Here is a 57,069-nt window from a genome sequence, read left to right as displayed (position 1 = left end):
CTGACGCCCGGGCCGGGCTGGGCCGCCGTGGTTGGCACGGCGCTCGGCCGTGGCTTCGCCGCCGGCGCGGCCATGGCCCTCGGCGTCGGCCTCGGCGACGTCGTCTTCGTGCTGCTCGCGGTCTTCGGCCTGGCGCTGCTCGCCGAGACGCTCGGCGAGCTGTTCCTGCTGGTGCGGCTGGCCGGCGCCGGCTACCTGGTCTTCCTGGGCGTCCAGTGCTGGCGCCGCCCGCCCCGCGTCGCCGACAGCGGCGCGGCGCCGAAGCCGCGCTCCCTCTCCGCTTCCTTCGTCGGCGGCTTCGCGCTGACCCTCGGCAACCCGAAGGTCATCGCCTTCTACCTGGGCTTCCTGCCGGCCTTCCTCGACCTCGGCCGGCTCGGCGGCGGCGACGTCGCCCTGGTCGCCGGCACCGCCTTCACGGTGATCGCCGGCCTGCTGACCGGCTACGCCGCCCTCGCCGCCGCCTCGCGCCGCCTGCTGCTGCGCGAGCGCGTCGCGCGCTGGTTCGGCCGCGTCACCGGCAGCTGCCTGATCGCCAGCGGCATCGCCGTCGCCACCCGCTAGGGACCGCCGGCGCCGCAGCGCCCGGTCCGGCGTCCGGCATCCTCCCCTACGCGGCCTCCGCCTCCGGACGGTCGAGATGGTCGACCCGGCGCAGCTGGGGGAAGAGACGCGAGGCGACCAGCGCGACCAGCAGGGTGCCGGCGCCGCCGACCACGACCGCCGGGACGACGCCGATCAGCGCCGCCATGACGCCGGCACGGAACTCGCCGAGCTCGTTGGAGGCGCCGATGAACACCAGGTTGACCGCATTGACCCGGCCGCGCAGCGCGTCCGGGGTCCAGACCTGGATCAGGGTCTCGCGCACGTAGACGCTGACCATGTCGAGCGCGCCGATCGCGGCCAGGGCGCCGATCGACAGCCCGGGCGCCGTCGACAGGCCGAAGACGCAGGTGAAGAGCCCGAAGCCGCCGACCGCGACGAACAGCAGCACGCCGGCCGACTGGCGGATCGGCCGGCGGATCAGGAACAGCGCCATGGCCAGGGCCCCGATGCCCGGCGCGCTGCGCAGCAGGCCGAGGCCGGTCGGCCCGACCGCCAGGATGTCGCGGGCATAGGCCGGCAGCAGCGCCGTGGCGCCGCCGAGCAGCACGGCGAAGAGGTCGAGGGTGATGGCGCCCAGCACGACCTTCTCCTGCCAGATGTAGCGGAAGCCGGCGCTGACGGTCTGCCAGCTCAGCGCGCCGGCCGCGCCGGTCGCGCGCGGCACCGGCGGGATGCGCAGCACCTGGACCAGCGCCAGGGCCCAGAAGGCGCCGGCCGCCGCGAAGGGCAGCTCCGGCGCGACGCCGTAGAGCAGGCCGCCGACCACCGGCCCGCAGATCACCACGAACTGCCAGCCCGAGGAGTTCCAGGCGATCGCCGTCGACAGCTCCTCCGTCGGAACGAGGTTCGGCGTGATCGCCCGGTCGGCCGGGCCGTAGAAGGCGCGCGCCGAGCCGAACAGCACCAGCAGGCCGAAGATCGGCAGCACGCTTCCGGTGCGGGTCGCGACCAGGGCCACGATGGCCGAGACGCAGACGAGCTGCAGGCCGATGCAGACCGCCATGATGCGCCGCCGCTCGAAGCGGTCGGCCGCCGCCCCGGTCAGGAAGAACAGCGCCAGGAAGGGCAGGAACTGGCAGAGCCCGACCAGGCCGAGGTCGAGCGGGTCGTGGGTCAGGTCGTAGACATACCAGCCGACCGCGACGCTGAGGAACTGCATCGCCGCCGTGGTCAGCAGCCGCGCGCTCCAGTAGATGCGGAAGCCGCGGTGCCGGAACACGGCGAGGCTCCGTCGCGGGCTCGGCGGATCGTCGGACATTCAGGCGGCGGGGTCGGGTAAGACTGGCATGCCGGGTGATCCTTCCCGAAGCACCCTGCCGGCGGAAGCGGCCTTTTCGCACGGCCGGCCTGCGGCACCGTCCCCGGGGAGCCCGGCCATGCCGCCGCTCAGCGCTTGGCGAGGCGCGGGCGGGAGATCAGGCGGGCGGCCTCCATGACCTGGGGGGCCAGCTTCTCGCGCACCGCCTCGAGGGTCCAGGAGGCGGTCGAGACCGAGCTCTGCACCGCGCCGACCGGGCGGCCGAACTGGTCGGAGATCGGCGCCGAGACCGCGAGCTCGCCGAGCAGCACCTCCTGGTTGGTCGCGCAGAAGCCCTCCAGGCGCGCCTGCTCGACGATCTCCAGGATGCGGCCGCGGTCGGTCGTGGTCAGGGGCGTCAGCGCGCGCAGCGGTCGGGCGTCGAGCAGCGCCTCGACCTCCTGGCGCGGCAGCAGCGACATGATCGCCCGGCCGCCGGAGGCGCAGTAGGCCGGCTGGCGCCGGCCGATCAGCGCCGCCGCGACGTTCATGCGGTGCGCCGGCAGGCGCGCGACGTAGATGAAGTCGGTGCCCTCCAGCTTGCCCATGTTGACCGTCTCGCCGCAGCGCTCGCTGGCGTCGATCAGGTGCAGCAGGCCCTCGTTGATCAGCGGGTCGGTGACCAGGAAGCCGTGGGCGAGATCGAGCGCGCGCACCGTCATCCGGTAGCGGCGCGTCGCCGGGTCCTTCTCCAGGTAGCCGACGCTGGTCAGGGTGTGGGTCAGGCGCTGCACCGCGCTCTTGCCGAAGCCGGTGGCGGCGGCGATCTCGGTCAGCCCGATCGGCGCCTGGTTCGCGGCCACCGCCTCCAGCACGCGCATCGTCCGCTCGACCGAGGCGACGAAGAGGCCCTCGCCACGTTCCACGCCGTCCGCCGTCGGTTCCGCTGCCATGCCCGCTGCCCCTCCCGATTTCGTTATCGCCATGTTGACCTTCGGTGACCGTTGTGGAAACTAAGCCACAGAAAAGCGATAACAAGTATCGGTCAGCGATACAATGACCCTGGGTCGGCGGTCCGATACGGCACCGGGGCGGAACGGATTGGCAAACTGGGAGACAGACGAGGATGTCGAAGGAACTCCGTACCTACCGTCGCCTGCCGCTGCTCGCGCTCTCCGGCGTGATGCTGCTCGGCGCCACGGCTCTCTCGCCCGCGCCGGCCCACGCCGGCAAGGCCGACGACACCCTGACCTTCGCGCTGGAGCAGGAGGTCGAGGCGGTGAACTTCTACCAGAGCACCAGCCGCGACGGCGTGATCCTGAGCCGCCTGATCTGGGACACGCTGATCTACCGCGATCCCGAGAGCGGCGCCTACGAGCCGGGCCTGGCGACCTCCTGGAAGTGGGTCGACGCCACGACCATCGACTTCGACCTGCGCCAGGGCGTGACCTTCCAGAACGGCGAGCCCTTCGACGCCGACGACGTCGTCTTCACGCTCAGCTACTTCCCGAGCCCCGAGGCGAAGGTCAAGAGCAGGGAATCGGTCGCCTGGATCGACCATGCCGAGAAGCTGGGCCAGTACAAGGTCCGGCTGTTCCTCAAGGCGCCCTTCCCGGCCGCCCTGGAGTTCCTGGCCAGCCCGCTGCCGATCTATCCCAAGGACTACTACCAGAAGGTCGGCGCCGAGGGCATGGAGGCCGCCCCTGTCGGCACCGGCCCCTACAAGGTGACCAAGATCGTCAAGGGCGAGTCGATCACCTTCGAGCGCAATCCGAACTACTACAAGGACAGCCCCAAGGGCGAGCCGCAGATCGGCCACATCGTGATGCGCACCATCCCCGACAAGAACACCCAGCTCGCCGAGCTGATGACAGGCGGCGTCGACTGGATCTGGAAGGTCGACAAGGACCAGGCCGAGAGCCTGCGCGCCATGCCGCAGCTGACGGTCAAGGACGCCGAGACGATGCGTATCGGCTACCTGACCTTCGACGCGGCCGGCAAGGCCGGGCCGAGCCCGCTGACCAACGTGAAGGTGCGCCAGGCGATCGCCCACGCGATCAACCGCCAGTCGATCGTCGACAACCTCTTCGCCGGCGGCGCCCGGGTCGTCGACACCGCCTGCTTCCCGGAGCAGTTCGGCTGCGACCAGACGGTCAAGCACTACGACTACGATCCGGCGCTGGCCAAGAAGCTGCTCGCCGAGGCCGGCTATCCGGACGGCTTCGAGATCCAGCTCAACGGCTACCGCAACCGCGACCTCGCCGAGGCGATGGTCGGCGACCTCGCCAAGGTCGGCATCAAGGCGACGCTGAACTACGGCAAGTACGCCGCGATCCGCGACATGATCCGGTCCGGCAAGTCGAAGATGGCCTTCATGACCTGGGGCTCGAACTCGATCGGCGACGTCTCGGCCTCGACCAGCGTGTTCTTCACCGGCGGCGCCGACGACACCTACGGCGACGCCGAGGTCAAGGCCGAGCTGGACAAGGGCGACACCTCGACCGACCCGGCGGTGCGCAAGGAGGCCTATTCCAAGGCGCTGCACCGCATCGCCGACCAGGCCTACTGGCTGCCGCTCTGGTCCTACCCCTACACCTACGCCTACACCTCCGACCTGAACTTCACGCCGACCTCGGACGAGATCCCGCATTTCGCCCAGGCGAGCTGGAAGTAGCGCAACCGGCCGCTGCCGGGCCGGCGGGCCGCGTCCCGCCGGTCCGGCAGTACCAGTCCCACTCCCGGTGCCAGTCAGGGGAAGCGAGCGATGCTGGGATTCCTGGTCAAGCGCCTGGCGCTGGCCCTCCTGGTGGCGGTCACGGTCTCGGTCGTCGGCTTCGTGCTGCTGCGCGCCTCGGGCGACATCGCGGTGGCGATCGCCGGCGAGGGCGCGACCGAGACCGACATCCAGGCCGTGCGGCAGCAGTACGGCTTCGACCGGCCGCTGCCGGTGCAGTACGTCGAGTGGCTCGGCAAGACCCTGTCCGGCGACCTCGGCCGCTCGGTCTACTTCAACGTGCCGGTCGCCCAGCTGATCGCCGAGCGGCTGCCGGTGACCCTGCTGCTCGGCGCGCTCTCGCTGGTCTTCGCCCTGGCACTGTCGATCCCGCTCGGCGTCGTCGCGGCCCTGCGGCCGAACAGCCTGCTCGACCACGCGGCCCTCTGGCTCGCCGTCTTCGGCCAGGCCATGCCGAGCTTCTGGTTCGCCCTGCTGCTGATCCTGGTGCTCGGCGTCTGGGGCCGGCTGCTGCCGATCTCCGGCACCGGCAGCCTGCTCAACTACGTCATGCCGGCGATCGCGCTCGGCTACTACGCGACCCCGGCGATCATGCGCCTGACCCGCGCCGGCATGGTCGAGGTGCTGGGCTCCGACTACATCCGCACGGCGCGCGCCAAGGGCCTGCGCACCGGCAAGGTGCTGTTCAAGCACGCCCTGCGCAACGCCGTGATCCCGGTGGTCTCGCTGGCCGCCGTGCAGTTCGGCTTCATGCTCAGCGGCTCGATCGTCATCGAGTCGATCTTCGCCCTGCCCGGCGTCGGGCAGCTGGCCTGGATCTCGCTGCAGCGCTCCGACTTCACCGTGGTCCAGGGCATCGTGCTGATGCTGTCGGTGATCTACATCCTGCTGGCGCTGCTCGCCGACCTCTTCAACGCCTGGCTCGACCCCAGGATCCGGGTGGCCTGAGGCGATGAGCGAGAGCCCCGTGACGACCGAAACCGCGGGCGCGGAAGCGCCTGCCCCGCTCGGGCCCTGGGCGCGGATGCGCCGGCGCTCGCTGCGCCACGGCAGCGTGCTGTTCGGCGGCTTCCTGCTGCTCGCCTTCGTGGCGATCGCGCTGACCGCGCCTCTGCTCGCCCCGCACGACCCCTACGCCCAGGACCTGACCAAGCGGCTGATCGACCCGGTCTGGTCGGCCAAGGGCAGCTGGGCGCATCCGCTCGGCACCGACCAGCTGGGCCGCGACTATCTCAGCCGCATGCTCTACGGCTCCCGCGTCTCGCTGATCATCGGCCTGGTCGCCATGACCATCTCCGGGCTGATCGGCACGGCCATGGGCGTCGCCGCCGGTTACTTCGGCGGCCGCGTCGACCATGTCGTGAACTTCGTCGTCACGACCCGCCTGTCGATGCCGGTGATCCTGGTCGCGCTCGCCGTCGTCGCCATCGCCGGCAGTTCGCTGGTCGTCGTCGTGCTGGTGCTCGGCTTCCTGCTCTGGGACCGCTTCGCCGTGGTCATGCGCAGCGCGACCCGGCAGGTCCGCGACCTCGAGTACGTGACCGCCGCCGAGGCGCTCGGCATGTCGGTCTGGCGCATCGTCCTGTCCGAGATCCTGCCCAACGTGCTGGGCGCCCTGATCGTCATCGCGACCCTGGAGATGGCCCACGCGATCCTGCTGGAGGCCGCGCTGTCCTTCCTCGGCCTCGGCGTGCAGCCGCCGACGCCCTCCTGGGGCCTGATGGTCTCGGAAGGCCGCAAGGTCATGTTCTTCAAGAGCTGGCTGATCACCATCCCTGGCGCCGCCCTGTTCCTGCTGGTGCTGGCGATCAACCTGCTGGGCGACGGCCTGCGCGACGTCATGGCGCCGGAGGGACGCGGATGAGCGGGGGGATGAGCCCGGGAATGGGCGAGACGCCCCTGCTCGCCGTCGAGGATCTGCGGGTCGACCTGCCGCTGGAGCAGGGCACGCTGCACGCCGTGCGCGGCCTGTCCTTCGAGGTCGGCCGCGGCGAGACGCTCTGCCTGGTCGGCGAGTCCGGCTGCGGCAAATCGCTGACCTCGCTCGCCGTCATGGGCCTGCTGCCGCGCCGTGCGAAGCGCTCGGCCCGGCGGCTCAGCTTCGACGGTCAGGAGCTGCTGGGCCTCTCGGAGCGGCGCATGGCGGCGCTGCGCGGCAATCGCCTGGCGATGATCTTCCAGGAGCCGATGACCTCGCTGAACCCGGCCTACAGCATCGGCGACCAGCTGGAGGAAGCCCTGCTCTGCCACCGCCGGGTCGGCCGCCGCCAGGCCCGCGAGCGCGCCGTGCACCTGCTGGAGCGGGTCGGCATCACCGCCGCCGGGCGGCGCCTGGGGCAGTACCCGCACCAGCTCTCCGGCGGCCTGCGCCAGCGCATCATGATCGCCATGGCGCTGATGTGCGGCCCCGAGCTGATCATCGCCGACGAGCCGACGACGGCGCTCGACGTCACGATCCAGGCGCAGATCCTGCACCTGCTGCTGGAGCTGAAGCGCGAGATGGGCCTGGCCCTGGTGCTGATCACCCACGACCTGGGCGTCGTCGCCCGCGTCGCCGACAAGGTCGCGGTGATGTACGCCGGCGAGATCGTCGAGAGCGGCAGCGCCGTCGAGATCTTCGGAAACCCGCGCCACCCCTACACCCGCGGCCTGCTGTCCTGCGTGCCGGTGCCGGGCCGCACCAGGCCGGGCGAGCCGCTCGGCTCGATCCCGGGCATCGTGCCCTCCCTGGTCGGGTCGCTCGAGGAGTGCGGCTTCCGCGAGCGCTGCGCGCTGGCGCAGGCCGCCTGCCGGCGGCCGGTGCCGCTGCACCGGCTGGAGGCCGGCCGCGCCGTCCGCTGCGTGCTGGCCGACCCGGCGGGAGCGCCGGCATGAGCGACACCCCCGTCCTCGCGCTGCGCGACGTCAGCCGGACCTTCCGGATCAGCCGCGGCCTGATGCGCGGCAAGGCGACGCTGCGCGCCGTCGATTCGGTCTCGCTGCAGCTGCGCCGGGGCGAGGTGCTGGCCCTGGTCGGCGAGTCCGGCTGCGGCAAGACCACGCTGTCGCGCATCCTGCTCGGCCTGCTGCCGCCGAGCAGCGGCGAGGTGCTGATCGACGGCCAGCCGATGAAGCCCGCCGACCGCAAGGCGCGGGCGCGGCGCATCCAGCCGGTCTTCCAGGACCCCTACTCGTCGCTCAACCCGCGCAAGACCGTGGCCCAGATCGTCGCGGCGCCGCTGCAGGTCCATCAGGTCGGCGACCCCGCCGGGCGGGCCAGGGTGGTCGCCGAGACCCTGGACCTGGTCGGCCTGCCGCGCCGCGTCGCCGACAGCTACCCGGGCCAGATGTCCGGCGGCCAGCGCCAGCGCGTCGCCATCGCCCGCGCCCTGGTGATGCGGCCGGAGGTGATGATCTGCGACGAGCCGACCAGCGCGCTCGACGTCTCGGTCCAGTCGCAGATCCTCAACCTGCTGCTCGACCTCCAGAAGGAGCTCGGGCTGACCTACCTGCTGATCAGCCACAACCTGGCCGTGGTCGAGCACATCGCCAACCGGGTCGCGGTCATGTACCTGGGGCGCATCGTCGAGGTCGCGCCGACCGCGCGGCTCTTCGCCGAGGCGCGCCATCCCTACACCCGGGCACTGCTCGAATCCGTGCTGACGCCGGAGCCCGGGCTCGGCGTGCCGGACACCCACCTGGGCGTCGCCTACCCCAACCCCATCGACCCGCCGAGCGGCTGCGCCTTCCACCCGCGCTGTCCTTCGGTCCTGCCGATCTGCAGCCAAGTCCGGCCGCAGACCCTGCGCGACGCGCTGGGGCGCATCGAGTGCCACCTGCACGGGCCCGCGCCGACGGGAGCCGCATCCGCGGCCCCGCAAGAGCAACCACAAGAGCATTCATGACCGAACTCTGCGATCTCGACGCCGTCGCCCTGCGGCGGCTGATCGGCCGGCGTGCCGTCTCGCCGGTCGAGCTGCTCGACTCCTGCCTCGCCCGCATCGAGCGGGTGAACCCGGCGCTCAACGCCATCACCGCGACCTGCTTCGAGCGCGCCCGCCGCGAGGCCGAGGCCGCCGAGCACGCGGTCAAGGCCGGCGAGGCCCTGGGCCCGCTGCACGGCCTGCCGGTCGGCATCAAGGACCTGCAGGAGACCGAGGGCCTGCGCACCACCTTCGGCTCGAAGCTCTTCGCCGACCACGTGCCGGTGCGCGACGAGCGCACGGTTGCCGCAGTGCGCGCGGCCGGCGCCGTCGTCGTCGGCAAGACCAACGTCCCGGAATTCGGCGCCGGCGGCAACTCGACCAACCCGGTCTACGGCGCGACCGGCAACCCCTTCGATCCGGAGCGCACCTGCGGCGGCTCCTCCGGCGGCTCGGCCGCGGCCCTGGCCACCGGCATGACGCCGATCGCGACCGGCTCGGACACCGGCGGCAGCCTGCGCCTGCCGGCCGGCTTCTGCGGCATCGTCGGCCACCGCCCGACGCCGGGCCTGGTGCCCTCGGAGCGGCGCCAGGCCGGCTGGGCGCCGATCTCGGTGCTGGGGCCGATGGGCCGCACCGTCGCCGACACCGCACTGCTGTTCCAGGCGATGGTCGCCAGCGACCCCCGCGACCCCCTGTCGCCGCCCGACGGCACGCCCGGGGGCTTCTTTCCGCTGCCGGAGGCCGACCTCTCGGACCTGCGCGTCGCGGTCAGCACCGACCTCGGCTTCGCGCCGGTCGATTCGCGCATCCGCGAGACCTTCGGCAAGGCCGTCGCACGGTTCCGCGGCGCCTTCGGCAGCGTCGAGGAGGTCGACCCGCCGCTCGACGACGCCGACGCGATCTTCGACGTGCTGCGCGCCCTGCAGTTCGTCGCCGCCCACGGCAAGCGGACGCCGGAGCAGAAGGCGCTGCTCGGCCCCAACATCGTCGCCAACGTCGAGCAGGGGCTCGCCATGAGCCTCAGCGACGTCGCCGAGGCCCAGGCCGCCCACACCGCGCTCTACCGGCGCTTCCTCCGCTTCATGGACGACTACGACCTGCTGATCTGCCCGACCGTCGCGGTGCCGCCCTTCCCGCACCGCCAGCTGACCCTGAGCGAGATCGACGGCAAGCCGGCGCGCACCTACTTCCACTGGCTGGCCCTGACCTACGGCCTGACCCTGACCGCCCATCCGGTGATCTCGCTGCCCTGTGGCCTCGACCCGACCGGCACGCCCTTCGGCATCCAGCTCTGCGGCAAGCGCGGCGGCGACCGCCGCCTGCTCGCCCTGGCGGCCGCGCTGGAGGCCCATCTGGCGGCCCTGCCCGGCCTCGGCCGTCCCCTGCCCGACCTGGAGAAGCTGACCCGATGACCCGCCGCGTGCTCTCGGCGCAGATCGCCCACGAGACCAACACCTTCTCGATCGTCCCGACGACCCTCGACGACTACCGCAACCGCCTGTTCCTGGTCGGCGCCGAGATCGCGCCGGCCCTGGCGGGCACCAGGACCGAGATCGCCGGCCACCTGGCCGCCGCAGAGCGCTTCGGCTGGACCCTGGTGCAGCCGGTCGCCGCCGCGGCGACGCCGTCGGGCAAGGTCACGGCCGACTGCTGGGCCGAGCTGCAGCGCCTGGTCTACGAGGCCTGCGACGCGGGCCCCTTCGACGGCGTCATCCTGGCGCTGCACGGCGCCATGGTCGCCGAGACCGACGACGACGCCGAGGGCGCGCTGCTGGAGGGCATCCGGGCGCGGCTCGGCAGGGAGCTGCCGGTCGCCGTCACCCTCGACCTCCACGCCAACGTCACCGAGCGCATGGCGCGGCTGGCCGACATCCTGCTGCCCTACCGGACCTATCCGCACGTCGACCAGTTCGAGACGGCGCTGCGCGCCGCCGAGCTGCTGCAGGCGGCGATGGACGGCGAGATCCGGCCCAAGGTCGCGCGCCTGCAGGGCCCGCTGCTGGCCGGCATGAACCACGGCCGCACCCAGGGCGGCGTGATGAACGACCTGATGGAGCGCGCCGCGGGCCTGCAGGCGGCGACGCCCGGCCTGCTGTCCATCGACCTCTGCGCCGGCTTCTCGCTGGCCGACATCGAGGAGGCCGGCCCCAGCGTCCAGGTCACCTACGACGCCGGCCGCAACGCCGCCGAGTCGGCCGCCGCCGGTGCCGCCGAGGTGCTCTGGCGCGAGGCCGTCGTGCGCCGCGCGGAGAGCACGGTCGAGGAGCTCGACCTCGCCGCCACGACGCGCCTCGCCGCCGAGGCCGCAGCCGATCCGGACGATGCCCGCCCCCTGGTCGTCGCCGACTTCAGCGACAACCCCGGCTCCGGCGCCTACGGCGACGGCGTGCGGCTGCTCGAGGCACTGGTCGAGGCCCGCATCGAGGGCGCGCTGTTCGGCGTGCTCGTCGATCCCGAGGCCGCGGCCGCCTGCCACGCGGCGGGGCCGGGCGCGGAGCTCGAGCTCGAGGTCGGCGCCAAGCGCGATCCCGGCACCTACGGCCCGTCGCTGCGCCTGACCGGCAGGGTCGAGGCGCTGGCCGAGGGGCCCTTCGTCTGCGAGGGGCCGATGAACGGCGGCGTCGCGATGAACCTCGGCCCCTCGGCGCTGTTCAGGGTTGGCGGCGTCTCGATCGCGCTCTCGAGCAACACGCTGCAGACCTACGACCAGGAGATGTTCCGGATCCTCGGCGCCGAGCCGTCGCGCTTCCGCGTCGTCGCGGTCAAGTCGGCGCATCATTTCCGCGCCGCCTTCGCGCCGATGGCCCGCGCCGTGGTACTGGTCGACAGCGGTGGCCTCGCGACGCACGATCTGGCCCGCCTGCCCTACCGCAAGGTGCGCCGGCCGATCTGGCCACTGGACCCCGTCCCGGGCGCGGCCTGAGGCCGCGACCTTCCCTCCCAGCCATCCAGGAGACGATTCATGGCTCTTCCCCTTTCCAAGCTTCGCCGCGTCGGCGATACGGTCTACCTCTCCGGCGAGCTCGGCTTCGCCGCCGACGGCTCGCTGCCCGAAGGCATCGCCGCGCAGACCGAGCAGACCCTGAAGAACATCGCCGCCACGCTCGCCGGCGAGGGGCTGGCGCTCTCCGACGTCGTCTCGGCCACGGTCTACCTCACCGACCGCTCGGACTTCGCCGCCTTCAACGAGGTCTACCGCAAGCACTTCGCCGAGCCCTTCCCGGCGCGCACCACCCTCGAGGCGCCGCTGATGATCGACGCCAAGATCGAGATCACGGTGATCGCCGCTCGCGGCTGACCTTGCCGAGCGGCTCGCGGGAGGGCCGAGGATGCCTGACGTCATCGTGCTCGGCGCCGGCATGGCCGGCGTCGGCGCCGCCCTGCAGCTGCAGCGGCGGGGCTGGTCGGTTGCGCTGGTCGACCGCCGCCCGCCGGGGACCGAGACCAGCTACGGCAACGCCGGGATCATCCAGAGCGAGTGCGTCGAGCCCTACGCCCTGCCGCGGAGCCTGCCGACGCTGCTGGCGATCGCGCTCGGGCGCAGCAACGACGTGCACTACCACCTGCGCGCCCTGCCCTCCTACGTCGCCCCGCTGCTCGCCTACTGGCAGCACTCGGCACCGGCCAGCCACGCGGAGATCTCCCGGGCCTACGCCCCTCTGATCCGCAGGGCGGCCGAGGAGCACGCGCCGCTGATCGCGGCCGCCGGCGCCGAGGCGCTGGTCCGGCGCGAGGGCTTCCGCATCCTGTTCCGCAGCCCGAAGCTGATGGAGCGGGCCGCGACCGACGCCCTCAGGATCCGGCGCGACTACGGCGTCGCCGTCGAGATCCTGGCCCCCGACGCCCTCGCGGCGGCCGAGCCGGCCCTGACCCAGGGCGGCGCCGGCGGCCTGCACTGGAGCGAGCCCTGGACGGTGCGCGATCCCGGCGCGCTGGTCGGGGCCTACGCCCGGCTGCTCGTCGAGTCCGGCGCGACCTGGGCCGAGGGCGACGCCCGGAGCCTGCGCTCCGGACCGAACGGCGGCTGGCAGGTCGAGACGGAGCAGGGCCGGCTGGAGGCCGGCGCCGCGGTCGTCGCGCTCGGTCCCTGGTCGCCGGCCCTGCTGAAGCGCTTCGGCTACCGCATCCCGATGATCCGCAAGCGCGGCTACCACCGGCACTACCACGCCGCGGCCGGCAGCAACGCCGGGCTGGACCTGCCGCTGCTCGACGAGGAGTACGGCTACGTCATGGCGCCGATGGCGCGCGGCCTGCGCATCACGACCGGCGCCGAGCTCGCCCTGCCCGACGCGCCGCCGACGCCGGTGCAGCTGCGCCGCGCCGAGCAGGCGGCCGGCGAGCTGCTGACGCTGGGCGCGCCGGTCGAGCCGGAGCCCTGGCTCGGCAACCGGCCCTGCATGCCGGACATGCTGCCGCTCGTCGGCCGGGCGCCGCACCATCCGGGCCTCTGGCTGCACTTCGGCCACGGCCACCAGGGCTTCACCCTGGGCCCGACCACCGGCCGGCTGCTCGCCGAGCTGATGTCGGGCGAGACGCCCTTCGCCGACCCGGCTCCCTTCCGGGCCGAGCGCTTCGGCTGAGGCCCTCCGCGGCGGCGGTCAGTTCGTCGAATCGCCGCCGCTGCAGGGCCAGGCGGCCGGCCGCGCGAGACCGGCCGGCAGCTTCGTGGTCTCGTCGCCGCAGCTCTCGGCGAGCTGCGCCGCGGTCAGCCCGACGGCCTCGGACAGGTCGGTGCCGGCCAGGCTGGCCAGCTGCAGGTAGGCGTCGGTCAGGTTCGCCTTCGCCAGCCGCGCGTCCTTGAAGCGCACACGCGCCAGGTAGCTGCCGCTGAGGTCGGCGCCTTCCAGGTCAGCGCCGCTCAGGTCGGACCGGCCGAGCTCGGCCTTCTGGAGGTCCGCGCCGGCGAGCTGGGCGCCCGAGAAATCGGCCCGGCTCAGCTCCGCCTTGGTCAGATTGGCCCCGGTCAGCCTGGCCCCGCCGAAGTCGGTGCGCGCGCCGTGCGCCTTGGACAGGTCGGCGCCGCTCAGGTCGGCATCCTTCAGGGTGGTGCGCGACAGCCCCGCCTTGGTCAGCGAGGCCCGCGCCAGGACCGCCCTGGAGAGGTCGCTGCGGGCGAGGTCGGCGCCCTGCAGCTTCGCGCCGGTCAGGTCCTGGCCGCGCAGGATCAGGCCGGTCTTGCGGCAGACGCTCCAGTCGACCCCCGGCGCCGGCGAGGCCTCGCAGTCGGCCCGCGCCTCGGCGGCGAGCCCGGCGCCCAGCAGCAGCATGGCGGCGCCTGCGAGCAGGAGGTTGCGAAGCTTCGGCATGGACGCTCCCTCGGCGTTTGTCGTCGTTGGGCGGGCCGCGGGGCGCGCGGCCGGTCACCCGGGCTCCGGTGACGGTCGGAGGGTCCGCACCTCCCTGTCGCGTCTCGGGCGAGTATCGCGCCTGCCCGCGAGGGACATCAAGCCCGGCCGACAGGCGGTGCCCTCCGGGCACCTCGCGGGATTTATTGCGAAAGATTATCATTCTCATTATTCTGCCCCGGCGGCGGATCGGCACGCCGTCCCGGTCCGGAGGGCGCCCCGTGCCGAGCTCTGCCGGTAGCCGGCGCGGACTCCCCCTAGGGGGGCCGGTCGCCGAAGAAGAGGCGACCTTGTCCAGGGACCCGAAAACCCTTGCCCTGTTCACCGCGCACCGCCCTGCCCTGGTCAACTACGCGAGCAGCATCGTCGGCAGCCGGGTCCAGGCCGAGGACCTGGTGCAGGAGGCCTGGCTGCGCTTCGACCAGGCCTCGCGGGGACGCTTCCTCGAGGACGCCACGGGCTATCTCTACCGGATCGTCCGCAACCTGGCGCTGGACAGCCGGCGCCGCATGGCCCGCGAGGGACGGCTAACGGCCGCGGCCGATTTCGAGGCGGTCGCCCGGACCTCTCCGGACACCGCCCCCGACCCGGAGACCGTGGCCCTCTACAAGGACGAGTACGCGCTGGTCATGGCGGCGATGGCGGAGCTGCCGGAGCGCACCCGGATCGCCTGCGAGATGCATCGCTTCGGCGGCGCGAAGCTGCGAGAGATCGCCGCCCTTCTCGGCATCTCCGTGCCCCTGGCCCACAAGCTGGTCGCCGAGGGGATCGAGCACTGCAAGCGGCGGCGCGGCCGGCGATGACGGCGTCCCCAGATTGTCGTGGAAAAGGTGCGCCTCGATGCGTTTGGTGATCATGACGCCCAGCGACTCAGACCCCGAGGCCGCGCCGGCCCGAGCCGGCGACGGCCGGCACCGAGGCAGGAGCATGGCGGCGAGCGAAGATCCGATCCCGGCGCGGGCCGCGCGCGAGGCGACCGACTGGCTGATCCTGTTGCAGGACGCGCCCGAGGACCGCGAGCTGCTGCGGCGCTTCCGCGACTGGCTGCGCCGGAGCCCCGTCAACGCCTCCGCCTGGGAGCAGACCCGGCGGACCGTCGCCGCGATCGACGGCGGGGCGCCGGCCCTTGCCGCACTCTGGCAGCCCGCCCTGACCCGGCTGCGGTCCGGTGCCCGCCAGGCCGAGGCCGGCCGGTCGAGCGCTCGGCCGGCCGGACGCCTCGGCCGGCGGCAGGCCCTGGGCCTCGCTGCCCTCGGCGGCCTCGCGGCCGCGGCCTGCCTGTCGGCGGTTCTCTACGCGCCGAGGCTCGCGATCGAGCTGCAGGCGGACCAGGCGACCGGAACGGCAGAGACGAAGGCCTTGCGCCTCGCCGACGGCAGCCGCGTCACCCTGGCGCCGGAGAGCGCCCTGCGCATTGCCTACGGCGGGTCCGACCGGCGGGTCGAGCTGCTGCGCGGCACGGCCTTCTTCGAGGTCGCGCCCGACCCGGAGCGGCCCTTCCGCGTCGCCTCGGAGGCGGTCGAGGTCACGGTCCTCGGCACCGGCTTCGAGGTTCGGCAGGACCGGGACGGCACGGCGGTCGCCGTGGCGCACGGCTCGGTACGCCTGGACGACGCGGAGGTCTCGCCGCCGCTGGCCGAGACGCTCCGGGCCGGTGAGACGGCGCGCGTGCTCCCCGGCGGCGGGATCGAGCGCGGCCGGCTGCCGGCCGGTCAGGTCGCGGCCTGGCGCCGCTACCGCCTGATCGCCCAGGACCAGCCCCTGGGCGAGCTGGTCGACCGGCTGCGCCCCTACTTTCCGGGCGCGATCATCGTGACCGGCGGCGGACTCGCCGGACGCCCCGTGACCGGCGTCTACGACCTCGCCGACCCCCGCGCCGCCCTGCGCGGCATCGCCCGGGCACAGAACGCCGTGGTGCGCGAGCTCACCCCCTGGATCCTGGTCGTTTCGGCGTCCTGAGCCACGGCCGCCCGGCGTCTTGGCGGCCGCCGGCGCGCTTTCCTTGAAAATTCACTCCCGGCCGACGTTTCGTCGATTGAACGCGAGTGAGACGCATTCGCATCTATTCCGATCCGTTGGACCCGAGGGGGAGATCTTCGATGGCAAGAGGGGGAAAGGCCGCCGCGCGCGGCCGCGCCCGGCGGCAGGTGCTCGCCGGCGCGCTGATGATGACGGCACTCGCGCCGCTGCCGGCGGCGGCGCCCGCCTGGGCACAGCAGGCGGTCGCGCAGCGAGCCGTCGCTGAGAGCCGGCCGGGCGCGCTGAGCGCGCTGGGCGGCGAGCACGCCTTCGACATCCCGGCCCAGCCGATGACCAGCGCCCTGGCGCTGTTCGGTCAGCAGGCCGGACTGCAGGTGACCGTGGACGGCGCCCTCGTGCGCGGCCTCCCCGCCCCGGCGGTGCGCGGCCGGATGACGGCCGAGCAGGCGCTCGACCGCCTGCTCGCCGGCAGCGGCCTCGGCTACGGCCTGTCCGACCGCTCGACGGTCGCCGTCGAGAAGGCGAGCCTGGACGGGGCTGACGGGCCGACCCGGCTCGGCCCGATCCGCGTCCAGGCCGAGGCCGGCTCGCCCTACGGGCCAGTCACCGGCAGCGTGGTCGCCTCGCGCAGCGCGACGGCGGACAAGACCGACACGCCGCTCATCGACACCCCGGCCTCGGTCTCGGTGATCACCCAGAAGGACCTGGAGACGCGCAACGTCCAGGACCTGCAGCAGGCGCTCGCCTACACCTCCAGCGTCTCGGTCGACGAGTACGGCTCCGACGACCGCTACGACTTCTTCCGCATCCGCGGCTTCGACCAGACCTCGCTCGGCACCTATCGCGACGGGCTGTCGATGCGGATCGCCGGCTGGACGGCGAGCCGGCTCGAGCCCTACGGCCTGCAGCAGATCGACGTGCTCAAGGGCTCGACCTCGAGCCTGTTCGGGCTCAACGGCCCGGGCGGCCTCGTCAACGCCATCACCAAGCGCCCGCCGGAGGCGACCCAGGGCGAGATCCACGGCACCTTCGGCGAGGGCCACGTCGCCGGCGCCGCCGATTTCGGCGGCCCGCTCGACGCCGAGGGTGTCTGGAGCTACCGCCTGACCGCGCTCTGGCAGGACGGCGACCACGGCGCCGACTACTCCAACGACGACCGGCGCTACCTCGCCCCGGCCCTGACCTTCCGGCCGAACGACGCGACCTCCCTGACCATCCTGACCGACTACTACGAGCGCGACGGCAACGCCGGCTACGGCTTCCCGGCCAGGGCCGACGTCGACCCCGACAGCTTCCTCGGCGAGCCGGACTTCAACAAGTTCGACACCCGCCAGGCCGACGTCGGCTACCTCTTCTCCCACGACTTCGGGAACGGCCTGACGGTCCGGCAGAACGCGCGCTACACCCATCTCGACCTGGACTACGAGCAGGTCTACGGCGGCTCGACCGACCCGAGCGTCCCGCGCGAGGCCTTCTCGGTGGACGGCAGCGTCAACCGCTTCGGCATCGACACGCAGCTCCAGCTCGACCGCTCCTGGACGACGGTCGACAGCAAGACGCTGGTCGGCTTCGACTATACCTACGACAACAACCGCGAGACCGCGCTCTACGGCAGCGCACCGGGCATCGACATCGACGACCCGGTCTACTGCGGGCGCTCCTGCGTCAGCCTGTCCCCCTATCTCGACTGGCGCCCGGTGCAGAACGCCTACGGGGTCTACGCCCAGGAGCAGCTGACCTTCGACGACCGCTGGATCGTCACGCTCGGCGGCCGCTACGACTACGTCGACACCAGGATCGACCACCTCGACAGCGGCACCAGCGACGCGACGACGGCGAGCGACCTCACCAAGCGCGCCGGCCTGACCTACAAGGTCACCGACGACCTGTCGCTCTACGGCAACTACTCGGAATCCTTCCAGCCGCTGGTCGGCACCTATGCCGTGACCGGCAGCCTGGAGCCCCAGGAGGGCACGCAGTACGAGGCCGGCGTGAAGTTCCGTCCGCTCGGCCCGGACAGCCTCTTCACCCTCGCCTTCTTCGACCTGACCCAGACCAACGTGCCGAGCTACGTCAGCCCGGTCGAGCAGCGGCAGATCGGCGAGGTCCGCACCCGCGGCGTCGAGTTCGAGGGCCGCCTGACCCTGGACGCGCGCACCGACCTGCTGCTCGCCTACACCTACTGGGACGCCGAGATCGTCGAGGACGGCATCCAGGGCAACGCCGGCAACCGGCCGGCCGACGTGCCCCGGCACCTCGCCTCGCTGTGGATCGACCACACCATCCCGGGCAGCGGATCGCGCGGCGACCTGACCCTCGGCGCCGGCGTGCGCTACGTCGGCTCGACCTTCGGCGACGACGCCAACACGGTGAAGATCGACTCCTACGCGGTGGTCGACGCGGCCCTCGACTACCGGCTGACCGACCACGTCAGCGTCGGCGTCAACGTCACCAACCTCTTCGACAACCAGTACGTGACGACGAACTACTACGGCTCGGTCTACTACGGCGACCGCCGCAGCGTCCTCGGCACGCTGAAGTACGCCTGGTAGCGGACCGCCGGCCGGGCTGCGGGGGTCACTCCCCCGGCCCGGCCGCGGCACCCCGCTCCAGGTCTTGCGCCGGTGTCGCCGCCCGCAGCAGCCGCAGCGCGTTCAGCACGACCAGCAGCGAGGCGCCGACGTCGGCGGCGATGGCGCCCCACAGCGTCGCGACGCCGAGGAAGGTCAGCACGACGAAGGCCGCCTTGACCGCCAGGGCGAAGACGATGTTCTGGCGGATCACCCCGAGCGTCCGCCGCGAATGGGCGATCAGCCAGGGCAGCCGCTCCAGGTCGTCGGTCATCAGCGCGATGTCCGCGGTCTCGATCGCGGCGTCGCTGCCGGCCGCTCCCATGGCGATGCCGAGCCGGGCGCGGGCCATGGCCGGCGCGTCGTTGACGCCGTCGCCGACCATGGCGACCGCGCCGTGGCGCTCGACCAGCGCCTCGACCGCCGCGACCTTGTCCTCGGGCAGCAGCTCGGCCTGCACCTCGTCGATGCCGGCCTGCCGGGCGATCGCCTCGGCGGTCGCGCGGTTGTCGCCGGTCAGCATGACGAGGTGCCCGATGCCGGCAGCGCGCAGCGCCCGCAGCGTCTCCGCCGCCCCCGGCCGCAGGCTGTCGGCGATGGCCAGCAGGCCGCAGACGTGCCGCTCGTTGCCGATCGCGACCACCGTCCTGCCGTCGCGCTCCAGGGCCTCCGCCCGCGCCGAGGCCTCCGGGTCCTCCCGGCCGCGCTCGACCAGGTAGCGGTGCGAGCCGAGCCAGAAGGGCTCGCCGCCGAAGCGGCCGGTGACGCCCCTGCCCTGCAGGACCTGCAGCTCGCTCGCCGGGGCCGGCGCGATGCCGCAGGCGGCGGCCTGCTCGCGGACCGCGCGGGCCAGCGGATGGGTGCTGTGCGCCTCCAGGGCGGCGGCGCGCTCCAGCAGCTCCTCGCGGCTGTGCCCGTTCAGCGGCACCACGGCGACCACCTCCGGCCGGCCGCGGGTCAGGGTGCCGGTCTTGTCGAAGGCGAGCGCGCGCAGCCGGGCCGGCAGCTCGAGGAAGACGCCGCCCTTGACCAGCACGCCCTGGCGCGCCGCGGCGGCCAGCGCGGCGACGATGCCGACCGGCGTCGAGATGACCAGCGCGCAGGGACAGGCGATGACCAGCAGCACCAGCGCCCGGTAGAACCACACGGCCCAGGCGCCGCCGAGGAGCAGCGGCGGCAGCAAGAAGACGGCGAGCGCCAGCCCGATGACCGCCGGGGTGTAGACCGCGGCGAAGCGCTCGACCCACTGCTCGACCCGGGCGCGCCGGCCGTGCGCCTCCTCGACCATGCGGATGATGCGCGCGAGCGTCGTGTCCTCGGCGGCCTTGCTGCTCTCGACCTCGAGCAGGCCGTCGCCGTTGATCGTGCCGGCGAAGACCGCGTCGCCGGCCTGCTTCCAGACCGGCAGGGACTCGCCGGTGATCGGCGCCTGGTCGACGCCGCTGCCGCCCTCGACGATCCGGCCGTCGAGCGGGATCCGCTGTCCCGGCCTGACCAGGAAGTGCGCGCCGACCGGCACCTGGGCCGCCGGCAGCACGCGCTCCCGGCCCTCGCCGTCCGTCACCAGCGCCGTCGGCGGCGCCAGGTCGAGCAGCGCCGAGATGGCATGGCGGGCGCGCCCGACGCTCCAGCCCTCGAGCGCCAGCGACAGGGTGAAGAGGAAGGCGACCGTCGCCGCCTCGAAAGGCTCGCCGATGGCGAGCGCGCCGGCGATGGCGACGACCATCAGCAGGTTCATGTCCGGCCTCAGGCGCCGGGCCGCGAACCAGGCCTTGGGCAGCACGAAGCGCAGACCGAAGCCGATCGCGAGCGCGTAGGCCGCGACCTCCGGCCAGGGCATGCCGGCGGCGCCGTGGTCGCCGAACAGCCGCAGCGCCGCGGCGAGGCCGCCGGCGAGCGCGACGTGGAGCAGCAGGCCGGCGAGCAGGCAGGCCCCGCTCAGGGCCGTGAACCAGAGCTGCAGGCGGCGGTGCCTCGCCTCGGCCCCGCTGTCCTGCCGTCCCGCCCGCCACAGCTCGGCGGTCATGCCGGTGCGCGCGACCGCCGCGCAGACCTGCTCCGGCGAAACCGGCCCGGCCTCCGGCAGCACCATCATGCGGCCGTTCAGCACGTCGAAGGCCAGGTGCTCGCCGCCGCCGACCAGGGGGCCGAGCGCGCGCTTCAGGATCGCGACCTCCTCGGCGCAGTCCAGCCCCCGGACCTTGAAGGTCTGGCGCGCGCTGCCGGCGCCGGCGTTCCAGCCGTCGGCCTGCGACGGTCCGCCGTCGCAGCAGCCGTGGTCGTGGCCATGGGCGTGCGCCTGGGCCGGCTCCTCGGCGCAGGATCGGCCACAGCAGGCGCCCTGCTTCGGTTCGGGCATGCTCCTCGTCCTTCCGGTGCGTAACCGTCGGAAGCAACATGGCACCTACAGTCGCTGTAGGTTCAAGCCCCCCGCTCCGCCTTGCCGAGCAATCGGGCGCTCCCATATCGGACTCGAACAGCTACAGAGACTGGAGGGTCGAGGCATGGCGCGCGACGGCAGGCTGACCATCGGCGATCTCTCGCGGCGGACCGGCTGCAAGGTCCAGACGGTCCGCTACTACGAGCAGATCGGGCTGCTGCCCGAGCCCGAGCGCTCGGAGGGCAACCAGCGGCTCTACCGCCAGGCCCACCTCGACCGCCTGGCCTTCGTCCGCCACGGGCGCGAGCTCGGCTTCTCGCTCGACGCCATCCGCGAGCTGCTCAGCCTCGCCGACCGGCCCTCGCACTCCTGCGAGGCCGCCGACGCGATCGCCCGGTCCCAACTGCAGCAGGTCGAGAACCGCATCGCCCGCCTGACCTCCCTCAAGGCCGAGCTGGAGCGCATGATCGAGGAGTGCCGCGGCGGCCGCGTCGCCGACTGCCGGGTCATCGAGGTCCTGGCCGACCACTCCCAGTGCCTCGCCGACAGCCACCCGCCCGCGGCGACGGCACCCTAGAGGACAGCGTCAGAGGTTGGCGCTGCGGATCGCCTCGCAGACCGCGTCGGTGACCTCCCGGGTCGTCGCCGTGCCGCCGATGTCGGGGGTCAGGATGCCCTGCGCCGTGACCTGCTCGACGGCCGCCATCAGGCGTGCCGCGGCGGCCGGCTCGCCCAGGTGCTCGAGCATCTGGGAGGCGGTCCAGAAGGTCGCGATCGGGTTGGCGATGCCCTTGCCGGTGATGTCGAAGGCCGAGCCGTGGATCGGCTCGAACATCGAGGGGAAGCGCCGCTCGGGATCGATGTTGGCGGTCGGCGCGACGCCCAGGCTGCCGGCCAGGGCGCCGGCGAGGTCCGACAGGATGTCGGCGTGCAGGTTGGTCGCGACGATGGTGTCGAGGCTCTTCGGCTTGAGCGTCATGCGCACGGTCATGGCGTCGACCAGCATCTTGTCCCAGGTCACGTCGGGGAACTCCCGGGCGACCTCGGCGGCGATCTCGTCCCACATCACCATGCCGTGGCGCTGGGCGTTCGACTTGGTGACCACGGTCAGCAGCTTGCGCGGCCGCGCCTGGGCGAGCCGGAAGGCGTAGCGCATGATCCGGGTCACGCCGACCCGCGTGAAGATCGCGACCTCGGTGCCGACCTCCTCGGGCAGGCCGCGGTGGGCCCGGCCGCCGCAGCCGGCATACTCGCCCTCCGAGTTCTCGCGCACGATCACCCAGTCGAGGTCGCCGGGCCCGACCCCGGCGAGCGGCGACCTGATGCCCGGCAGGATCTTCGTCGGCCGCACGTTGGCGTACTGGTCGAAGCCCTGGCAGATCGGCAGGCGCAGGCCCCAGAGCGTGATGTGGTCCGGCACGTCGGGGGCACCGACCGCGCCGAAGAAGATCGCGTCGAAGGCCTTGAGCCGCTCGGTGCCGTCCTCCGGCATCATCGCGCCGTGCTTCCGGTAGTAGTCCGAGCCCCAGTCGAACGACTCGACCTCCAGGCGGAAGCCGCCGTCCCGCCGCGCCAGCGCCTCGAGCGCCTGCAGGCCGGCGGCGATGACCTCGGGTCCGATGCCGTCGGCGGGGATGGCGGCGATCCTGTAGTGCTTCATGGCTCTTCCCTGCGACGCTTGCTCGGTCCGGCGGCCTTGATAACGCACCCGGCACCGGCCGGGGCCATGCAAATCCCCGGACCGGGCATTGCGGCACGGCCGAGGATCAGGCGGTGGCGCCCCCTGCCCCTTTCGGCGGGCTGCCGTGAAAGTACGGGAACCCGCAGGAAGGCACCGCCCGCGCTCCCACGCCCTTCGACAAGCTCAGGACGAAGCAGAAGCAGGCGCAAGAGGATACTTCGGGACGAGCGAAGTATCCCCGGCCTCAGCCGCCGGTGATGCGCGGCAGCAGGACGATCTCCTGCTCCGGGCCGAGCGGCTTGAACCAGGAGCCGTTGTAGACCGCGCCGTCGATCGAGATCGAGACGCCGCGCGCGAGCTGCGGGCGCAGCGCCGGATAGTCCTCGCCCAGGCGGTCGAGCAGCTCGCGGATCGTGCCGGCCCGGACCTCGACGCGCTCGCGGCCGTCCAGGGCGTTGCGCAAGGTGCCCCAGACCTGGACCGTCACGGGGACGGTCGCCGGCGCGCGGGCGGCCATCGCCGGGCGGCCCCGCCGCCGGGCTACTCGGCGGCCGCGGCGAGCGCGGCGAGCACCCGGGGCGGCGCCATCGGCGTCTCGGTCAGGCGCACGCCGAGCGCGTCGCGCAGGGCGTTGCCGACGGCGGCCAGCGGCGGCACGATCGAGGTCTCGCCGACGCCGCGCACGCCGTAGGGATGCCCGGGGTTCGGCTCCTCGACGATCAGCGCGTCGATCATCGGCAGGTCCGAGGCCACCGGGATCCGGTAGTCCAGGAAGCCGGCGTTCTGCAGCCGGCCGTCGTCGCCGTAGACGTAGCCCTCGTTGAGCGCCCAGCCGATGCCCTGGGCCGAGCCGCCCTGCATCTGGCCCTCGACGTAGTCCGGGTTGACCGCCTTGCCGGCGTCCTGGGCCGCGGTGTAGCGCACCACCCTGACGGAACCGGTCTCGCGGTCGACCTCGAGGTCGCAGAGATGCACGCCGAAGCTGACGCCCGCCCCCTCGGCGTTGACCTCGTGGTGGCCGGCGATCGGGCCGCCGGTGTTGGCCGAGGCGGCGGCGATCTCGGCCAGCGAGAGCGGCTCGAACTTGCCGGCGTTCGGGCCGGCCGGCTTGGCGTGACCGTCCTCCCAGACCACCGCCTCCGCGTCGATGCCCCACATCAGCGCGGCGCGCTGGCACAGGCGCTGGATCGCCTGGCGCGCCGCCTGGATCGTGCAGAGGCCGGAGGAGAAGGTGACGCGGCTGCCGTCGGTCACGTCGTTGTAGCCGAGCGAGGCCGTGTCGGCGATGACGGTGCGGACCTTCTCGTAGGGGATGCCCAGCTCCTCGGCCGCCATCGCGCACATCGAGGCGCGGCTGCCGCCGATGTCGGGCGTGCCGACCGACAGGCCGACCGTGCCGTCCTTGTTGACGTTGATCGTCGTGCAGGTCTCGCCGCCGAAGTTGAACCAGAAGCCGCAGGCGAGGCCCCGGCCCTGGTTCGGCCCGAGCGGCGTGCGATAGTGCGCGCTGTTCCCGATCGCCTCGAGGCAGGAGGCCAGGCCGATGCGCGGGAAGGTCGGCCCGTAGGCCGCCTTGGTGCCCTCGCGCGCGGCGTTCTTCAGGCGCAGCTCCAGCGGGTCCATGCCGAGCCGGCGCGCCGCCTCGTCGAGCGTCGACTCGGCGGCGAAGGCGGCCATCGGCGCGCCCGGCGCCCGGTAGGCGGCGAGCTTCGGACGGTTGGTCACCACGTCCCAGGCGACCGCCTTGACGTTCTCGATGTCGTAGGGCGTGAAGATCGCCATCGCGCCGAAGTCGGCGCCGGCGCCCTTGAAGGCGCCGCCCTGGTAGCGCAGCTCGGCCTGGGCCGCGGTGATGCGCCCGTCCTTCGTCAGGCCGATCTTGCAGTCGATCGAGCTGGAGGCGGTCGGGCCGGTCGCCCGGAACACCTCGGAGCGGGTCATCTGGATCTTGACCGGCCGGTTGGCCTTGCGGCTGAGCGCCAGGGCCACCGGCTCGACGAAGACCGTCGTCTTGCCGCCGAAGCCGCCGCCGATCTCGGAGGCGGTGACGCGCAGCTGCGCGGAGTCCAGGCCCAGCAGGGCCGCGCAGACGTTGCGCACCATGAAGTGCCCCTGGGTGCAGACCCAGAGCTCGGCGCTGCCGTCGGGGCTGACCGAGGCGACGCAGGCGTGCGGCTCGATGTAGCCCTGGTGCGTGGCCTCGGTCCGGAAGCTCTGCTCGACGATCAGGTCGGCCTCGGCGAAGCCCTTCTCGACGTCGCCCTTGCCGATCTCGTGCCGGGCCGCGACGTTCGAGGGCTTCGTCGGCACCGGCTCGACGCCGGCGGTGATGAGGTCCTCGCGGATCACCGGCGCGCCGGGCTTCATCGCCGCGTCGACGTCGGTGACGTGCGGCAGCACCTCGTAGTCGACCTCGATCAGCTTGAGCGCCTGGCGCGCGGCCTGCCTGCTGGTCGCCGCCACCGCGGCGACGGCGTGGCCGTCGTAGAGCGCCTTGTCGCCGGCCATGCAGTTGATCGAGACGTCGTTGCGCTCGCCGTTGAAGTCGGCGCCGGTGACCACCGCCTTGACGCCCGGCAGCGCCTCGGCCTTCGAGCTGTCGATCGAGCGGATCCGGGCGTGGGCGTGCGGCGAGCGCAGCACCAGGCCCCAGAGCATGCCCGGCATGGTCATGTCGGCGCCGAAGCGGGCGCGGCCCGTCACCTTGTCGATGCCGTCGGGCCGGCGCTTGCGCTGGCCGACGACCTTGAACCGGCGGGGCAGCGTGGTCTGCGACTGGTCCATCTCAGGCGCTCCTCATCCCAGCGGATTTCATGCCAGCGGATTTCATGTCAGCGGATTTCATGTCGGCGGCCGTCTCGAGCACGGCGCGCACGATCTTGTCGTAGCCGGTGCAGCGGCAGAGGTTGCCGGCCAGCCAGTAGCGCACCTCGGTCTCGCTCGGGTCCGGGTTGCGCTCCAGCAGCGCCTTGGCGGCGACCAGGAAGCCCGGCGTGCAGATGCCGCACTGCAGGGCGGCGGCGTCGAGGAACTTCTGCTGCAGCGGGTGCAGCTCCCGGCCCCTGGCCATGCCCTCGATGGTCTCGACCTGCCGGCCCTCGGCCTCGGCGGCGAGCACCAGGCAGGAGCAGACCAGGCGCCCGTCGAGCATCACCGAGCAGGCGCCGCAGTCGCCGGTCGCGCAGCCCTCCTTGCTGCCGGTCAGGCCCAGGTGGTCGCGCAGCACGTCGAGCAGCGTCTCGTCGGCCTCGCAGACGAACTCCTCGGCGTCGCCGTTGATGGTGGTGGTGACGGTGACGGTCATGCGGCGGCTCCCTTGGCGCGGTCCCGGGCGATCACGGCGGTGCGGCGGGCGAGGACGCCGGCGACCCGCCGGCGGAAGTCGGCGGTGCCGCGCTTGTCGTCGATCGGCGTCGCGGCGGCGGAGGCGGCCTCGGCCAGGGCGTCGAGCGCCGCCTCGTCGAGCGTCGTGCCGACCAGCGCCGCGGCGGCGGCCTCGGCCAGGATCACCCGCGGCCCGACGGCGCCGAGCGCGACCCGCGCCCTGGTGCAGCGGCCGTCGCCGTCGAGCGTCAGGCAGACGCCGGCGCCGACCACGGCGATGTCCATCTCGGTCCGCGGGATGAAGCGCAGGTAGGCATCCCCCTGCCCTGCCCCGCGGGCCGGCAGGAACAGCGAGGCGACGATCTCACCGCGGCCGAGGCTGGTCCGGCCCGGCCCCGCGGCGACCGCCTCGACCGGCAGCTCGCGGCTGCCGCCCGGCCCGACGATGCGCGCCGTCGCCCCCGCGGCGACCAGCGCCGGCACCGAGTCGGCGGCCGGCGAGGCGTTGCAGAGGTTGCCGGCCGCCGTCGCCCGGCCCTGGACCTGGGTCGAGCCGATCAGCTCCACAGCCTCGACGACGCCCGGCCAGGCCGCCTTGAGGCCCGCGTGCTCGCCCATCTCGGCGCCGCTGACCGCCGCGCCGATGCGGAAGCCGCCGCTCTCTTCCTGGATGCGCCGGGTCTCGGCGATCCGCTTGATGTCGACGACCAGCGCCGGCTCGATCATGCCGGAGCGCAGCTGCACCAGCAGGTCGGTGCCGCCCGCCAGCACCTTGGCGAGCCCGCTCTCGCCGGCCAGCAGCGCGACGGCGGCGTCGAGGGTCTCGGGGGCTTCGTATCGCATCGCTCACCTTGGCAAAGGAGGGCGCGCCGGCGCGGCCGGCGCTCGCGGTGCCTTTGTCCTCCGCCGGACCCGGGCTTGTCCAGGGGGGGAATGGCGGCAGGGTTGCCTCTAGGAGTCCGGACCAGCGCTCACCCGGCTCTGCGGCCGCACGCCGGCCCAGCGTCGAGACTCCATTGCTTCGTCTAGGCTGTTGGCCAGGGCCAAACGCCCGCGTTGGAGGCTTCGCAGAGCACGCCGCTGGGTGAGATGATGCAACGTCTGACTGTGGCTCCCCTGCCGCCGGGCTCTCAGGCCAAGGGCACCCCAAACGGGCCGCGGACCACCTGGCGATTGACGGGACCGCGTAGGCACAGCGCAACAGGCTCCAACGGCCACAGAGCCGAAGCAATTGAGGGAACACAGATGGCCGATCAGGCGCAGAAGGACAGGTTCTTGGCGGCGTTGGCCGAGAAGGACGGCTCGGCCGGCAACGGAACGCTACGCTCGGCGCTCGGATGGGATGAAGCAACCTATGACGAAGTGAAGCGGGCGCTGGTCGACGAGGGCGTGATCGCACCCGGGCGAGGCCGGGGTGGGTCCGTCCATCTGGTCGGTTTCGAGAGCGAGATCGACAAGGCCCTCGCCGGACTTGACCTCGGCGTCGAGGCCGACGGGGACGAAGCCGCTCCAGCGAAGGCGTCCCGGGGTCGACCGAAGCCCGGCAAGCCAGCCGTCTCCGCCGCGACCGTCGGCTACGAGGCCGAGCTGTGGCGGATGGCCGATGCGCTCCGCGGAAGCATGGATGCGGCGGAATACAAGCACGTCGTCCTCGGCCTGATCTTCCTGAAGTACATCTCCGACGCCTTCGAGGAGATGCACGCCAAGCTCGAAGCCGAGAAAGCCCAGGGCGCCGATCCGGAGGACCCCGACGAATACCGCGCCCAGAACATTTTCTGGGTGCCGCCCGAGGCGCGCTGGTCGCATCTCAAGGCGCAGGCGCGCCAGAGCACGATCGGCCAGCTCGTCGACGACGCCATGGCCGGCATCGAGCGTGACAATTCGGCGCTCAAGAACGTGCTACCGAAAGACTATGCGCGCCCCGCGCTCGACAAGACCCGGCTCGGCCAGCTCATCGACCTGATCTCGAACATCAAGGTCGGCGACGCGGAAGCCCGGGCGAAGGACGTGCTCGGACGCGTCTACGAGTACTTCCTGTCGCAGTTCGCCAGCGCCGAGGGCAAGAAGGGCGGCGAGTTCTACACGCCCCGCTGCGTCGTCAAGCTGCTGGTCGAGATGCTGGAGCCCTATCGCGGCAGGGTCTACGACCCCTGCTGCGGCTCCTCGGGCATGTTCGTGCAGTCGATGGAGTTCATCCACGCCCACCGGAACGGCAACGGCAATGGCGGGAAGGCCAAGGCCGATATCTCGATCTACGGCCAGGAGTCGAACTATACCACCTGGCGGCTGGCCAAGATGAACCTCGCCATCCGGGGCATCGACGGGCAGATCGCCCATGGCGACACCTTCCACAACGACCGCCACCCCGACCTGAAGGCCGACTTCATCCTCGCCAACCCGCCCTTCAACATCTCCGACTGGGGCGGCGAGCGGCTGCGCGGCGACAAGCGCTGGCGGTATGGCGACCCGCCAGCGGGCAACGCCAACTACGCCTGGGTGCAGCACATCGTGCATCACCTCGCGCCCGCGGGCGTCGCGGGCTTCGTGCTGTCCAACGGCTCGATGTCGTCGAACCAGTCGGGTGAAGGCGAAATCCGCAAGAAGCTGGTCGAGGAAGGCGTGGTCGACTGCATGGTCGCCCTGCCGGGGCAGCTGTTCTACTCGACGCAGATCCCCGCCTGCCTCTGGTTCCTCGCCCGCGACCGCAAGAACCACAAGTTCCGCGACCGGCGCGGCGAGGTACTGTTCATCGACGCTCGCAAGATGGGCTTCATGGTCGACCGCACCCATCGCGACCTGCTCAGGCCCGGATATCGCCAGGATCGCTGGCATGTACCACCTCTGGCGCGGCGAGACCGACGTGCCGCCCGAGGCGGTGGATGGCCTCACTGCCTACGAGGACATCCCCGGTTTCTGCAAGGCCGCCTCGCTGGACGACATCCGCAAGCATGGGCATGTGCTGACTCCCGGGCGCTATGTCGGCGCCGAGGCGGCGGAAGAGGACGACGAGGCCTTCGCCGACAAGATGGCCCGGCTGGTCGCCGACCTACGCAAGCAGCAGGACGAGGCCATCCGGCTGGACGCCGCCATCGCCGCCAACCTACGGGAGCTTGGGTATGGCGGCTAGGCACGCGGAGACCCGTACCGGAGGTCGCCCGGCAACCACAGGCACGATCACCGGCAACTTCGCGCTCAGCGTCGGAATGCCGGATAGTCGAGCTCCCGAGGGATGGCGTTGGACGAAGCTCACAGACGTCGCACGTTTGGAGACCGGGCATACCCCAAGCCGTAGGCACCCCGAGTACTGGGGTGGCGACGTGCCGTGGATCGGGATCAAGGACGCCACCGCCAACCATGGCCGGACGATCCATGACACGATCCAGCACACCAACGAACTAGGGATCTCCAATTCATCCGCCAGGATACTTCCGGCAAATACTGTTTGCCTCTCGCGAACAGCCTCCGTCGGATATGTGGTCGTGATGGGCCGTCCTATGGCGACGAGTCAGGATTTCGTCAACTGGGTCTGCGCGCCGGAATTGGATCATCGCTTCCTCAAGTACGTTCTTTTGTCGGAGCAATCGGCGTTTCTTCGCTTTGCCAGCGGAACGACTCACCAGACGATCTATTTCCCTGAAGTGAAGGCTTTCCACATCTGTCTGCCTTCGCGCGCCGAACAGAGGGCAATTGGGCACGTCCTGCAGACCCTCGATGACAAGATCGAAGTAAACCGGCGGATGAGCACGACGCTAGAAGCGATGGCGCGGGCGTTGTTCAAGGCCTGGTTTGTCGACTTCGAGCCCGTCCGCGCCAAGTCCGAAGGCCGCGACCCCGGCCTCCCCCCCCACCTCACCGACCTTTTCCCTGCCCGGCTGGTCGAGACCGACCATGGCGAGGTTCCGGAGGGGTGGAACGTTTCTAGGATTGGCAACGAAGTCCGGGTTGTGGGCGGCTCTACGCCTAGCACCAGAAATCCCGCATTTTGGGATGGTGAGATCAACTGGGCGACACCGAAAGACCTGTCCTCACTTGAAGGGCCAGCTCTTCTAGAGACATCGCGGCGTATCACCTCTGCGGGCCTAGCAAAGATCGGTTCCGGCTTGTTGCCGGTTGGAACCGTCTTGCTCTCCTCGCGCGCTCCCATCGGTTACTTGGCAATTGCAGAGATTCCCGTCTCCGTAAATCAAGGTTTTGTGGCGATGGTCTGTGAAGGCCGTCTTTCGAACGTTTTTGCGTGGCTTTGGACTCAGGCGAACATGGAAGCCATACTGCAAAATGCAAACGGCTCCACGTTTCAAGAAATTAGTAAATCAAACTTCCGACCGTTGCCGGTAATAGTCCCGACTGACGACGTTCTAGAAGCCTTCGATGGTCCCGTTCAGTCGCTCCACAGCCGGATCGTCTCGTGCGAGCGAGAAACCCGCACCCTTGCAGCCCTCCGTGACACATTGCTGCCCCAGCTGATCTCTGGCGACCTGCGCGTGAAGGATGCCGAGACCTTCCTTGATCGGGTACTGTGATGGCTGCACCTGCACCCCAGCCCTTCGTCATGTACGGCGCCCGCGACGCCATGGCGGCGGGCCTTGCGCATATCGAGGAACAGGTGAAGGGCATCGAGCAAGCGGTGGTCGAGAACCCCGGCTTGGCCTTCGACCTCGCCAAGACGCTGGTGGAGAGCACTTGTCGCACTGTGTTGGGCGAACGCTCCGTCGCCTATGCCGCCACGGACGATCTGCCCAAGCTGTTCAAATCCGCCACGCAGAATCTGCCGTTCCTGCCCACGACAGCGAGCGATGCGACCGAAGTGCGCAAGAGCCTGGCACAGACGCTCACCGGCCTAAGTACGGCGATCCAGGGCATCTCCGAGTTGCGTAACCGGTGCGGCTTCGCCTCGCACGGCGCGGGCGAGCCGCGGCCGGTGATGGAAGCGGTCCAGGCGCTGCTCGCGGCCGAGGCGGCCGACGCCATCGTCGGCTTTCTGCACCGCGTTCATCGACAAGACCGGACACCACCGCCGCCTGCCGGGCCAAGCTTCGACGACAACGGCTCTTTCAACGATCATGTCGACGAGACGTTCGGGCCGGTTCGCGTCTTCGAGGTCGAGTTCCGCGCAAGCGAGGTCCTGTTCCGGATGGAGCCCGAGACCTATCGCATCTACCTCGCCGAATTCGACAGCAACGATGCCGAGGCTGCGGCCCCCGCCGAAGAGGAGGCCCAGCCATGACCGACCGGGGCGTCACGGAATCCGTCGTCGAGCAGGCGGCGCTCGCTTGGCTGGAGAGCATCGGCTGGCAGGTCGTCAACGGCGCGGAGATCGCGCCGGGCGAGCCGGACGCCGAGCGCGAGACCTACGGGCAGGTCTTCCTCGCACGCCGCCTGCACGACGCCCTGGCGCGGATCAACCCGAGACTGCCCTCCGACGCGCTCGACGATGCCCTTCGCAAGCTTCTCCGTCCCGAGGGCGTCGAGCTGATCCTGCAGAACCGGGGCCTGCACCGGCTGCTCGTGGACGGCGTGACCGTCGAGTACCGGGACGACGACGGAGCGATCCGTGGCGCGCAGGCCCGTGTGATCGACTTCGACCGGCCCGAAGCGAACGACTGGCTGGCCGTCAACCAGTACAGCGTGGCCGAGAACAGGCACACGCGCCGCCCCGACGTGGTGCTGTTCGTCAACGGCCTTCCGCTCGGCGTGATCGAGCTGAAGAACGCGGCAGGCCAGAACGCGACGATCTGGAGCGCGTTCCAGCAGCTCCAGACCTATCAGGCCGACGTTCCGTCGCTCTTCGTCACCAATGCGCTGCTGGTCGCCTCCGACGGCGTGGAGGCCCGCGTCGGCGCCGTCGGCGCCGGGAGGGAGTGGTTCAAGCCCTGGAGAACCATCGCGGGCGAGGCTCTCGCCGATCCGCATCTGCCCGAGTTGCAGGTCGTGATCGAGGGACTGTGCCACAAGCGACGTTTCCTCGACCTGATCCGCGATTTCTTCGTCTTCGAGGATGACGGGGCTCGGGTCGTCAAGAAGATCGCCGGCTACCACCAGTTCCATGCCGTGCAGGCAGCAGTCGGCGAAACCCTGCGCGCAGCCGAAATGCTGCGCCGACCGGCAGGCTTCGCCGATGAGCAGGGGCGCTACGAAGCCGGCGGCAGGCTCGGCGGCAAGCCGGGCGACCGACGGGTCGGCGTCGTGTGGCACACGCAGGGCTCCGGCAAGAGCCTGACCATGGCGTTCTATGCCGGTCGGATCATCCGCGAGCCGGCCATGGAGAACCCGACCGTCGTCGTGCTGACCGACCGTAACGACCTCGACGACCAGCTCTTCGGAACCTTCTCACGCTGCGCCGGCCTGCTGCGCCAGCCGCCGGTGCAGGCGGCTTCCCGGACGCATCTGCGCGAGCTTCTGGCTGTGCAGGCCGGTGGCGTCGTCTTCACGACGATCCACAAGTTCTTCCCGGAGGAGAAAGGCGACCAACATCCGACGCTCTCCGAACGGCGCAACATCGTGGTGATCGCGGACGAGGCCCACCGCAGCCAATACGACTTCATCGACGGCTACGCGCGCCACATGCGCGATGCGCTGCCGCATGCCTCCTTCATCGGCTTCACGGGAACGCCGATCGAGCTGCAGGACGCCAGCACCCGCGCCGTCTTCGGCGACTACATCAGCATCTACGACATCCAGCGGGCGGTGCAGGACGGCGCCACGGTGCCGATCTACTACGAGAGCCGCCTCGCCAAGATCGCGCTCGACGAGACCGAGAGGCCGAAGATCGACCCGGAGTTCGAAGAGGCCACCGAGGGCGAGGAGATCGAGCGCAAGGAGAAGCTGAAGACCAAGTGGGCACAGCTGGAGGCCATCGTCGGCTCGCAGAAGCGGCTCGAACTCGTGGCGCGGGACATCGTCGAGCACTTCGAGAAGCGGCTCGAAGCGATGGACGGGAAGGCCATGGTCGTCTGCATGAGCCGTCGCATCGCCGTCGAGCTCTATCGCGAGATCGCCAAGCTGCGCCCCGAGTGGCATGGCGAAGGCGACGAAACAGGCGCAATGAAGGTCGTGATGACCGGCTCTGCGTCGGACCCACTCGACTGGCAGCCGCACATCCGGACCAAGCCGCGGCGCGAAGCCCTGGCCAACCGCTTCCGCGATCCGAAGAGCCCCTTCCGCCTCGCGATCGTGCGCGACATGTGGCTGACGGGCTTCGACGCCCCGAGCTTGCACACGATGTACCTCGACAAGCCGATGCGCGGGCACGGACTGATGCAGGCCATCGCCCGTGTGAACCGGGTCTTCAAGGACAAGCCCGGCGGACTGGTGGTCGACTATCTGGGCCTCACCCACGAGCTGAAGCAGGCCTTGGCCACCTATACGGAGAGCGGCGGCAAGGGGCGGACGGCGCTGAACCAGGACGAAGCCGTGGCCCTCATGCTGTCGAAGCATGAGGTCTGCTGCGCGCTGTTCCACGGCTTCGACTGGTCGAAATGGATGAAAGGCACCCCGCAGGAGCGCCTGAGCCTGCTGCCGGCAGCACAGGAGCACATCCTGGCCCAGGATAACGGCAAGGAGCGCTTCCTGCACACTACGCGCGAGCTGTCGCAGGCTTTTGCCCTGGCGGTGCCCCATGACGATGCGCTGCGCATCCGTGACGATGTCGCCTTCTTCCAGGCTGTGCAGGCGGTCCTCGCCAAGCGTGCACCGGGAGACCCCCGACCCGAGGAAGAACTCGACCATGCGGTCCGGCAGATCATCTCGCGCGCCGTCACTCAGGAAGGCGTGGTGGACATCTTCGCGGCGGCCGGCCTGGAGAAGCCCGACATCTCGATCCTCTCCGACGAGTTCCTCGCCGAGGTGCGCGGCATGCCGCAGCGCAATCTGGCCGTCGAGCTTCTGCAGAAGCTGCTGAAGGGGGAGATCAAGAGCCGGGGCCGCAAGAACGTGGTGCAGGCACGCTCCTTCGCCGAGATGCTCGAACAGACACTGCGGCGGTACCAGAACCGCGCGATCGAGGCCGCCCAGGTGATCGAGGAGCTGATCGCCCTCGCCAAGGAGATGCGCGAGGCTGCCGCGCGCGGAGAGACGCTCGGCCTGACAGAGGCTGAGTTGGCCTTCTACGACGCGTTGGAGACCAACGACAGCGCCGTCAAGGTCCTCGGGGACGAGACGTTGCGTGGTATCGCGCGCGAGCTGGTGGAGACGGTGCGCAAGAACGTCACCATCGACTGGACGCTTCGCGAGACCGTGCGCGCGCAGTTGCGGGTGCTGGTGAAGCGGATCCTGCGGAAATACGGCTATCCGCCGGACATGCAGGAGAAGGCGACGCAGACCGTGCTGGAGCAGGCGGCCCTGCTGTCGGCCGAGTGGGCGGTGTGACATGCCGGCCTCAGCTGCTGGCCGAGCGGACAATCAACACCCGACTGTTACCCAAGGCTCGAAATTGAGTATGTTGCCGGCTTCCGATTTCCTTCTAACACATTGATTTTAAAGTGGTGAGCCCGCGGGGACTCGAACCCCGGACCCGCTGATTAAAAGTCAGCTGCTCTACCGGCTGAGCTACGGGCTCGTCCCGCGGCCAGGGCGGGCGCGGCGAAGCTAGGGGCAGCGCCGGTTCCGGTCAACCGGGCAAGTCCTCCTGCTCCCTCTCCGCCCCTTCGGGAGGGAGAGGGTCGGAGTGAGGTGGGGCGTTGCGGGCCGGTCGGCTGGCGCCGTGACGCCCGATCGTCGAGGGAGCGGGAGGCGCGGGGGCCCCGAATCCCCCACCTCTCCCTTCCCTCTCCGCCCCCAGGGGCGGTGAGGGACCTTGTCTCGGGCGGCGGACTGACCGGCTCAGATCTCCCGGAGGGTCTGCACCGATCGCGAGTCGCGCTGGCCGTTGCCGGCCTCGAGGTTGAAGGACTCGGCGAGGCGGCGGGCGACGCGCGGGCTGACGAAGGAGGTGATGTCGCCGCCCAGGCGGCCGATCTCCTTGACGAAGCGCGAGGAGATGAACTGCTGGCGCTCCGAGGCCATCAGGAAGACCGTCTCGATCTTGGGGTCGAGGCGGGCGTTCATGCCGGCCATCTGGAACTCGTACTCGAAGTCCGAGACGGCGCGCAGGCCGCGCAGGATGACGCCGGCGCCGGCCTGCTGGCAGAAGGTCATCAGGAGGTTGTCGAAGGCCCGCGCCTCCAGCTTCGCGCCGCGGCTGTCCAGGGCCTCCAGCTCGTCGCGCACCATCTCCAGGCGCTCGGCGACCCCGAACAGCGGGTTCTTGCCGGCGTTGCGGGCGACCGCGACCACTAGGTGGTCGACCAGGCCGCTGGCCCGCTTGATGATGTCCAGATGGCCCAGGGTGATCGGGTCGAAGGTGCCCGGATAGACGCCGATGCGCGGCGCCCGCTCGCTGGTCCCCACCATCTCCCCTCTCCTCCTACTTGCCGGCCCCGCCGGCGTCCCCGTCGCCCGCGGTGTCGCCGCCGGCCTCGCCCCCGGCCTCGCCCCCGGTGTCGTCCGCGTCCTCCTCCTCGGCCTCGGCGGCGGCCTGGCCGGTCAGACGCGCGACCGAGACGATACGCTCGCCCTCGCCGACGCGGAACAGGGTGACGCCGCGGCTGGCGCGGCCGACGATGCGGATCTGCTCGACCGAGCCGTCCTCGTTGACCCGGCGCACCGGGATGCGGATGGTCTGGCCGGCGTCGGTGACCAGCATCAGCTGGTCCTCGTCCTCGATCGGGAAGGTCGCCGCGACCTTCGCGCCGCGGCCCTTGGCGCGGCTCAGGTCCATGTTGGTGACGCCCTGCCCGCCGCGGCCCGAGACGCGGTACTCGTAGGCCGAGGTGCGCTTGCCGAAGCCGTCGTCGGCGACCGCGAGCACGAACTGCTCGGCGGCGCCCAGCTCGGCGTAGCGCTCCTGGCCGAGCGCGTCGTCGGACAGGTTGGCCGCGGCCTCCAGGCCCTCCTCGGCGCCCTCCTCGCCGTCCGCGCTGCCGTTTTCGGGGCCGTTCTCCTGGCGGCGGAAGGCCGAGGCCATGCGCAGGTAGGCGTCGCGCTCCTCGATCGAGCCGAGCTCCGCGGGCCGCAGGATCGACAGCGAGATCACCCTGTCGCCCTTGCCCAGCCGGATGCCGCGCACGCCCAGGGAGTCGCGGCCGGCGAAGACGCGCACGTCGGAGACCGGGAAGCGGATCGCCTTGCCGAGCGCCGTCGCCAGCAGGACGTGGTCGTCCTCGCCGGCGGTCTCGACGCCGACCAGCGTGACGCCCTCCTCCAGCTTCATGGCGATCTTGCCGTTGGCGAAGACCCGCTGGAAGTCGGACAGGCGGTTGCGCCGGATCGTGCCGGCCGAGGTCGCGAAGACCGCGAACATCGAGTCCCAGGCCGCCTCGTCCTCGGGCAGCGGCAGGACCGCCGAGATCGTCTCGCCGGGCTCCAGCGGCAGCAGGTTGACCAGCGCCTTGCCGCGCGCCTGCGGCGTGCCGAGCGGCAGGCGGTAGACCTTGAGCTTGTAGGCGATGCCGCGGCTCGAGAAGAACAGCACCGGGGTGTGGGTCGAGCAGACGAAGAGGCGGGTGACGAAGTCCTCCTCGCGGGTCGCCATGCCGCTGCGGCCCTTGCCGCCGCGGCGCTGCGAGCGGTAGCTGTCGAGCGGCACGCGCTTGACGTAGCCGCCGTGAGTGAAGGTGACGACCATGTCCTCGCGCGGGATCAGGGCCTCGATGTCCTGCTCGAACTCGGCGTCCTCGATCTCGGTGCGCGGCGCGTCGGAGAAGCGCTCCTTGATGTCGACCAGCTCGCCGCGCAGCACCTCCATCAGGCGCTCGCGCGAGGTCAGGATCGCCAGGTAGTCCTCGATCTTCGCCGCCAGCTCGCGCAGCTCGTCGTGGATCTTCTCGCGCTCCAGGCCGGTCAGGCGCTGCAGGCGCAGCTCCAGGATCGCCTTGGCCTGGGGCTCGGACAGGCGGTAGGTGCCGTCCGCGGCGACCTGGTACATCGGCTCGGCGATCAGCTCGATCAGCGGCGCCACGTCGCCGGCCGGCCAGGCGCGCGCCATCAGCTGCTCGCGCGCGGTCTCGGGGTTCGGCGCCGCGCGGATCAGCGCGATGACCTCGTCGATGTTGGCGACCGCGATGGCGAGGCCGACCAGCACGTGGGCGCGGCGCCGCGCCTCGGCCAGCTCGTAGGCCGTGCGCCGGGTGATGACCTGCTCGCGGAACTGGATGAAGGCCTCGATGACCTCCTTGAGGTTCAGCAGGCGCGGCCGGCCGCCGATGATCGCCAGCATGTTGACGCCGAACGAGGTCTGCAGCGGCGTGAAGCGGAACAGCTGGTTCAGCACGACGTCGCTGATCGCGTCGCGCTTCAGCTCGACGACGACGCGCACGCCGTGGCGGTCGCTCTCGTCGCGGATCTCGCTGATGCCCTCGACCAGCTTCTCGCGCACCACCTCGGCGATGCGCTCCATCAGGCGCGACTTGTTGACCTGGTAGGGGATCTCGGTGACGACGATGGCCTCGCGGTCGCGCGCCAGCTCCTCGATGTGGGTCTTGGAGCGCATGATCACCGAGCCGCGGCCGGTGTGGTAGGCGGCGCGGATGCCGCTGCGGCCGAGGATCGTCGCGCCGGTCGGGAAGTCGGGGCCCGGCAGGTGCTCCATCAGCCCCTCGATGGAGATCTCCGGATCGTCGACGTAGGCGCAGCAGGCGTCGATCACCTGGCCCAGGTTGTGCGGCGGGATGTTGGTCGCCATGCCGACGGCGATGCCGCCGGCGCCGTTGACCAGCAGGTTCGGGAAGCGCGCCGGCAGGACCTGCGGCTCCTCGGTCGTCTCGTCGTAGTTGGCGGCGAAGTCGACCGTGTCCTTGTCGATGTCGTCGAGCAGCGCCTCGCTGGCGACCCGGGCCAGCCTAGCCTCGGTGTAGCGCATGGCCGCCGCCGGATCGCCGTCCATCGAGCCGAAGTTGCCCTGGCCGTCGACCAGCATGGTGCGCATCGAGAAGTTCTGCGCCATGCGCACCATGGCGTCGTAGATCGCCGAGTCGCCGTGCGGGTGGTACTTGCCCATGACGTCGCCGACGATGCGGGCCGACTTGCGGTACGGCCGGTTCCAGTCGTAGCTGTTTTCCTTCATCGAGTAGAGGATGCGCCGGTGCACCGGCTTCAGGCCGTCGCGCACGTCGGGCAGCGCGCGCGCCACGATCACGCTCATCGCGTAATCGAGGTAGCTGCGCTGCATCTCCTCCTCGATGGTGACCGGCGTCACGCCGCTGCCGTCCCCGGAGCCGCCCGCGCCGTAGCCGCCGCGGCCGGAGCCGCCGCCGCCGGACGAACCGGGCGAATCGGACGAAGGAAGGGAGCCGGCCGGCTCCTCGCTGTCGGCGTCGAGGTTGGGGTCTATATCGCTCAAGGATCTCTCGCTGGTGGCGGCAATCGACTTGGCAAAGCAAGGACTTGCCGGCGCGTGTGAAGCGCGACTCTTATAGCAGATTCCGCAATTGCGAACCAAGGCATGTTACAAGGCCGTTGCGGCCGGCGCCAGGGACAGGAGGTCGCTCGGGAAGGTGGCAAGGATGCTCCGCAGCAAGGCAGTTCCCCCGCTCCGCCCCGCGCGTCTCGGGGAGCGGCCGTGACCGGCGCGCCCGCCGGGCAGGCCGAGCCGCTGAGCCGACGCCGCTACGGCCGCGTCGCGCTGGTCTTCGCGGCCTTCCTGCTGGTCTTCGGGGTCGCGGCGGCGGCCTTCGACCCCGCGGCGCTGGCCGAGCGGCTGGCCAGCCTGTCGCCGGGGCTGGTCGCGGCGCTGCTCGGCCTGTCGCTGGTCAACTACGCGGTCCGCCTGGCGCGCTGGCGGCTGTTCTCGAAGCCGATGCGGGCACGCGCGCCCTTCGCCGAGGATGCCGTCACCTACCTGGCGAGCTTCGCGCTGACCGCGACCCCCGGCAAGGCCGGCGAGCTGCTGCGCATCTGGCTGCTGAAGCGGCGCTGCGGCCTGCCCTACGCGCGCACCCTGCCGGTCTTCCTGGCCGACCGGCTCTGCGACCTGCTGGCCCTGACGATCCTGTCGTTCGGCGGCCTCGGCTGGGTCGTCGGCGGCCGGATCGCGGTGCCGGTCGCCGCGGTCCTGGCCGGCTCGATCCTGCTGCTGTTCCTCCGGCCGGCGCCACTGATCGCCCTGGTCGGCACGCTCTACGGCCGCTTCCGCCGGGCGCCCAGGCACTTCGCCCAGGCGCGCCGGGCGCTGCGCCAGGGCGCGCGGCTGCGCCGGCCCGGCCTGTGGCTCGCCGGCATCGCGCTCGGCCTGCTCGGCTGGGGCTGCGAGGGCACCGGGCTGTGGCTGGTGCTGCAGGCGCTCGGCAGCCCGGTCGCGCTCGTCGACGCCGCCGCGATCTTCGCGCTCTCGCTGGTCGCCGGCGTCGTCTCGCTGCTGCCCGGCGGCCTCGGCGGCACCGAGGCCGGCATGGTCGGCCTGCTGCTGCTGCGCGGCGTGCCGACGGCGACCGCGCTGGCCGCGACCCTGACCGTGCGCCTCGCCACCCTCTGGTTCGCCGTCGCCCTCGGCCTGGTCTTCCTGCCCGTCGCGCTGCGCGGCGGGCCGCGGCGGCGCTAGCGGGCCAGCTCCGCCGCCAGGGTCGCCTGGTCGAGCCCCTCCTTGCGGATGCGCAGGTCGAGGTAGAGCAGGACCAGCAGAACCAAGAAGGCCGGCAACAGCAGCAGGCTGACCAGGGTGTTGACGACGTTGCCCACGGCGGCCGACTGCAGGAACTGGGCGCTGAAGCCCGACGCGGTCGCGACGGCGTCGCCGCCGCGCCAGATCATCACCAGCAGGGGCTCCGGGAAGCCGAGCAGGCTGGCCACGCCCGCCAGCAGCAGGTTGAGCGACAGGCCGGTCACGAAGAACAGCAGCAGGTAGAGCAGGAGCCGGCCGGCAGTCGGCCAGAAGCGGCCGGAGACGAGGCCGGCGCTGCGCCTCAGGGCGCGCCAGGGTCCCTGCCCTTCGACCGCGACGCTCGGCAGGGCGAAGGCCAGATAGACGGCGGCAACCAGCCCGGGCAGCGCGAAGAAGAGCCAGCCCAGGCCGACGATCAGCCAGCAGAGCAGGTAGCAGCCGAGCAGCTTCCAGCCGGCCTTCCAGGCCCGCCCGTAGGACGTCCGGAATCCCGGCGGGCCGCCGGCGGCGGCCGTCGCCGCGGCCACGACCACGGCCGCGGGCGCGAGGAGGAACAGGAAGAGGTCGAGGAGCTGCAGCACCGCGAGCGGCGCGCTGCGCCAGAGAGAGGCGGCCTCGCCGCCGTCCGGCTCGGGCCCCGACGGGACCGCCAGAAAGAAAACCAGCGACAGCAGCAGCGGCGGCGCCATGATCGCGACCAGCGACCGGAAATGCCTGCGGTAGAGCCGCAGGCCGTCGCCCAGGATCTGCAGCGCCGAGCGCCCGGCGTTCCCCTCCGACATCCCGCCCCCCCCACGATCCCCGTCATGCCCCGGACGGCAGGCTAGCAACAGCTCCGATTCCCCACAACCAGATCGCGAACAACCCGGCCCGACGGCGCAAAACGGCCGACCGGATCGCATTCCCGCTTGGCTCCCGCGACGACGCGTACCACCTGCTGTAGCGATCGAAACACCGGGACACGAAGCAGGGAGAGAGCCCGACCGTGAAGAGCATCCTGATCGCGACCGACCTGTCCGCCCGCTCCGACCGCGCGCTCGACCGCGCGCTTCTGCTGGCCCGCGAGCAGCAGGCCGCCCTGACCGTGCTGCACGTCGTCGAGGACCGCGGCCCGGACGCCGCCGTGGAACGGCAGGAGGCCGAGGCCGGCCGCGCGATCGGCGCCTACTTGGCGGCGCGCGGCGGCGGGCTGGAGGTCGCCGTCGAGGTCAAGGTCGGCGAGGCCGACCGCGAAATCCTGCGCCTGGCCCAGCGCCGCGGCGCGGACCTGGTCGTGCTCGGCGCCCACCGGGTCGCCGCGGACGACAGCTTCACCGGCTCGACCGCCTGGAAGGTGCTGCGCGACTCGGCGCTGCCGGTGCTGCTGGTCCAGGAGGCGGCGCTGGCGCCCTACCGCAAGGTCGCGGTCGGCTTCGACTTCTCCGGCTTCTCGGAAGCCGCGCTGCGCCTGGCGCTGCGCTTCGACCCCGAGGAGCTGATCGTGATCCACGCCTTCCACGTGCCCTACGGGGGCTTCCTGAAGGGCTCCGAGACCAGGAGCGACGTCCGCGGGCAGCACGAGGAGGACCTCGCCCGCGCCGTCGAGGCGGCCCTGGCCGCCCTGCCCTCCGAGGAGGCGGCGGCCGCGGCCAAGGTCAGGATCGAGCGCCGGCTGTCGCGCGGCGAGATCGTGACGGGCCTCTGGGACCACTGCGCGCACGGCCGCAGCGACCTGCTGGCGATCGGCACCCACGGCCGCTCGGGCCTGGCGCACGCCGTCTTCGGCAGCGTCGCCGAGAGCCTGCTGCGCGAGCCGCCCTGCGACATCGTCGCGGTCAGGGCGCGCACGGCGAAGACGGACTGAGCGGCGCGTCGCGGCCGAGCCTGGAAAGGATCGGCCGCCCCGCCGGCTCAGAAGGGGATGTCGTCGTCCAGATCCGGTCCGCCGGCACCGCCGCCGCCGCCCCAGTCGCCGCCGCCGGAGCCGCCACCCGAGCCGCCGCCCTGGCTGCCGCCGCCGTAGCCGCCACCGGCACCGCCCCCGGATCCGCCACCGCCGCCGTAGCCCCCGCCCGAGCCGCCGCCGCCATAGCCACCGCCGTCACCGTCGCCGCGGCCGTCGAGCATGGTCAGCTCGCCGCGGAAGGGGCGCAGCACGACCTCGGTGGTGTAGCGCTCCTGGCCCGACTGGTCCTGCCACTTGCGGGTCTCGAGCTGGCCCTCGACGTAGATCTTCGAGCCCTTCCTCAGGAAGCGCTCGGCGACGCCGACCAGGTTGTCGTTGAAGATCACGACCCGGTGCCACTCGGTCTTCTCGCGGCGCTCGCCGGTCTGCTTGTCGCGCCAGTTCTCCGAGGTCGCGAGCGCCAGGTTGCAGACGCGCCCGCCCGACTGCATGGTCCGGACCTCCGGGTCGCGGCCCAGGTTGCCGACCAGGATCACCTTGTTGACGCTGCCTGCCATCGCCGTTCGTTCCTCGAGCGTTCGTGTTCGGTGGGTGTCGCGGACCCTAGCGCCCGGAGCGGAGTCCGCCAACAGCCGAGACGGGGAGCTTATCCCCAGGGCGGGGCAGCACGGAAGCGCCGCTCACCTCACCCTCCCGCGGCCTGACGGCCGCGGGCCCCTCCCTCTCCCCGGAGCGGAGAGGGAAAAGTAGCCCTCTCCGCTCCGGGGAGAGGGTGCCGAGCGGCAGCGAGGCGGGTGAGGTGTGCGGAGTCTCCGTTCCCCCCCTACCCCTGACAGAGCGCTCCCGCCGGCAGCGGCACCTCGACCTCGTCGATCAGCACCTTCCAGTCCTCGACCGGCGTCCCGTCGGTCGAGAGGTAGCTGCCGAGGTAGTGCAGGCGCCGGGTGTCCGGGCCCTTGGCATCGGTGAAGCGCGCCTTCAGGAACGAGGGCATCATGGCCTGGTAGTAGACCCGCGCCACGACCTTGCGCGCGTCCTTCAGCGCCGGCGTGCAGGCGACCTTGTAGGCGACCTGGTCGTAGCCGCCGCCCCCGGTGTAGCCGGGCTCGTCGATCGGCCGGCAGGGGTCGTGGCCGCTCTCGCCGCCCTGGTAGTCCCTGTCGTAGGCGCAGGGCTCGGTGACCTGCGCCCAGGGGCCGTCCTTGCGCCAGCCGCGCGGCGCCAAGCGCGTATCCTTGACCGTCTCGTAGAGCGACAGGAACGAAGTGGTCAGCTGGTGCCGGGCGTTGCGCTCGTGCAGCTCGTAGATCTGCACCTGGTCCTGGCTGTCGATCGTCCTGTGGAACGGCTCCCACTGCTGCTGGTCGGGGCCGAAGAACTCGGTCTTCAGGGGCTTGCCGTCGGCCCCCAGGATGACGCCGATGGCGTTGGTCCGGCCCGAGGCCCAGAGCGCCCTGCCCTTGTCGTCCTCGAGCTCGAAGTTCACGAAGGCGCGCCGGAAGCCGACGCCCGAGGGGAACTTGTGGCCGGTCAGGTTGCTGACCTTGACCTCGGCCTCGAGGCCGCCCCTGCCGGCCGTCAGGTCGGTGATCTCGACCCTGGCCGACTGCCTGCGCGCCAGCTCGACGCCGGCGTCTCTGGCGGTCGCCAGCCCCAGCTTGGTCGCGCTCGGCACCATCGGGTCGACGGTGCGCAGGCCGAGGATCAGGTTGAACTGCTGGAACATCTCCAGGCCGAAGAGATTGATGCCGAGCAGCGTGTGGCGCTTGAAGACCCGCGGCCGGACGTCGATCTCCCTGTCCGGCAGGCGGTTGTCGGTGTCCGGGTAGTTGGCGTCCTCGATGTTGGCAATCGCCATCTTCAGGGGGTTGCCCTGGAAGACGTTGGACATGTGGCAGTCCTGGCAGGTCCTCACGCCGGCCAGATCGACCGGTTCGACCTCGTTCTGGAACTCGGAGTTCAGCCACTCGAGGTAGGTCGTCTGCTCGAAGTGATGGAGCTGCTTCTCCTCGCCGGTCTTGGGGTCCTTCTCCATGACCGGCTTGCCGCCCTCGAAGACCGGCAGATCGATGGCGTGGCAGGAGCCGCACATCGTGCCCTGGGTCATGTGCGCCGCGTGCTTCGGCGTCATCTCCAGGGCCCGCTCCATCGGCTTGACCAGGACGTCCTTGAAGGGACCGTAAAGCTCGCCGGTCGGACCCGGCTTGAAGTTGCCGGTGAAGCTGGCCGGCGTGCCCAGGCCCTCGTCGGACATGTGGTGGCAGAGCGCGCAGGAGATGCCCTCGCGGCCGAGCGCGGCGTACTTGAGGTCGCCCAGGCTGTTGGCGTCGACCTCGGCGCTGAAGGGCAGCAGGCGGTCGCGGGTGAAGCAGGCCTCCTTGCTGGTCTGGTCGGGCGTGCAGGCCGGCGCGTGCGGGTTGTCGGCGTGGAACTGCCGCTGGCCCATGCCGCCGTGGCACGACAGGCAGAGGTCCTGGGTGAAGGTCTCGATCGGCTTGTGGATGTTCCGCTCGGACTCGAGCTGGGCGAAGAAGATCGGGTCGCGCCCGGCCAGGCCCATCATCGAGTTGCGCCACTCGCCGTAGACCGACAGGTTGGCCAGCTTGCCGCTGACCTTGTCGGGATAGAGCATCTGCGGGTTCCACTGCGCCGAGACCGAGGCGTCGTGGCAGCCGATGCACTGGTCGGAGGTGACGTACTGGATCGGGTGCGGCGGCGCCCCCGGCGGCATGTAGCGGTGGTCGAAGGTCTCCGGTGCGAAGGCGGTCTTCTCGACCTCCTCGGTCGGCACCAGGGGGATCTCGGAATAGGTGTCGAGCCACAGCCGATTCGGCTTCAGCAGGGGCTCGGCGAGGTCCGGCGAGCCCGAGGGCGGCGGCGGCTCGGCGATGTGGGCGTGGATCTCCGGCACGCGCACCGCGGCCGGCAGCGGCAGGTCGTCGGAGGTGTCCGGGGTCGTCAGGCCGAGCGACTCGACGTTGGCGAACGCCGGGTCCTGGCCGGGCGCGGCGGCCGGCGCCACCACCAGGTAGCTGCGCGGGTCGGCGTGCGGACCAAAGTTCTCCGTGGTCGAGAAGGTCTGGAAGTCGACCGCCGAGGAGTGGCAGCGCGTGCAGTAGGAACCGAAGCTGGCGTCGGGATACTGCAGCTGCTTGGTGACCCGCGCGACAAACTCGGCGCTGTGGCCGCCGGCCGGCCCGCTCGGCGCCCCGGCCGAGGTGACGGTCGCGTCGCCGCTGGCGTCGGGCTTCCTGGTCGGGTCGATCCAGGCCGGGTTGGCGGCATAGGCCCAGTACCAGCCGTCGGCGACCTGGTCCGGCGCGTAGAGCATCACGGTCCAGCTGGAGACGTGGGGCCGCTTGGTCTCGGGCGTCAGGCCCTGGTAGCGCGCCGCCGGCGGCGGATAGTACATCTCCTTGACCAGCATCGCCGGCTGCAGCGGGCCGCCGGCGGGCCGGCCGGCCTCGACCCAGTGGGCCATGTTCGGCGAATAGTAGATGCGCACCGCCGGGTGGACGCCGAAGTCGAGCGGCGCCGTCGAGAGCGGGTTCTGGGCGATGTAGGGCCCGGTGTCGCGGACCCGGACGTCTTTCTCCCAGCCGTCGTAGCACCAGTGCTGGACGAAGGCGTCGACCGACGCCTGGGCCGGGGCGGGCCAGGCACAGGCCAGATCCTGGCTCGGCTGGGTCTCGGCGCGGACGCCGGCAACACCGGCGAACAGCAGCACGGCCACGGCCGCGGCGACCCGCAGCAGACTGGAAACGGACATCGGCTCCCCCTTCCGGCCACCCCCTTCGCGGCACCCGGCAACTGTGAACCCCGCGGCAGCAGCTCGCAACCCTTGGGTGGTGGTCGAAGCCCCCCTCGGGGCGGGCTAACGGACACTCCGCTCACCTCACCCTCCCACGGCCTTCGGCCGCGGGCCCCTCCCTCTCCCCGGAGCGGAGAGGGAAGAAATGGGCGCCTTCTGTTTTCCCTCTCCGCTTCAGGGGAGAGGGAGGGGCCCACGCGTCAGCGTGGGAGGGTGAGGTGCTTCGCCCCTTCCACGAAGCGGAATGCGGTCATTGCGCCCTGTTGACGAGACTCGCCTGTTCTGCTTCTGTTCCGGGATGTCATCGGCCCCTTTCCGGGCCATATTGAAGGGTGGCCGTCCGGTCCGGGCGCCGCCATCCCCTTTTCGACAGCCCGTTCCGCCGGAGCAGCCATGACCTCGCCGATCGAGGGCCCCCGCATCGAGGTACGCGGCGCCCGCGAGCACAATCTCAAGAACGTCGACGTCGTGCTGCCGCGCGACAGGCTGGTCGTGATCACCGGCCTGTCCGGCTCCGGCAAGTCGTCGCTGGCCTTCGACACGATCTACGCGGAAGGCCAGCGCCGCTACGTCGAGTCGCTCTCGGCCTACGCCCGCCAGTTCCTCGAGCTGATGCAGAAGCCGGACGTCGACTCGATCGAGGGCCTGTCGCCGGCGATCTCGATCGAGCAGAAGACGACCTCGAAGAACCCGCGCTCGACGGTCGGCACGGTCACCGAGATCTACGACTACCTGCGCCTGCTGTTCGCCCGGGTCGGCGTGCCCTACTCGCCGGCCACCGGCCTGCCGATCGAGAGCCAGACGGTCAGCCAGATGGTCGACAAGATCGTGGCGCTGCCCGAGAAGACCCGGCTCTACCTGCTGGCGCCGATCGTGCGCGGCCGCAAGGGCGAGTACCGCAAGGAGTTGGCGGACCTGCAGAAGCGCGGCTTCCAGCGGGTCAAGGTCGACGGCCAGCTCTACGAGATCGACGAGGCGCCGGCGCTCGACAAGAAGAAGAAGCACGACATCGAGGTCGTGGTCGACCGCGTCGTGGTGCGCGAGGGACTGGAAAGCCGGCTCGCCGACTCCCTGGAGACGGCGCTCGACCTGGCCGACGGCCTGGCGCTGGCCGAGAACGCCGACAGCGGCGAGCGGATGCTGTTCTCCCAGCGCTTCGCCTGCCCGGTCTCCGGCTTCACGATCGACGAGATCGAGCCGCGGCTGTTCTCCTTCAACAACCCCTTCGGCGCCTGCCCGGCCTGCGACGGCCTGGGCAGCGACTCCTTCGTCGACGCCGAGCGGGTCGTGCCCGACGGCCACCTCAGCCTGAAGAAGGGCGCGGTCGCCCCCTGGGCCGGCTCCTCCTCGCCCTACTACCCGCAGACCCTCGAGAGCCTGGCGCGCCACTTCAAGGTCTCGATGACCACACCCTGGGACGAGCTGCCCCAGCGGGTCCGCACGGCGATCCTGTTCGGCACCGGCGCCGAGCCGGTGACCATGCGCTTCGACGACGGCCTGCGCGCCTACGAGACCAGGAAGCCCTTCGAGGGCGTCGTGCCGAACCTGGAGCGGCGCTACCGCGAGACCGACAGCGACTGGGTGCGCGAGGAGATCGGCAAGTACCTCTCCAGCAAGCCCTGCGAGGCCTGCGGCGGCCACCGCCTGAAGCCCGAGGCCCTGGCGGTCAAGATCGCCGGGCTGCACGTCGGCCAGGTCGCCGAGTTCTCGGTCGACCAGGCCCACGCCTGGTTCACGGGGCTCGCGCCGAAGCTCACCGACAAGCAGCGCGAGATCGCCCAGCGCATCCTCAAGGAGATCAACGAGCGGCTCGGCTTCCTGGTCGACGTCGGCCTGACCTACCTGACCCTGTCGCGCGCCTCGGCGACCCTGTCGGGCGGCGAGAGCCAGCGCATCCGCCTGGCCTCGCAGATCGGCTCTGGCCTGACCGGCGTGCTCTACGTGCTCGACGAGCCCTCGATCGGCCTGCACCAGCGCGACAACGCGCGCCTGCTGGAGACGCTGAAGCGGCTGCGCGACCTCGGCAACACGGTGATCGTCGTCGAGCACGACGAGGACGCGATCCGCAGCGCCGACTGGCTGGTCGACATGGGCCCCGGTGCCGGCCAGCACGGCGGCCAGATCATCGCCGAGGGCACGCCCGACCACGTCATGCAATCGAGCGAGAGCCTGACCGGCCAGTACCTGACCGGCTTCCGCCGGATCGAGGTGCCGGAGACGCGGCGCCGCGGCCACCGCAAGCAGAAGCTCGTGGTGCGCGGCGCCACCGGCCACAACCTGACCGGCGTCGACGCGGAGATCCCGCTCGGCACCTTCACCTGTGTGACCGGCGTCTCGGGCAGCGGCAAGTCGACCCTGACCATCGAGACGCTCTACAAGGCCCTCGCCCGCCGCCTGCACAACGCCCGCGAGGTGCCGGCGCCGCACGACTCGATCGAGGGCATCGAGTTCCTCGACAAGATCATCGACATCGACCAGTCGCCGATCGGCCGCACGCCGCGCTCCAACCCGGCGACCTACACCGGCGCCTTCGGGCCGATCCGCGACTGGTTCGCCGGCCTGCCCGAGGCCAACCAGCGCGGCTACAAGCCCGGGCGCTTCTCGTTCAACGTCAAGGGCGGGCGCTGCGAGGCCTGCCAGGGCGACGGCGTCATCAAGATCGAGATGCACTTCCTGCCGGACGTCTACGTCACCTGCGACGTCTGCAAGGGCAAGCGCTACAACCGCGAGACCCTGGAGGTCACCTTCAAGGGCAAGTCGATCGCCGACGTGCTGGACATGACCGTCGAGGAGGGCGCCGAGTTCTTCCGCGCCGTGCCGGTGATCCGCAACAAGCTGGAGACGCTGGAGCGGGTCGGCCTCGGCTACATCAAGGTCGGCCAGCCGGCGACGACGCTGTCGGGCGGCGAGGCGCAGCGCGTCAAGCTGGCCAAGGAGCTGTCGCGGCGCTCGACCGGCAAGACCATCTACATCCTGGACGAGCCGACCACCGGCCTGCACTTCGAGGACGTGCGCAAGCTGCTCGAGGTGCTGCAGGCCCTGGTCGAGCAGGGCAACACCGTGGTCGTCATCGAGCACAACCTGGAGGTCATCAAGACCGCCGACTGGATCCTCGACCTCGGCCCCGACGGCGGCGACGGCGGCGGCCGCATCGTCGCCCAGGGCACGCCCGAACAGGTCGCCCGGACCGAGGGCAGCCATACCGGTGCCTTCCTGGCGCCCTATCTTCCGAAGCTAGCGGGCGACCGAAAGCGCGCCTGACGGGCCTGCCCGCGCCCCGGGCCCGCAGCCAGGGTCCGTTCGGGGGCCTTCCGACCGGCCGTGCCGTGGCGGCACGGCTGTTGCGCCGGGCGATCCCGGCCTGCCGCCTTGCCGACGACGGGCCGCCGCTCCAACTCTGCGACGAGAGCCATGACCGATCTACTGGACATTCAACAGAAGCTGACGGAGCCGGCCAAGCAGGACCTGCGCAAGGTCCTGTTCTGGCTGTACGAGGAAGCCGGACCGCTGCTGTCGCGGCCGTCCTTCTTCTTCGGCGCCTTCTGCCAGAAGCTGCGCGACATCGGCATCCCGATCGAGCGCGCCAGCCTGCACGTGCGCCAGCTGCACCCGCAGTTCGCCGCGCGCACCCTGCTGTGGCACGCCGACGCCGGCGGCGCGGTCGAGCAGGACCGGCGCCACGGCGTCAGCAACGAGCCGGCCTTCCAGCAGAGCCCGGTCAAGCCGATCTACGAGGGCAGCCCGGCCCTGCGCCGGCGCCTGAGCGGACCGGAGGCGCGCTTCGACTTCCCGGTGCTCGGCGACCTGGCGCGCGACGGCTACACCGACTACACGATCCGGCCGGTGCGCTACTCGGCCAAGCATCCCATGGCGATCTCGCTGGCGACCAAGGAGCCGCAGGGCTTCAGCGACGCCAACCTGGCGACGCTCGACGCCCTCCTGAGGCCCTTCGGCAGCCTGCTCGAGCTGGCCGAGACCAAGCGCACGACCCGCCTGCTGCTCGACACCTACCTCGGCCCCCAGGCCGGCCGGCAGGTGCTGCAGGGCGACATCATCCGCGGCCAGGGCCAGCACATCGACGCCGTCGTCTGGATGAGCGACCTGCGCAACTTCACCGAGCTGTCGAACCGGCTGCCGCTCGACCAGGTCATCGCCATGCTCGACGGCTACTTCGACGCGATGTGCGGGCCGGTGCGCGAGTACGACGGCGAGATCCTGAAGTTCATCGGCGATTCCGTCCTGGCGGTCTTCCCGGTGCCGGCCGGCCAGGAGGGCTGCCCCTACGCCAGCCGGCGCGCCCTGCAGGCCGCCGAGGCGGCGATCGACGGCCTGGAGCGGCTCAACGGCGAGTTCGAGAAGCAGGGCCTGCCGCGCCTGCGCACCGGCATCGCGATGCACTCCGGCGAGGTCATGTACGGCAACGTCGGCGCCGCCGACCGCCTCGACTTCACGGTCATCGGCCCGGCGGTCAACCTGGTCTCGCGGCTCGGCCCGCTGGCCCGCGACCTGGAGCCGCCGATCGTGCTGTCGGCAACCTGCGCGCGCTTCGTCGACCGTCCCCTGCGCCGGCTCGGCGCCTTCGCGCTCAAGGGCTTCGACGAGACCCAGGAGGCCTACGCCCTGCTGCGGCCGGCCGCCCAGGCGGCGGAGTAGCGGCAGCGGCCGAGCCCGGGAGGCAGGGCGCCGCCGGACCGGCCGGCGCGCCGCCCCGCCGAGCCCGCGTGCGGGCCGCTACTCGCCGACCGCCCGTGTCGTGTCGTCGCTCGAGTTGTAGTAGAGCGTGATCTTGTGCAGGGCACAGAGGTCGATGTCGGTCCAGACCGCCTCCGTGCCGTCGTTGTAGACCGCCTTCAGGTCCCGGTGGCACTGGCCCTCGCCGGCGTCGAACTCGATGTCACCGACTCGCCGCTCGGCAGTGCGTCCTCGCCCATGAGGTCGTCCTCCCATTGCTTGGACTTGGTCGAGGAGACGTAGACGCTGTCGATCTGATAGCCGGTCTCGTTGAGCAGCGTGAAATCCTGCTCGCCCGCGACCGCCGACGAGGCCTACAGCAAACCGGCACCGACCAGCAGCGCCCGACCCACGATCGTCATGAAGGAGTTCCCCTGCGCGGTGGCCCAGCGCCACCGTTCGCGGGATCAGTAGCACACACCCATTTGGCGAAACAGAGGCTCTCGCACGGCCCGGCCGGGCGATCGCCACCCGGCCGGGATCGTCTTATTTCCGGGCGCTGTGGTCATCCGATCTGTCGAATCGTTGCCATCTATGCGCGCACAGCCGGATTTCAGGCCAGGTACTTCTTGGAGACCGCGGCACCGACCGTGTACTTCGGGTCGACGAAGTTGCCGAGCCGGACCTTGCCGCACTGGCTGAGCATCATGTAGGCGTCCCAGCGGTCGAAGCCGTACTCGCGCTCCATCCAGTAGACCAGCTCGCGATAGGCGATGCGGGTCGCGTCCTCGAGCGGCCGGGCGCTGCCGATCGCCATGATGAAGTCGTCGGCCTCGAGCCGCGGCCACTCGATCGCCCAGTTCTTGATCAGGTCGACCGTGATGGTCGTCACCGTCGGGTACTCGACCGCGACGCCGCAGACCTCGCCGTCGCCCTGGGAGGCGTGGGCGTCGCCGATGAAGATCCTGGCGCCCGGCGTGCGCACCGGCAGGTAGGTCACAGTGCCCGGCCCCATGTCCGGCAGGTCCATGTTGCCGCCGTGATTGTCCGGGGTCAGCGAGTTGATCGAGTCGATCTCGGGCGAGCAGCTCAGCGTGCCGATGTGCGGCCGGTAGGGCAGCGTCACCCGGTCGCTCCAGTAGACGTGCTGCTCGTCGACGTGGACCTTGCGCACCTTCTCGGGCAGCGGCTCATTCAGCGTCGCCGTGTAGTAGGTCCCGGTCAGCGCGCCGAACTCCTTGATCATGCAGCAGGTGCCGCGCGGCTGCGGGCCGCGGGGCACCATCGATTCGATGTGCACCGCGACGGTGTCGCCGGGCTCGGCGCCCTCGACCATGATCGGGCCGCACTGCGGGTTGAGGAAGGGCATCTTGAGCAGCTCCGAGGGCTTGTCGTCCTCGGACTTGATGGCGCCCTCGAAGGCGTCCTTGGTCTCGACCACCACCCGGTCGCCCGGCTTGACGGTCAGCACCGGCGTCGAGTAGGGGCCGATCGTGTAGATGTAGGTGCCCTGCACCGCCTCGGTCAGCTCGTGGGTCGTGCCGCTCGCGCCCCCCGCCACCCCGCGCTTGCACATGATCGAGTCGGCAATCCAGCTGTTGGGATACTGCCGCATCACCAGTTCCATGGCTTCCTCCTGCTCCAGTCTCTCGCGTTTCGTGACCGTCCGGCCCGCGGCCCGATGCCCGGCGCCTAGACGGCGATGTGCTCGGCGAGCAGCCGCTCGTCGGCGATCTCCTCGGGGCCGAGCTCGCTGGTCACCCGGCCCTTGTCGAGGGTGTAGGCGCGGCCGGCGACGCGCTGCATGAAGCCGATGTTCTGCTCGACCAGCAGCACCGAGATGCCGCGCGTCCGGTTGAGGTCGCTCAGGATCTCGCCGATCTCCTCGATGATGCTCGGCTGCACGCCGTCGCTCGGCTCGTCGAGCAGCAGCAGCGCCGGCTCGTTGATCAGCGCCCGGCCGATCGCCAGCATGGCCTGCTGGCCGCCGCTCAGCGTCGCGCCGCGCTGGCCGAGCCGCTCCCTCAGGAAGGGGAAGTAGCCGAACACCAGCTCGAAGTCGGGGTTGCGGCGCGCCTCGTTGATGAAGCCGCCCATCAGCAGGTTCTCGCGCACCGTCAGGTGGGGGAAGATGCCGCGGCCCTGGGGCACATAGCCGATGCCGCGCCGCGCCCGCCGGTCGGCCGGCTCGGCGGTGATGTCCGTGCCCTTGAAGGCGATGCTGCCGGCGCGCAGCGGCAGCTGGCCGATCGCCGTGCGCATCAGGGTCGTCTTGCCGACGCCGTTGCGGCCGACCACGGCGACCGCCTCGCCCTCGGCGACCTCGACGCCGACGCCGTGCAGCACGTTGCCGGTGGCGTAGCCGGCGACGGCGCCCTGGATCGAGAGAACGCTGGTCATCGCCTAGGCCTTCCCCAGATAGATCTTGCGGACCTCTTCGTTGGCGGTGATCGCCTCGACCGGCCCCTCGGCGAAGACCCGGCCCTGGTGCAGCACCGTGACGCTCTGGGCGACCTCCTTGACGAAGGCGATGTCGTGCTCGACGACGACGATGGTCAGGCCGGTCGCGTTGAGCCGCTTGAGCAGCGTCGCGGTCCGCGCCGTCTCCTCGCCGGCCATGCCGGCGGCCGGCTCGTCGAGCAGGATCAGGTCGGGATAGCCGGACAGCACCATCGCGATCTCCAGCCACTGCAGCTGGTTGTGCGACAGCTCGCCGGCGCGGGTCTCGTCCTCGGGATCCAGCCCGAAGGTCTCCAGCGCGACGGCTAGGCGCTCGGCGCCGAGCGCCCGGCGCTCCGCGTCGTGGGGGATGCGCGGGATCGCCAGGTTCTCGCGCACCGACAGCTGGTGGAAGGCGCGGTTGGTCTGGAAGGTCAGGCCGACGCCCAGGCGGACGCGCTGGAAGGCCTGCATGTGGGTGACGTCGCGCCCGGCCAGCAGGATCTGGCCGCCGTCGGCCCGCTGGATGCCGCAGAGCATGGCGAAGAGCGTCGACTTGCCGGCGCCGTTCGGGCCGATCAGGCAGCGCAGCTCGCCGGTCTCGACCGAGAGGTCGATGTTGTCGGCCGCGACCACGCCCCCGAAGCGCTTGTTGAGCCGGCGCGTCTCGAGCATCGGCGCCGTCGTCATCGCCGGGCCTCCCGCCGCGCCCGCGGCAGCAGCCGGTCCAGGTGCTCGGCCAGCATGACGACGATGCCGCGCGGGAAGAACAGCATGGTGACGACCAGCAGGGCGCCGATGATCACCATGGCGTACTGGTTGCCCTCGGACGACAGGGTGTAGGTCAGCCAGTTCAGCGCGAAGGTCGCGATGACCACGGCGAGCAGGCTGGTGCTGCCGCCGACCGCGGTCCAGATCACCGGCAGCGCCGCCTGCAGCAGGCCGACCTGGCTGGGCGTGATGTAGTTGCCCCACTGCACGTAGAGCAGGCCGCTGAGGCCGGCCAGCACGGCCGAGAGCACGAAGACCGCCCACTGCCGGGCGCGGATGTCGTAGCCCAGGGTCTCGGTGCGCAGCTCGTCCTCGCGGATCGCCACCACGACCTGGCCGAAGCCGGAGTTCAGCAGCATGCGCAGGCCGAAGTAGCAGGCCAGCACCAGGACCAGGCAGAGGTAGTAGAAGGAGGTGCCCTGGAACTCGAACTCGCCGAAGCCGAACGACGGGATGCCGGTCATGCCGTTGTAGCCGCCGAGCAGCACCGAGCCGATGCGCCACTGGTAGCCGGCGGTCTGGCCGAGGAAGGTCTCGAGCAGCAGGGTCAGCACCAGGGTCAGGATCGGGATGATCCACTTCTGGACCCGGGCGTAGAACACGAAGTAGCCGAACACCCCGGCGACGACGGCGCTGACCAGCAGGCCGCCGAGCGCGCCGACGACCGGGCCGGAGGGGCTGTCCGACAGGTTGCCGGCGATCACGCCGTAGCTGTAGCCGGCGATGCCGAAGTAGGCGACGTGGCCGAAGGAGAGCACGCCGCAGTAGCCCCAGAGCAGCGCCATGCCGAGCCCGAGCGGGATGTTGAGCAGGTAGTAGGCGGTGTTCGAGACCTGGAACTCGGAGACCGCCGAGGGATAGAGCGCGAAGCCGAGCAGGGTGAGGGCGACGAGCGACCAGAAGACCGGGCCGCGGCCGATGTCGGCGGGACCGCCGACGAGTCTGGCGAGGCCGCTCACAGCAGGCCGCTCCGCGAGCGCCGGTCGAACCAGCGCTGCAGCCGCGCCGAGATGCCGTCGGGCATGATGCGGATGATGACCAGCGCCGCGAACAGCAGCGCGACCGTGCCGTAGAAGGCGCCGAAGGCCATGCCGACCGGCGTCTTGACGGCGGCCAGCAGCGTCGCGCTGCCGACCGCGCCGGCGATCACGTTGGCGGCGCCGCCGACGACCACGGTGATGAAGGCGGGAGCGACGAACTGCTGGCCCATGAAGGGCGCGATCGTCGCGGTCGGCGCGATCAGCGCGCCGCTGAGCCCGGCGAGGCCGGCGCCCAGGCTGAAGGTCAGGGTGTAGACCCGGCCGGTGCGCACCCCCAGGCTCTTGGCCATGGTCGCGTCCTGCATCGCCGCCCGGGCCTGCAGGCCGTAGGTCGTGCGGTTGTAGAGCCACCACAGCAGGGCGATCAGGGCGACGCTGATCGCGATCAGCACCAGCCAGTACTCCGAGAAGGAGAAGTCGCCGTAGGAGAAGGAGCCGCCGGGGATCTTGATCGAAGGCATGAAGGGCCCGAAGAACAGCAGCGTGCCCTGCCCCATGACCAGGCTGATGCCCCAGGTCACGACCAGGGCGCCGAGCTGGCGTCCGTAGAAGCGCCGGACGATCAGCCGCTCCAGCACGGCGCCGAAGGCGGCGACGACGAGGAAGGCCAGCGGCACGGTCAGCGCGAAGGGGACGCCGGCATGGGTCGCGATGGTCGCCGTGTAGGCGCCCATCATCATCAGCTCGCCGTGGGCGAGATTGATGATGTTCATCATGCCGAGGATGATGATCAGGCCGACGGCGGCCAGGAAGAAGAAGGCGGCGCTCGTTCCGAGCTGATAGAGCAGGCTTAGGACCAGCGACTGTGTTTCCATTCCGACCTCGGGCCGAGCGGTTTGCCGGTTCGCGGGACGCCGGGTGCGCCGGCCGGACCGTCGGCCCGGCCGGCGCCCCTGTCCAGGTCCGCTACTTCTTCTTGCCGAACATCGAGAAGAACGGATCCTCGTCGGGAATGTACTGCTTGTATTCCTTGTGCTTCACCAGATTGACGCCGATGCGCTGCAGCCACCAGGGCTGAATGCTCGGCCACTCGCGCACGAAGGAGACGTTGTGCTCGGCGTCCGCCGTGGCGAGGCGGATGTAGTGCGAGCAGTGGTGCGTCGAGGGCTCCAGGAACACCGCGCCCTCCGGCGCCTCGATCGAGAAGCCGGATTCCAGCGCCTTCTTGACGGACTCCTGGTCGGTCGTGCCGGCCAGGCGCGCGGCCTTGGCGTAGAGATGGATCGAGAAGTAGGTGTTCTGCGCCATCTGGCCGATGTAGGGGTCGTCCGGGAACATCTCGTACCAGCGCTTCACGAAGGCCTGGTTCCGCGCCGTCGGGATCTCCTCCATGTAGTTGATGCAGTTGTACATGCGGTTCAGCGACGGCGGCTTGAAGCGGCGGTGCTCATAGCCCTGGGCCATGTTGACGGTCGAGGCCATCGGGTACTCGAGGCCGGCCGCCGAGGCCTGCGGGTAGTAGTTCGACTGGTTGGAGCCGACCAGCAGCGTGAACACCCAGTCCGGCTTGGCCGCCTGGATGCGCGCGATCGAAGTGGTGAAGTCCGAGACGCTGAGCGGCACGAACTCCTCCTGAATGATCTCGCCGCCGACCAGCGGCGCGAAGGCCTTGGTCCAGGCCGCGGTCAGCTGGCCGAAGTTGTAGTCGGCCGCGATCGTGTAGATGCGCGGGCCGAAGGTCTTGACCATGTAGTCGACGACCGGGATGACCTGCTGCTCGCAGATCGCACCGGTGCAGAAGGTGTTCGAGTCGGCGACGCCGCCCTCGTACTGGTTGGTGTAGATGTAGAGCTGCTTGGCCTTGTCGACGATCGGTCGGATCGCCTCGCGCTCGGCGCTGGTGAAGCCGGCGACCAGGCAGTCGACCTTGTCCTCCTGGATCAGGCGGCGGGTCAGCTGCTGCCAGATGTTGTTGTTCGACTGGCCGTCGGGCGCGATCAGCTCGACCTCGCGGCCGAGCAGGCCGGACTCGCCGGAATCGATCAGCACGTCCTCGTCCTGGACGAAGGCCATGCCGGTTCCGGTCATGTCGCCGCCCTTGTTGACGAACTTCAGGTCCTTGTCGCCGTCGCCCATGACCGGCGCCTTGGCGGCGTAGTTGGCCATCACGCCGATGCCGCCGGAGCCGACCGGGCCGCCCTTCAGGGTCTTGCCCTCGTTGATCTCCTTCACCGCCAGCTGCGCGGCATGGAACTTCTGCACGCCGTAGACCGCGAGGTTGCCCGAGAGGTCCTCGATGTGGCCGATCTTGACCTTGCCCTCGGCGGCGCGCGCGGTCTTGAGGCCGCGGATCACCGTCGGCATGGCGAGGCCCGCCGCGGTCGCGCCGGCGCCCTGCATGAAGCTCCGGCGCCGGATCGCCGGCCCCCTGCCCGTCCCCCGATCGGTCCCCCGGTCCGCCTCGGCCTGCGGCACGGCCGAGGCGTCGACGCCGTCCGTGCGGACGGTCTTATCGTTCTCTTCGTTCCTGGACATGCTCTGCCTCCATCCCTGCTGTGAAACCCCGAGCGAACAAACAAAAAGAGCCCCGGCGACTTGCGCCCAGGGCTCTGATGCCGTCCGACCTTGCGGTCGCTATGTCAGTCGATGGTCTGCTCGCCGGGGAGGTTCGCTCGCCCGCCCGTTCGCCGAGCACGTGAATAGGCTCTCAGCAAACCGTCAGAAGAGTCAATGGCATATTTTCGCGGGTGCAGCATATCCCCCGCCGTAAGCGCTCACTTAACCCCCTCCTGGCCAGCCTGACCTGATCGTGCGAAGACCCCTCCGCTTTGGACGGAGGTGTCTGCGTGGAACGAGACGGCAAAATGGGCGGCCCTTTGGGCGTCTCAAAGGAAGGCTATGCGGGCCGGCTGGAGGTTCTCTCGGGTCCGACGGGGCGCCGACAACGCACGGAGGCGGATAAGGCGCGGATCGTGGCGGAGAGCCTGCTGCCGGATGCCCGGGTCGCCGAGGTGGCGCGCAAGCACGGGGTGACGCGCTGGCAGATTTACGACTGGCGCAAGAAGCTGCGGAAGGGGCATCTGGCGCTGCCGGACGGCGTGGCCTCGGCACCCGCCTTCG

The 57,069-nt window shown here is 71.0% G+C and carries 44 protein-coding genes, 1 tRNA gene and 1 pseudogene (1 of these 46 only partly in view); 24 read left to right on the top strand and 22 right to left on the bottom strand.

Annotated features, from left to right (window positions below; all coding sequences use genetic code 11):
* A protein-coding gene (locus B9O00_RS23600) for a LysE family translocator (protein WP_085125204.1) crosses the window boundary here: on the top strand, window positions 1-564 show its 3' portion. The gene continues 51 nt to the left of window position 1, outside the view; 564 of the gene's 615 nt are visible here — the last part of the coding sequence; its start codon lies off the left edge, out of view; the stop codon is at window positions 562-564.
* Window positions 565-610: 46 nt separating this feature from the next.
* On the opposite strand, the gene B9O00_RS23595 is transcribed toward B9O00_RS23600, so the two are convergent.
* Complete coding sequence (locus B9O00_RS23595; protein ID WP_322111216.1) at window positions 611-1,825, bottom strand: MFS transporter; 1,215 nt, start codon at window positions 1,823-1,825, stop codon at window positions 611-613.
* 167 nt (window positions 1,826-1,992) lie between these two features.
* Window positions 1,993-2,796: an IclR family transcriptional regulator gene (locus B9O00_RS23590; protein WP_159460309.1), complete on the bottom strand. Its 804-nt coding sequence runs from the start codon at window positions 2,794-2,796 to the stop codon at window positions 1,993-1,995.
* A gap of 173 nt (window positions 2,797-2,969) precedes the next feature.
* On the opposite strand from B9O00_RS23590, the gene B9O00_RS23585 reads away from it, so the two are divergent.
* The 9 genes from B9O00_RS23585 (at window position 2,970) to B9O00_RS23545 (ending at window position 13,062) form a co-directional block, all read left to right on the top strand.
* Window positions 2,970-4,517, top strand: coding sequence for an ABC transporter substrate-binding protein (locus B9O00_RS23585; RefSeq protein ID WP_085125201.1), 1,548 nt, complete (start codon window positions 2,970-2,972; stop codon window positions 4,515-4,517).
* Between the two features lie 90 nt (window positions 4,518-4,607).
* Complete coding sequence (locus B9O00_RS23580) at window positions 4,608-5,525, top strand: ABC transporter permease (RefSeq protein WP_085125200.1); 918 nt, start codon at window positions 4,608-4,610, stop codon at window positions 5,523-5,525.
* Between the two features lie 19 nt (window positions 5,526-5,544).
* Window positions 5,545-6,441, top strand: coding sequence for an ABC transporter permease (locus B9O00_RS23575; RefSeq protein ID WP_322111217.1), 897 nt, complete (start codon window positions 5,545-5,547; stop codon window positions 6,439-6,441).
* Window positions 6,442-6,461: 20 nt separating this feature from the next.
* On the top strand, window positions 6,462-7,451 hold the full coding sequence (locus B9O00_RS23570) for an ABC transporter ATP-binding protein (protein WP_085125198.1): 990 nt from the start codon (window positions 6,462-6,464) through the stop codon (window positions 7,449-7,451).
* Entirely contained in the window at window positions 7,448-8,461 is a 1,014-nt protein-coding gene (locus tag B9O00_RS23565; protein WP_085125197.1) for an ABC transporter ATP-binding protein, read from the top strand. Before B9O00_RS23570 ends, B9O00_RS23565 begins: the two co-directional genes overlap by 4 nt.
* Complete coding sequence (locus B9O00_RS23560; RefSeq protein ID WP_085125196.1) at window positions 8,458-9,894, top strand: amidase; 1,437 nt, start codon at window positions 8,458-8,460, stop codon at window positions 9,892-9,894. Before B9O00_RS23565 ends, B9O00_RS23560 begins: the two co-directional genes overlap by 4 nt.
* Window positions 9,891-11,405, top strand: a complete 1,515-nt coding sequence (locus tag B9O00_RS23555; protein ID WP_085125195.1) for a M81 family metallopeptidase — start codon at window positions 9,891-9,893, stop codon at window positions 11,403-11,405. Before B9O00_RS23560 ends, B9O00_RS23555 begins: the two co-directional genes overlap by 4 nt.
* Window positions 11,406-11,444: 39 nt before the next feature.
* The gene (locus B9O00_RS23550) at window positions 11,445-11,780 is read left to right on the top strand and encodes a RidA family protein (protein WP_085125194.1); all 336 of its coding nucleotides are present in this window, start codon (window positions 11,445-11,447) and stop codon (window positions 11,778-11,780) included.
* Between the two features lie 31 nt (window positions 11,781-11,811).
* Entirely contained in the window at window positions 11,812-13,062 is a 1,251-nt protein-coding gene (locus B9O00_RS23545; protein ID WP_085125193.1) for an NAD(P)/FAD-dependent oxidoreductase, read from the top strand.
* Window positions 13,063-13,080: 18 nt separating this feature from the next.
* On the opposite strand, the gene B9O00_RS23540 is transcribed toward B9O00_RS23545, so the two are convergent.
* Entirely contained in the window at window positions 13,081-13,788 is a 708-nt protein-coding gene (locus B9O00_RS23540; RefSeq protein ID WP_085125192.1) for a pentapeptide repeat-containing protein, read from the bottom strand.
* Window positions 13,789-14,117: 329 nt separating this feature from the next.
* On the opposite strand from B9O00_RS23540, the gene B9O00_RS23535 reads away from it, so the two are divergent.
* The 3 genes from B9O00_RS23535 to B9O00_RS23525 all read left to right on the top strand — a co-directional run bounded on the left by B9O00_RS23535 (window position 14,118) and on the right by B9O00_RS23525 (window position 18,359).
* Entirely contained in the window at window positions 14,118-14,630 is a 513-nt protein-coding gene (locus B9O00_RS23535; protein WP_085125191.1) for a sigma-70 family RNA polymerase sigma factor, read from the top strand.
* 124 nt (window positions 14,631-14,754) lie between these two features.
* A complete protein-coding gene (locus B9O00_RS23530; RefSeq protein WP_159460308.1) occupies window positions 14,755-15,786 on the top strand; it encodes a FecR family protein in 1,032 nt (343 codons plus the stop codon).
* A gap of 140 nt (window positions 15,787-15,926) precedes the next feature.
* Window positions 15,927-18,359: a TonB-dependent siderophore receptor gene (locus B9O00_RS23525; protein WP_085125189.1), complete on the top strand. Its 2,433-nt coding sequence runs from the start codon at window positions 15,927-15,929 to the stop codon at window positions 18,357-18,359.
* A 25-nt stretch (window positions 18,360-18,384) separates the two neighbouring features.
* On the opposite strand, the gene B9O00_RS23520 is transcribed toward B9O00_RS23525, so the two are convergent.
* A complete protein-coding gene (locus B9O00_RS23520; protein WP_085125188.1) occupies window positions 18,385-20,736 on the bottom strand; it encodes a heavy metal translocating P-type ATPase in 2,352 nt (783 codons plus the stop codon).
* 145 nt (window positions 20,737-20,881) lie between these two features.
* On the opposite strand from B9O00_RS23520, the gene B9O00_RS23515 reads away from it, so the two are divergent.
* The gene (locus B9O00_RS23515) at window positions 20,882-21,334 is read left to right on the top strand and encodes a MerR family transcriptional regulator (RefSeq protein WP_085125187.1); all 453 of its coding nucleotides are present in this window, start codon (window positions 20,882-20,884) and stop codon (window positions 21,332-21,334) included.
* Between the two features lie 9 nt (window positions 21,335-21,343).
* Here the strand turns inward: B9O00_RS23515 and B9O00_RS23510 are convergent, their stop codons facing one another.
* The 5 genes from B9O00_RS23510 to B9O00_RS23490 all read right to left on the bottom strand — a co-directional run bounded on the left by B9O00_RS23510 (window position 21,344) and on the right by B9O00_RS23490 (window position 26,605).
* Window positions 21,344-22,417, bottom strand: a complete 1,074-nt coding sequence (locus B9O00_RS23510; protein ID WP_085125186.1) for a tartrate dehydrogenase — start codon at window positions 22,415-22,417, stop codon at window positions 21,344-21,346.
* A 265-nt stretch (window positions 22,418-22,682) separates the two neighbouring features.
* Window positions 22,683-22,955, bottom strand: a complete 273-nt coding sequence (locus tag B9O00_RS23505; RefSeq protein WP_085125185.1) for a MoaD/ThiS family protein — start codon at window positions 22,953-22,955, stop codon at window positions 22,683-22,685.
* A gap of 23 nt (window positions 22,956-22,978) precedes the next feature.
* Entirely contained in the window at window positions 22,979-25,222 is a 2,244-nt protein-coding gene (locus tag B9O00_RS23500; protein ID WP_085125184.1) for a xanthine dehydrogenase family protein molybdopterin-binding subunit, read from the bottom strand.
* A 1-nt stretch (window position 25,223) separates the two neighbouring features.
* A complete protein-coding gene (locus B9O00_RS23495; RefSeq protein ID WP_085125183.1) occupies window positions 25,224-25,742 on the bottom strand; it encodes a (2Fe-2S)-binding protein in 519 nt (172 codons plus the stop codon).
* The gene (locus tag B9O00_RS23490; RefSeq protein WP_085125182.1) at window positions 25,739-26,605 is read right to left on the bottom strand and encodes an FAD binding domain-containing protein; all 867 of its coding nucleotides are present in this window, start codon (window positions 26,603-26,605) and stop codon (window positions 25,739-25,741) included. The genes B9O00_RS23495 and B9O00_RS23490 overlap by 4 nt, the downstream gene beginning before the upstream one ends.
* 246 nt (window positions 26,606-26,851) lie before the next feature.
* On the opposite strand from B9O00_RS23490, the gene B9O00_RS23485 reads away from it, so the two are divergent.
* From B9O00_RS23485 to B9O00_RS23470, 5 genes and pseudogenes are all read left to right on the top strand, one after another.
* The gene (locus tag B9O00_RS23485; protein ID WP_367575466.1) at window positions 26,852-29,161 is read left to right on the top strand and encodes a type I restriction-modification system subunit M; all 2,310 of its coding nucleotides are present in this window, start codon (window positions 26,852-26,854) and stop codon (window positions 29,159-29,161) included.
* Window positions 29,044-29,457 (top strand): annotated as a pseudogene (locus B9O00_RS34270) (restriction endonuclease subunit S); the annotation flags it as partial. The gene B9O00_RS23485 and the pseudogene B9O00_RS34270, both read left to right, overlap by 118 nt.
* A 42-nt stretch (window positions 29,458-29,499) precedes the next feature.
* Window positions 29,500-30,282 carry a restriction endonuclease subunit S gene (locus B9O00_RS34265; protein ID WP_367575467.1) on the top strand — a complete coding sequence of 261 codons (783 nt, stop codon included), beginning with the start codon at window positions 29,500-29,502 and terminating at the stop codon, window positions 30,280-30,282.
* On the top strand, window positions 30,282-30,986 hold the full coding sequence (locus B9O00_RS23475; protein ID WP_085125181.1) for an abortive infection family protein: 705 nt from the start codon (window positions 30,282-30,284) through the stop codon (window positions 30,984-30,986). The genes B9O00_RS34265 and B9O00_RS23475 overlap by 1 nt, the downstream gene beginning before the upstream one ends.
* Entirely contained in the window at window positions 30,983-34,126 is a 3,144-nt protein-coding gene (locus B9O00_RS23470) for a type I restriction endonuclease subunit R (protein ID WP_085125180.1), read from the top strand. Before B9O00_RS23475 ends, B9O00_RS23470 begins: the two co-directional genes overlap by 4 nt.
* A 114-nt stretch (window positions 34,127-34,240) precedes the next feature.
* Here B9O00_RS23470 and B9O00_RS23465 read toward each other — a convergent pair.
* The 3 genes from B9O00_RS23465 to gyrA form a co-directional block, all read right to left on the bottom strand.
* Window positions 34,241-34,316 (bottom strand) — tRNA-Lys (locus B9O00_RS23465).
* Between the two features lie 263 nt (window positions 34,317-34,579).
* Window positions 34,580-35,149: a pantetheine-phosphate adenylyltransferase gene (gene coaD, locus B9O00_RS23460; RefSeq protein ID WP_085125179.1), complete on the bottom strand. Its 570-nt coding sequence runs from the start codon at window positions 35,147-35,149 to the stop codon at window positions 34,580-34,582.
* A 13-nt stretch (window positions 35,150-35,162) separates the two neighbouring features.
* Window positions 35,163-37,964 carry a DNA gyrase subunit A gene (gyrA, locus tag B9O00_RS23455; protein ID WP_089229781.1) on the bottom strand — a complete coding sequence of 934 codons (2,802 nt, stop codon included), beginning with the start codon at window positions 37,962-37,964 and terminating at the stop codon, window positions 35,163-35,165.
* Between the two features lie 390 nt (window positions 37,965-38,354).
* Here gyrA and B9O00_RS23450 point away from each other — a divergent pair, with 390 nt between their 5' ends.
* Entirely contained in the window at window positions 38,355-39,332 is a 978-nt protein-coding gene (locus B9O00_RS23450; RefSeq protein ID WP_159460307.1) for a lysylphosphatidylglycerol synthase transmembrane domain-containing protein, read from the top strand.
* On the opposite strand, the gene B9O00_RS23445 is transcribed toward B9O00_RS23450, so the two are convergent.
* Window positions 39,329-40,174, bottom strand: coding sequence for a DUF7847 domain-containing protein (locus B9O00_RS23445; protein ID WP_085125176.1), 846 nt, complete (start codon window positions 40,172-40,174; stop codon window positions 39,329-39,331). The two genes, B9O00_RS23450 and B9O00_RS23445, sit on opposite strands and share 4 nt — an antisense overlap.
* 203 nt (window positions 40,175-40,377) lie before the next feature.
* On the opposite strand from B9O00_RS23445, the gene B9O00_RS23440 reads away from it, so the two are divergent.
* A complete protein-coding gene (locus B9O00_RS23440; protein WP_085125175.1) occupies window positions 40,378-41,235 on the top strand; it encodes a universal stress protein in 858 nt (285 codons plus the stop codon).
* Between the two features lie 47 nt (window positions 41,236-41,282).
* On the opposite strand, the gene ssb is transcribed toward B9O00_RS23440, so the two are convergent.
* Both ssb and B9O00_RS23430 read right to left on the bottom strand, forming a co-directional pair.
* A complete protein-coding gene (gene ssb / locus B9O00_RS23435) occupies window positions 41,283-41,834 on the bottom strand; it encodes a single-stranded DNA-binding protein (RefSeq protein WP_085125174.1) in 552 nt (183 codons plus the stop codon).
* A gap of 266 nt (window positions 41,835-42,100) precedes the next feature.
* Entirely contained in the window at window positions 42,101-45,046 is a 2,946-nt protein-coding gene (locus tag B9O00_RS23430) for a hypothetical protein (RefSeq protein WP_085125173.1), read from the bottom strand.
* A 435-nt stretch (window positions 45,047-45,481) separates the two neighbouring features.
* Between B9O00_RS23430 and uvrA the strand changes: the two genes are divergently transcribed.
* Both uvrA and B9O00_RS23420 read left to right on the top strand, forming a co-directional pair.
* Entirely contained in the window at window positions 45,482-48,349 is a 2,868-nt protein-coding gene (gene uvrA, locus B9O00_RS23425; RefSeq protein ID WP_085125172.1) for an excinuclease ABC subunit UvrA, read from the top strand.
* Between the two features lie 150 nt (window positions 48,350-48,499).
* Entirely contained in the window at window positions 48,500-49,741 is a 1,242-nt protein-coding gene (locus tag B9O00_RS23420; protein WP_085125171.1) for an adenylate/guanylate cyclase domain-containing protein, read from the top strand.
* 78 nt (window positions 49,742-49,819) lie between these two features.
* Here the strand turns inward: B9O00_RS23420 and B9O00_RS33890 are convergent, their stop codons facing one another.
* From B9O00_RS33890 to B9O00_RS23385, 7 genes are all read right to left on the bottom strand, one after another.
* On the bottom strand, window positions 49,820-50,035 hold the full coding sequence (locus B9O00_RS33890; RefSeq protein ID WP_218822923.1) for a hypothetical protein: 216 nt from the start codon (window positions 50,033-50,035) through the stop codon (window positions 49,820-49,822).
* Between the two features lie 337 nt (window positions 50,036-50,372).
* The gene (locus B9O00_RS23410; RefSeq protein WP_085125170.1) at window positions 50,373-51,386 is read right to left on the bottom strand and encodes an acetamidase/formamidase family protein; all 1,014 of its coding nucleotides are present in this window, start codon (window positions 51,384-51,386) and stop codon (window positions 50,373-50,375) included.
* A 65-nt stretch (window positions 51,387-51,451) separates the two neighbouring features.
* Window positions 51,452-52,159, bottom strand: coding sequence for an ABC transporter ATP-binding protein (locus tag B9O00_RS23405; protein WP_085125169.1), 708 nt, complete (start codon window positions 52,157-52,159; stop codon window positions 51,452-51,454).
* A 3-nt stretch (window positions 52,160-52,162) separates the two neighbouring features.
* Window positions 52,163-52,888, bottom strand: coding sequence for an ABC transporter ATP-binding protein (locus tag B9O00_RS23400; RefSeq protein ID WP_085125168.1), 726 nt, complete (start codon window positions 52,886-52,888; stop codon window positions 52,163-52,165).
* The gene (locus B9O00_RS23395) at window positions 52,885-53,928 is read right to left on the bottom strand and encodes a branched-chain amino acid ABC transporter permease (RefSeq protein ID WP_085125167.1); all 1,044 of its coding nucleotides are present in this window, start codon (window positions 53,926-53,928) and stop codon (window positions 52,885-52,887) included. Before B9O00_RS23395 ends, B9O00_RS23400 begins: the two co-directional genes overlap by 4 nt.
* Window positions 53,925-54,824 carry an ABC transporter permease subunit gene (locus tag B9O00_RS23390; RefSeq protein ID WP_085125166.1) on the bottom strand — a complete coding sequence of 300 codons (900 nt, stop codon included), beginning with the start codon at window positions 54,822-54,824 and terminating at the stop codon, window positions 53,925-53,927. The genes B9O00_RS23395 and B9O00_RS23390 overlap by 4 nt, the downstream gene beginning before the upstream one ends.
* A 91-nt stretch (window positions 54,825-54,915) precedes the next feature.
* Window positions 54,916-56,484, bottom strand: a complete 1,569-nt coding sequence (locus B9O00_RS23385; RefSeq protein WP_085125165.1) for an ABC transporter substrate-binding protein — start codon at window positions 56,482-56,484, stop codon at window positions 54,916-54,918.
* Window positions 56,485-56,795: 311 nt separating this feature from the next.
* On the opposite strand from B9O00_RS23385, the gene B9O00_RS23380 reads away from it, so the two are divergent.
* A partial coding sequence (locus B9O00_RS23380; RefSeq protein ID WP_200808640.1) for a transposase occupies window positions 56,796-57,069 on the top strand: 274 nt, incomplete at its 3' end.

This window comes from Tistlia consotensis USBA 355 (assembly GCF_900177295.1).
Lineage (GTDB): Bacteria > Pseudomonadota > Alphaproteobacteria > Kiloniellales > DSM-21159 > Tistlia > Tistlia consotensis.
Note: the sequence above shows the minus strand (reverse complement) of the source record. Positions and strands in the feature narration are given on the sequence as shown.

What these genes read in the sequence shown, in the direction of transcription:
- B9O00_RS23590 (WP_159460309.1), bottom strand. Translation starts at nt 2,796, where the DNA reads ATGGCAGCGGAACCGACGGCGGACGGCGTGGAACGTGGCGAGGGCCTC.
- B9O00_RS23585 (WP_085125201.1), top strand. Translation starts at nt 2,970, where the DNA reads ATGTCGAAGGAACTCCGTACCTACCGTCGCCTGCCGCTGCTCGCGCTC.
- B9O00_RS23580 (WP_085125200.1), top strand. Translation starts at nt 4,608, where the DNA reads ATGCTGGGATTCCTGGTCAAGCGCCTGGCGCTGGCCCTCCTGGTGGCG.
- B9O00_RS23570 (WP_085125198.1), top strand. Translation starts at nt 6,462, where the DNA reads ATGGGCGAGACGCCCCTGCTCGCCGTCGAGGATCTGCGGGTCGACCTG.
- B9O00_RS23565 (WP_085125197.1), top strand. Translation starts at nt 7,448, where the DNA reads ATGAGCGACACCCCCGTCCTCGCGCTGCGCGACGTCAGCCGGACCTTC.
- B9O00_RS23560 (WP_085125196.1), top strand. Translation starts at nt 8,458, where the DNA reads ATGACCGAACTCTGCGATCTCGACGCCGTCGCCCTGCGGCGGCTGATC.
- B9O00_RS23555 (WP_085125195.1), top strand. Translation starts at nt 9,891, where the DNA reads ATGACCCGCCGCGTGCTCTCGGCGCAGATCGCCCACGAGACCAACACC.
- B9O00_RS23550 (WP_085125194.1), top strand. Translation starts at nt 11,445, where the DNA reads ATGGCTCTTCCCCTTTCCAAGCTTCGCCGCGTCGGCGATACGGTCTAC.
- B9O00_RS23545 (WP_085125193.1), top strand. Translation starts at nt 11,812, where the DNA reads ATGCCTGACGTCATCGTGCTCGGCGCCGGCATGGCCGGCGTCGGCGCC.
- B9O00_RS23540 (WP_085125192.1), bottom strand. Translation starts at nt 13,788, where the DNA reads ATGCCGAAGCTTCGCAACCTCCTGCTCGCAGGCGCCGCCATGCTGCTG.
- B9O00_RS23530 (WP_159460308.1), top strand. Translation starts at nt 14,755, where the DNA reads ATGGCGGCGAGCGAAGATCCGATCCCGGCGCGGGCCGCGCGCGAGGCG.
- B9O00_RS23525 (WP_085125189.1), top strand. Translation starts at nt 15,927, where the DNA reads ATGGCAAGAGGGGGAAAGGCCGCCGCGCGCGGCCGCGCCCGGCGGCAG.
- B9O00_RS23520 (WP_085125188.1), bottom strand. Translation starts at nt 20,736, where the DNA reads ATGCCCGAACCGAAGCAGGGCGCCTGCTGTGGCCGATCCTGCGCCGAG.
- B9O00_RS23515 (WP_085125187.1), top strand. Translation starts at nt 20,882, where the DNA reads ATGGCGCGCGACGGCAGGCTGACCATCGGCGATCTCTCGCGGCGGACC.
- B9O00_RS23510 (WP_085125186.1), bottom strand. Translation starts at nt 22,417, where the DNA reads ATGAAGCACTACAGGATCGCCGCCATCCCCGCCGACGGCATCGGACCC.
- B9O00_RS23505 (WP_085125185.1), bottom strand. Translation starts at nt 22,955, where the DNA reads ATGGCCGCCCGCGCGCCGGCGACCGTCCCCGTGACGGTCCAGGTCTGG.
- B9O00_RS23500 (WP_085125184.1), bottom strand. Translation starts at nt 25,222, where the DNA reads ATGGACCAGTCGCAGACCACGCTGCCCCGCCGGTTCAAGGTCGTCGGC.
- B9O00_RS23495 (WP_085125183.1), bottom strand. Translation starts at nt 25,742, where the DNA reads ATGACCGTCACCGTCACCACCACCATCAACGGCGACGCCGAGGAGTTC.
- B9O00_RS23490 (WP_085125182.1), bottom strand. Translation starts at nt 26,605, where the DNA reads ATGCGATACGAAGCCCCCGAGACCCTCGACGCCGCCGTCGCGCTGCTG.
- B9O00_RS23485 (WP_367575466.1), top strand. Translation starts at nt 26,852, where the DNA reads ATGATGCAACGTCTGACTGTGGCTCCCCTGCCGCCGGGCTCTCAGGCC.
- B9O00_RS34265 (WP_367575467.1), top strand. Translation starts at nt 29,500, where the DNA reads ATGAGCACGACGCTAGAAGCGATGGCGCGGGCGTTGTTCAAGGCCTGG.
- B9O00_RS23475 (WP_085125181.1), top strand. Translation starts at nt 30,282, where the DNA reads ATGGCTGCACCTGCACCCCAGCCCTTCGTCATGTACGGCGCCCGCGAC.
- B9O00_RS23470 (WP_085125180.1), top strand. Translation starts at nt 30,983, where the DNA reads ATGACCGACCGGGGCGTCACGGAATCCGTCGTCGAGCAGGCGGCGCTC.
- coaD (WP_085125179.1), bottom strand. Translation starts at nt 35,149, where the DNA reads ATGGTGGGGACCAGCGAGCGGGCGCCGCGCATCGGCGTCTATCCGGGC.
- gyrA (WP_089229781.1), bottom strand. Translation starts at nt 37,964, where the DNA reads ATGCAGCGCAGCTACCTCGATTACGCGATGAGCGTGATCGTGGCGCGC.
- B9O00_RS23445 (WP_085125176.1), bottom strand. Translation starts at nt 40,174, where the DNA reads ATGTCGGAGGGGAACGCCGGGCGCTCGGCGCTGCAGATCCTGGGCGAC.
- ssb (WP_085125174.1), bottom strand. Translation starts at nt 41,834, where the DNA reads ATGGCAGGCAGCGTCAACAAGGTGATCCTGGTCGGCAACCTGGGCCGC.
- B9O00_RS23430 (WP_085125173.1), bottom strand. Translation starts at nt 45,046, where the DNA reads ATGTCCGTTTCCAGTCTGCTGCGGGTCGCCGCGGCCGTGGCCGTGCTG.
- uvrA (WP_085125172.1), top strand. Translation starts at nt 45,482, where the DNA reads ATGACCTCGCCGATCGAGGGCCCCCGCATCGAGGTACGCGGCGCCCGC.
- B9O00_RS23420 (WP_085125171.1), top strand. Translation starts at nt 48,500, where the DNA reads ATGACCGATCTACTGGACATTCAACAGAAGCTGACGGAGCCGGCCAAG.
- B9O00_RS33890 (WP_218822923.1), bottom strand. Translation starts at nt 50,035, where the DNA reads ATGGGAGGACGACCTCATGGGCGAGGACGCACTGCCGAGCGGCGAGTC.
- B9O00_RS23410 (WP_085125170.1), bottom strand. Translation starts at nt 51,386, where the DNA reads ATGGAACTGGTGATGCGGCAGTATCCCAACAGCTGGATTGCCGACTCG.
- B9O00_RS23405 (WP_085125169.1), bottom strand. Translation starts at nt 52,159, where the DNA reads ATGACCAGCGTTCTCTCGATCCAGGGCGCCGTCGCCGGCTACGCCACC.
- B9O00_RS23400 (WP_085125168.1), bottom strand. Translation starts at nt 52,888, where the DNA reads ATGACGACGGCGCCGATGCTCGAGACGCGCCGGCTCAACAAGCGCTTC.
- B9O00_RS23390 (WP_085125166.1), bottom strand. Translation starts at nt 54,824, where the DNA reads ATGGAAACACAGTCGCTGGTCCTAAGCCTGCTCTATCAGCTCGGAACG.
- B9O00_RS23385 (WP_085125165.1), bottom strand. Translation starts at nt 56,484, where the DNA reads ATGTCCAGGAACGAAGAGAACGATAAGACCGTCCGCACGGACGGCGTC.